The sequence below is a fragment of the Streptomyces aurantiogriseus genome, assembly GCF_014649375.1.
GTDB classification, from domain to species: Bacteria; Actinomycetota; Actinomycetes; order Streptomycetales; family Streptomycetaceae; genus Streptomyces; species Streptomyces aurantiogriseus.
Genome location: NZ_BMSX01000006.1, coordinates 344,827 through 400,294 on the forward strand (window position 1 = coordinate 344,827; position 55,468 = coordinate 400,294).

A 55,468-nucleotide genomic window follows, 5' to 3' on the forward strand; every position below is an offset into this window, starting at 1 on the left:
GCGCCCGGGCAGTCCGACCGTACCGGCCACGAAGCGGTCCGGGGGGTCGTAGAGGAACACCTGACGGGACACGTCCTGTCTCCCTGGGAATCGTGGGTACGTGAACGTCCATGCGTGAACGCGCGTATGTGGACCGCTTCACCCTACTGCGGCCGACGATCACGGTGCGCCCGCACCGCCCCCGACCGTCGCGTCCTGCTCCGGGGGCTCCTCGCGGGGCACGAGGGAGGCGAAGTCACCGGTGTCCCCGAGGCGCACCAGAAAGGGCCGCAGGCGGGTGTAACGGATCGCGGTGATGGAACACGGTTCGACGGAGATCCGCTGGAAGAGGTCGAGATGGAGCCCGAGTGCGTCCGCCACGAGCGACTTGATGATGTCGCCGTGCGAGCACATGAGGTAGACGGCGTCGGCGCCGTGGTCGCGCTCCACGCGCGCGTTCCACTCGCGCACCGCCTCGGCGGCGCGGGTCTGCATGGCCCGCATGGACTCGCCCCCGGGGAAGGCGGCTGCGGAGGGGTGCGCCTGGACGACCTCCATCAGCGGCTCGTCCTTCAGCTCGGCGAGCTTGCGTCCGGACCAGTCGCCGTAGTGGCACTCCCCGATCCGCTCGTCGGTGTGCACGGGCAGCCCGGGGCGGGCGTCGAGGAGCGGCCGGATCGTCTCCTGGCAGCGCTCCAGGGGGCTTACGACGACCTCGGCGATCGGCAGTCCCTCGAGCCGCCCGGGCAGCGCGGCGGCCTGCTCGGCTCCGCGCTCGTCGAGGGCGACGCCGGGCGTCCAGCCGGCGAGCACTCCGGAGGTGTTGGCGGTGGAACGTCCGTGGCGGACGAGGATCAGCGTGGGCATGCCGCCCAGGGTAGGGGTACGCCCGGAAGCACAGGTGAACAGCGGAAGGGAGAATGCGCTCCGTGATAGTCGACTGCGCCATCTACCGGGACGGGCACCGCACGGAAGGCCCGCAGGACTTCTCCGACGCGCTGGCGGAGGCGCGGGCCGCGGGCGGCTTCGTCTGGATCGGGCTGCACGAACCCACCGAGAAGGAGTTCGACCACGTCACCCAGGAGTTCGCGCTGCACCCGCTGGCGGTCGAGGACGCCCTGAAGGCCCACCAGCGGCCGAAGCTGGAGGTCTACGACGACTCGCTGTTCCTGGTGCTGAAGCCGGTGGTGTACGAGCCGAAGAGCGACACCGTCTCCTCCGGGGAGGTCATGGTCTTCCTCGGCAACTCCTTCGTGGTGACCGTCCGGCACGGGGAGGGCTCACCGCTGGCGGCGGTTCGGCGCCGCCTCGAGGACGAGCCGGAGATGCTCGCGAAGGGACCCACCTCCGTCGTCTACGCGATCGCCGACGCGACCGTCGACCACTACCTGGACGTGGCGACCGAGCTGCAGACCGACCTGGAGGAGCTGGAGGCGGAGGTGTTCTCGCCGGACGGCGGCGGCTCGCGGCACATCGCGTCCCGGATCTACACCTTCAAGCGGCAGGTCCTGGAGTTCCGCCGGTCGACCGGCCCGCTGGCGCCCCCGCTGTCCCGGCTCGCCGGCACCGGCGCGTTCGGCTCGCCGCTGCCCTTCGTGAACGACAAGGCACGGCCCTTCTTCCGGGACGTCAGCGACCATCTCGCGCGCGTGAACGAGTCCGTGGAAGGCCTGGACCGGCTGGTGTCGGACATCCTGTCGGCGCATCTGGCGCAGATGAGCGTCCGGCAGAACGACGACATGCGGAAGATCTCCGCGTGGGCGGCCATGGCCGCGGTCCCCACGATGATCGCGGGGGTCTACGGCATGAACTTCGACCACATGCCGGAGCTGCGCTGGACGTGGTCGTATCCGGCCGTGATCGCGCTCATGGCCGCCCTGGAGGTGTCGCTGTACCGGCTGTTCAAGCGGCGGGGGTGGCTCTAGGGCCTGTCCGGCGGGTCAGGTCGCAGGAAACCGGCGATGACTCATCAGCACAGGTGAGCGGGGCTTGGTGCGTCCAGCTGCAAGGCGGAGGAGGGCGTCGACGCGATGGGGGTCCCCCTGCGCGAGCGAAGCCGAGCGTGGGGGAGTCGGCAACCGACGACAACGCCGGTGGGGGCACCTCCCGCTCGAGCGAAGCCGAGAGTGGGGGAGGGCGTGCCAAGCCCCGCGTCTGCGGCATGATCCGCCGGACAGGCCCTGGGGCCCGTCTTCCCCAAGGCCCTGGGTCAGGCGAAACCGGGGGCGGTGGTGGTCGGTCCGCCCAGGGCGTCGCGGCGTTCGGGCATCTTCAGGGAGACCATCCGCCGCCAGCCCGCGCACCGCTCCCACGCGTACACGGCGTGGATGCCGGCCACGAGGACGGCCGCCTTGGGGCGGGACCAGCCGAGGATGCGGCCCATGTGGGACATGACAGCGAGGCTGACGTCGCGGTAGATGCGGATCTCGGCGAGTGCGGTCTCGCGCAGCGTCCGCCGGATGGCCCGGCCGTGCCCCGCGCGCGCGAAGCGCAGCAACTCCTCGTGGCAGTAGGCGAGATGGTTGTCCTCGTCGTGGGAGATCATCTTCACGGCGCGGCCGAGGTCGGGATGGTCGGCGAAGTGCTTGCGGAGCAGTTCCATCTGCTCGGAGGCGCGCTGCTCGGTGACCCGGCTGTGGGCGAGGTACGTGACGACGTCCTGCACGGTCAGCGGCTGGTCGGCCTTGAGCTTGTCGTGGGCGAGTCCGATGCCGCCCTGTTCCAGGAGCATGGTGTAGTCGGTCTCGGGAGGGACGGGGACGGGTTCGAGGCCGCGCTTCTTCATCAGGGCGTTGAAGATCCGCCCGTGCTTGTCCTCGTCGGCGCCGTGCCGGGTGATCTTGGGGGCGAGGGCGCGCTCGCTCTGCGGGACGAGCGCCGCGATCCGGGCGTTCTCCCAGCCGCCCTGGGACTCGCCGCTGGCGGCGATGGAGCAGAACAGCCGGAACGACTCGTCGTTGTCGAGGATCTCCTGGAACAGGCTCTTGGCCGAAAGCATCGTGAGGCACCTCTCTGCATCCCGAGGGATTCCGCGGGATTCCGCAAAGAACGAGTCAAATGCGGGGCCATGTGTGCTGCAACAGCTATGTCGGACAACTCCGCCAAAAGGATGAGCACCCCCGTCGCGTCGGAGGCGTAACCGCGCGGGTCCCGGCGCGTTGTTCTCCGTGACGGCCGTGGCGGGGAAGACCCCCGAGCCCCCACCACGGCCGCTGAAATCCCTCTCCCCTCAGCTGCGTCGGCGACCGTCCGTCACGCCAGGCCGGCGAGCTCCAGGGCCTGCGCACCGGCCCGCAGCGAGGCGAGGCGCTCGTCGAGGGTGAAGCCGGCGGGGGCGAGGCTCAGGGTCGTGACTCCGGCCGCCGCGTACTGCCGCATCCGGTCCGCGATGCGGTCCACGGACCCGAGCAGCGTCGTCCTGTCGATCAGCTCGTGCGGGACGGCGGCGGCGGCGCCCTGCTTGTCGCCGGACAGGTACTTGTCCTGGATCTCGGCGGCCTCCTTCTCGTATCCCATGCGCCGGGCGAGCTGGTTGTAGAAGTTCTGCTTGCTGCTGCCCATGCCGCCGACGTACAGCGCGGTGTACGGGCGGAAGGTGTCGGCGAGTTGCTCGACGTCCTTGTCGGCGCCGACGGCCAGCGGCAGCGTCGGGCAGACGTCGAAGCCGTCCAGCGTCTTGCCGGCCTTCTCGCGCCCCGCGCGCAGGTGCTTGATCGTGGTGTCCTCGAGGTGGTCGGCGGACGGGAAGATCAGCAGGGCGCCGTCGGCGATCTCACCGGTCTGCTCCAGGTTCTTGGGCCCGATGGCGGCGATGTACAGCGGGATGTGCTCGCGCTGCGGATGCACGGTCAGCTTGATCGGCTTGCCCGGACCGCCCGGCAGCGGCAGCGTCCAGTGCTCGCCCTCGTACGACAGCCGCTCCCGGGTCATCGCCTTGCGGACGATCTCCACGTACTCACGGGTGCGGGACAGCGGCTTGTCGAACTTGACGCCGTACCAGCCCTCGGAGACCTGCGGGCCGGAGACACCGAGGCCGAGGCGGAAGCGGCCGCCGGAGAGCGAGTCGAGGGTGGCGGCGGTCATCGCGGTCATCGCGGGCTGGCGCGCCGGGATCTGGAAGATGGCGGAGCCGACGTCGATGCGCTCGGTCTGGGCGGCGACCCACGAGAGCACGGTGGCCGCGTCCGAGCCGTAGGCCTCGGCGGCCCAGCACACGGCGTACCCGAGCCGGTCGGCCTCCTGGGCCACGGCCAGGTTGTCCGCGTCCATTCCGGCACCCCAGTAGCCGAGGTTGATCCCGAGCTGCATGGCCGATTCCCCTTACTGATCAGTAACGACGCTGTCGCCCCGACCTTAGCGCGGGGGTCCGGGGCCTGGGAGGGCGATGTGGTGAGCGTCGCGCGGATCGGGGCGGAGTGTGCGACCTGCGGGCAACGGGGCCCGGGGGGGCAGGGATGCGAGGGTGACGCGCGGAGATTCGGTTATCCACAGGCAACCCACGGCCCAGTTCTGGCCAGTAATCTCGGCGTCCATGGAGCAGAGGCATCTCGGCCGCACCGGCCTGCGTGTGTCCCGCATCGGGCTCGGCACCCTGACCTGGGGCCGCGACACCGACGAGCATGACGCCGCGGACCTCTTGAAGACGTTCTGGGAGGCGGGCGGCACCCTCGTCGACACGGCGGACGTGTACGGCGACGGGGAGGCCGAGTACCTGCTGGGACGGCTCATAGAAGGCCTGGTTCCGCGCCGGGATCTGATCATCTCGACGAAGGCGGGCAGTGTGCCCGACCCGGACCGCCGCTTCGACGGCTCACGCGGGCACCTCCTCGCCGCCCTCGACGCCTCGCTCACCCGGCTCGGCACGGACCATGTCGACGTGTGGCACGTGCACGCCTTCGACCCGGACACCCCGCTGGAGGAGACCCTCCAGGCCCTCGACATCGCGGTCGCCAGTGGCCGCGCCCGCTACGCCGGCGTCTCCAACTTCTGCGGCTGGCAGCTCGCCAAGGCCGCCACCTGGCAGCTCGCCGCGCCGGGCACGCGCACCCGGCTGGCCAGTACGCAGATGGAGTACTCGCTGCTGCAGCGCGGTGTGGAGCGCGAGGTGCTGCCCGCCGCGCTGGACCTGGGCATCGGTCTGCTGCCCTCCTCCCCGCTGGGCCGGGGCGTCCTCACCGGCAAGTACCGGGGCGACGCCCTGCCCCCGGACTCCCGCGGCGCCTCGGAGCACTTCGCGCCCTTCGTCGAGCCGTACCTCGACGACACCGCGAGCAGCATCGTGGACGCGGTGACGACCGCGGCGGACGGGCTCGCGGTGACCCCGCTCCAGGTCGCCCTCGCCTGGGTCCGCGACCGGCCCGGCGTGACCGCCCCGATCGTCGGCGCGCGCACCGCGCAGCAGCTCACGGCGGCATTGTCAGTGGAGGCCCTTAGTCTTCCTGACGAGATCTGCCGGGCGCTCGACGACGTGTCGGCGCCCGTGCACCGCTATCCCGATCACGACTGGAGCACCCTGTGAGCACGGAGCCGGAGACCACGGAGAACCCCGCCCCGGGGACACCGGACGCCGCCTCCCTGACGGACGCCGCCCCTGCCGCGCGGGCTGCGGCGGACTCGGCCCCTGCGGACTCGGGAGACGCTGAGAGCTCGGCGGCCGCCGCGGGCTCGGGGGCCACCGCGGACCCAGAAGGTGCCGCAAGCTCGGAAGCGGGGGCGAACCCGGCGGCTGCGGCGGACTCGGCAGCCGCCGCGGGCTCGGGGATCGCCGCGGGCTCGGAGCAGGCGGGTTCGAGTGCCGAGGGCTCGGGGGCGACAGCGGAGTCGGAGGCTGCGGCGGACTCGGGGGGCGCCACGGGCTCAGACGCTGCCGCGGCGGAAGCCGCAGCGGAATCGGCGGCTACGGCGGACTCGGCAGCCGCGGTGGGCTCGGAGGCCGCCGCGGGCTCCGAAGAGGCGGACTCCGCGAGCGGCGACAGCGGGGGCGAGGGCGCTGCCCAGCTCTCCGAGGCGCAGGCCGAGCTCGCCGCTCAGAAGCTGGAGCGGGAGCGGATCGAGCGGCGCAAGGCCGAGAAGAAGGCGCCCGTCGAGGCAGGGGCCAAGCTCAGTGGGAAGGCCGCCGACCTGCTCGCGGCCGTCCGGGCCGTGGAGGGTGGCCAGAAGCCCCCTGCAACCGTCTTCGCCGAGGCCGAGCCGGCCCCTCGCCGCCCGGCCCCGGAGCCGGTACGCCGCCCGCAGCCGGTGGCCGCCGAATCCGCTGCGGCCGCTGCGCCGGGCCCGGCCCCGCAGACCGTCGACGCCGTACGGCGTGTGCTGACCGGCGGTGGCGCTCCCGAGGGGCTGGCACCGCAGGTCGCCGCAGTGCTCGGTGAGGGCGCCGAGGACGTCCTGGCCGAGGACCCCTGGCAGCTGCTCCGCGTCCCCGGCGTACGCCCCGAGCAGGCCGACGGCTTCGCGCGGGCGCTGCTGGGCGCGGAGTGCGCCCCGGACGACGAGCGGCGGGGCCGCGCGGTGACGGTGTGGCTGCTGGAGCAGGCGGCCCTGGCCGGGCACACCGCCCTGGAATTGCCGACGCTGACGGCCGCGCTGGCCCAGCGGGGCGTGCCGGACGCGGACGCGGCCGTGCAGAGCACGCTCGCGGAAGGCGAGGCCCTTGTCTTCCAGGACGCCCTGGAGGAGCCCGGCGCACCCGCCACGGCGAGCAGCTCCGGGCAGTCCGAGGAGGACGACGAGGAGACAGACCGCCCCGTCCGGGTCCTGGTCGGTCTGGAGCGGTACGCGCTCGCGGAGGAGAGCCTCGCCGACGGACTGGCCCGGGTGGTCAACTCCCTGCCCAAGGAGACCTCCCCGCAGTGGGAGCCGGCCGCGGCCTCGGCGTCGGGCAGCGCGGCCGAGCTGATCCGCGCGGTCGCGGGGCACGGCCTGGTGCTGCACTCCGGCGGCGAGGCCGCTCGCGCCGAACCGGCGGCCCTGCTCACCGCCGCCCGCGCCCTCGGCCTGCGCACCGTCGCCGCCTGCCACACACCGGACGGACGGCGCCGGCTCGCGGCACTCCTGGACGCGGCGGACGAGGGGGACGGCGCCGTCGTCACCCTCCCCGGCCTCCTCTCCGGCGCCGAGGGCCCCGGCCGCGACGCCGACGGCGCCCTGGATCTCGACCTGCTGATCCTGCTGGACGCGCCGCAACTCGACGTGGAGACCGCCGCGATGGTGGTGGAGTCGCTCCCGGACGGAGCCCGGCTGGTGCTGAGCGGTGACCCGGCGCTGCTGTGGTCGGCGGGCCCCGGCCGTGTCTTCGCCGACCTGCTCGCCGCACGCGTGTGCCCGCAGGTCGCCTCGCGCACGCCCGATCCGGGACCTCTGGGCGAGCTGGTCTCCGGGGTCGGCATCGGCGAGCTGAACCAGGTGGACGCGCCCGGCAAGGAGATCGTGATCGTGCCGGTGCGGGACGCGGGTGAGGCTGTACACCGGACCGTGCAGCTCGTCGCGGACTCGGTGCCGCGGGCCTTCGGCATCGCCCCCGAGCAGACGGTGGTGATCACCCCGGGCCACGGCGGCGCGGCCGGCACGCGCGCGCTGAACGCCGCTCTCAAGGAACGCCTCAACCCCGGCCCCGGCCGCTTCGGCGGCTTCGACCCCGGCGACCGCATCGCCTACTCCCCCGCCCCGGGCCGTACGGTGCCGGGCCGGGTGGTGAAGGCCGACGCGGAGGGGCTGCATCTGTCCTGTGCGGGCGCGCCCGTGGTCGTACCGCGCGAGCGGGTGGAGCAGACCGTGCGGCACGGGTGGGCGCTGACCGCGCATCAGGCGGTGGGCGCCCGGTGGCCCGCGGCGGTCGTGGTGCTCCCCGGCGACGCCGCGCAGGCCCTTTCCCGCCCGTGGGTCTACACGGCCTTCGGCCGGGCGGAGCGCCATCTGTCCGTGGTCCACGGTGTCGAGCAGGCCCTGCCGAGAGCGGTCGCCGAGGTCCCGGCGAAGCCCCGGACGACCCGGCTGCCCGTCCTGCTGCGCACCCAGGTGCCGGCGGCGGGCTGACGGACGGGAGAACGGGACGGCGGCGGTGACGGAGGGGGCCCCTCCGTCACCGCCGCCGTCGAGACGGGCGGGCCCGGGCTACCGGTCCACGCGGTCCACGTCCAGCGGCTCCAGGTCCTCGTCCTCCTCCAGGTCGGCGTCGAGATCGTCCTCGACCCCGTCCTCCCCGTCCTCGACGTCGTCGATGTCCTCGATGTCCTCGTCGAACACCGAGCTGACGTCGAAGCGGCAGACCACCCGCTGCAAGTCGAGCTGCTCGAAGGGCGTCTCCAGCCATTCGCCCGGATCGGCCGGTTCGTCGGCGGCCAGGACCCACAACGTGGAGTCGCCCTCCTCCAGACCGAACTCCTTGTGCCGGGAGGCGATTTCATCCGGTTCGAACTCGCCGAACAGCAGGCCCAGGGCACCGTGGATCGTGCCGGAGGCCTCCGCGTCCGTACCGTCCTCGAACTCCGCCGCCTCGACCCGCTGCGCCTGCGCCAGCAGCCGCTGCGGCTCCACCACGGCGTAGTCGCGGCGGATCAGCACACTCAGCGCGTTCGGTTCCTCGGGGCCCGCGTACGGCGGCAGCGAGTCCTCCGCACCGGGGATCTCGAAGGGGGTGACCTCGTCGTAGCGGTCGTAGAGCAGTTCGTCGTACGCCTCCGCGGCTGCGGCCAGCTGGTTGAACGCCTCGTAGACGGCCGGGTCGTCCTCCCCCGTCCTGCGTTCGACCGCGGCCAGGTGGCGGTCGAGCGCGGTCTTGACCGCCTGGGCGGCGGCGCGTACCTCGGCAGCGGTGGGCTGCGCAGCATCAGACATAGTGCAGACGCTATCCGTACCGGGCCCCAGCCCGCACAATAGATGCGATGCCGGAATACGAATTTGTCGACGTGTACGTACCGCGCGGGGTATCCCGCAAGGAGGCGACACGTCTGCTGACGGACCATGCCGAGTACGGAAACTGGGAGTTGCATCGTCTGAGTCTGCTGCGCGACGGCAGCCGCAGGGTGCGGTTGCGGCGGCGGATCATCCGCCAGGTGCGAGCCACGTGGTGAGCTGAGACAGCGGACAGGAAGTGGGCCCCGCCGAGACGGGGCCCACTCCGTTGTGTGCGGCGCACCGGGGCTGTGGCGCCGCACTTTGATCACATGTGCCCTGCGGTAAGGGACTTGGTCCTTCAGCGGACTAGGCCGAGGGCCGCGCCTTGCGGTAGAGCACGGCTCCCGCGAGCAGCGCGCCCGCACCGGCCGTCAGGGCGACGCCCATCGGCAGCTCGCTGCCCGTGGCCGCGAGCTGAGCGGTGGTGGCCCGGACGGGCTGGCGGGCGGTCGAGGCACCGGCCGGCGTCACATGGTCCGCGGTGGACGACGCCCCCTGGGCCCGGGACGGGCCGGAGTCGCCCGACGTGCCGGGGCCCTGGTTGCCGGGCCGGCCCGGCGTCTCCTGGCCGCCGCCCGGGGTGGTGCCGGGCTGCGTTCCCGAGCCGCTGTCGTTGGTGCAGTCGTTGCCCGTGGCCGGGTTGAGGACGCCGCCGACGTCGACGCTGTTGCCGCAGACGTTCACCGGCACGTGGACGGGCACCTGGACGTGGTTGCCCGAGGCGACACCGGGCGAACCGGCGGTGGACCCGCCCGCGTGCGCGCCCCCGGAGCTTCCGTGCGCACCGGAGCCGCCGCCGGCGCTGTCGTCGTCGCCGTATCCGCCGCCGGGGCCCTGGTCGTCCCCGTAGCCACCGCCGGCGCCGTCCTCGTCGCCGTACCCGCCGCCCGGCGTACCACTGCCATCGCTGTCGTTGGCACATGCGTTGCCGACCGCCGGGTTGAGGACGCCGATGACGTCGACGGTGTTGCCGCAGACGTTCACCGGCACGTCCACCGGCACCTGCACCGTGTTGCCGGACAGGACGCCCGGGGAGTGTGAGGCGGACCCGCTCGCGCCGGAGGCGGCGTGGGCGTAGCCGCCGGCGGCTGCGATCACCCCCGTGGCCGCAGCCACGGTCATGAGGCTTTTGCGGGTGACGTGTCGCATTACTGAATCCCTGCTTTCGATTCTTGTTCCCGAACGTCTCGCATGATTCCAGCTTCTGGAGTCGTTCGAGTCTTCGCTTTCTTCGGCTTTTCCTTCGACTTTTTGCGCGACCTTCCGGCTCTGCGCGAAAAGACCGGTCGGCCCCGGAGCGCATGGCGCGCGCTCCGGGGCCGACGGTGTGGACGACCCCTCAGCGGGTTGACGTCACTTGTTGATGCAGGTGTTGCCGAAGGCGGGGTTCAGCAGCCCGATCACGGAGACCGTGTTGCCGCAGGCGTTCACCGGGATGTGCACGGGCACCTGGACCACGTTGCCGGAAGCGACACCCGGGGAGTGCACGGCGGCACCGTGGGCACCCGAGTCGGCGACGGCCATGCCCGCGCCCGCGAGAACCAGACCACCAGTGGCAGCGGCAGCGGCGACGACCTTCTTGATCACTATTTCCTCCTTGTTGGCAAAGCGATCCTGATTAGCGGATCACACCACCAGTAACGAGGAGGGAGTAATCGGGCTACGAGCTTATGGTCGCATTCACTCTTCCCAGTCACGTCCGCACACGCTGGCGAATATTGGAGTTTCGTTTCCTTGGGCGAATTCAGGACATGCTGCCCATCAGGACGCGTCGATGAAGCGGTCGAGCACCCGTACCCCGAACTGCAGCCCGTCCACCGGCACCCGCTCGTCGACACCGTGGAACATCCCGGCGAAGTCCAGCTCCGGCGGCAGCTTCAGCGGGGCGAAGCCGAAGCCGCGGATGCCGAGGTCGTCGAAGGACTTGGCGTCCGTCCCGCCGGAGAGCATGTAGGGGACGGCCTTGGCGGTCGGGTCCTCGGCGAGCAGCGCGGACTGCATCGCCTCCACCAGCGCCCCGTCGAAGGAGGTCTCCAGGGCCTTGTCGGAGTGCACGTCCTCGCGCCGCACCTTCGGACCGAGGATCCGGTCGAGGTCGGCGAGGAACTCCTCCTCGTGCCCCGGCAGGAAGCGCCCGTCGACGTGCGCGGTGGCCTCGCCCGGGATGACGTTGACCTTGTACCCGGCGCCCAGCTGGGTCGGGTTGGCGGTGTTGCTCAGGGTCGCGCCGATCAGCTTGGCGATACCGCCGAGGCGGGCGAGCGTCGACTCCATGTCCTCGGGGTCCAGCTCGGTGCCGAGCGCGTCGCCGAGCTCGTCGAGGAAGGCCCGGGTCGTCTTGGTGACCCGTACCGGGAACGTGTGCCGGCCGAGCCGGGCGACGGCCTCGGACAGCTCGGTGATCGCGTTGTCCCGGTGGATCATCGAGCCGTGCCCGGCGGTGCCGGCGACGGTCAGCTTCATCCAGTGCATGCCCTTCTCGGCCGTCTGGATCAGATAGAGCCGCCGCTGCTCGCTCACCGTGAACGAGAAGCCGCCCACCTCGCTGATCGCCTCGGTGACGCCCTCGAAGAGGTCGGGGTGGTTGTCGACCAGATACCGGGCGCCGTACAGACCGCCCGCCTCCTCGTCGGCGAGGAACGCGAGCACGATGTCGCGCGGCGGCCTGCGCCCGGAGCGCAGCCGGTCACGGACGACCGCGAGGGTCATCGCGTCCATGTCCTTCATGTCGACGGCGCCCCGGCCCCACACACAGCCGTCGGCGACCTCGCCCGAGAAGGGGTCGTGGGTCCAGTCGGCCGCGTTGGCCGGTACGACGTCGAGGTGGCCGTGGATGAGCAGCGCGGGCCGGGACGGGTCCTCGCCCTCGATGCGGGCCACCGTGGAGGCGCGGCCCGGGTGCGACTCGAAGATCTTCGGCTCCAGCCCCACCTCGGCGAGCTTCTCGGCGACGTACTCGGCCGCCTTGCGCTCACCCGGACCCGAGTGGTCGCCGTAGTTGCTGGTGTCGAACCGGATCAGCTCGCGGCAGAGGTCCACGACCTCGTCCTCGCCGGTGACGCCCCTGGCCGTGTCGTCCGTCGCGCTCACGCTGGTTCCTCCCGCTGTCGCTGCTGGTGGTCTCCCTCATCCTCCCCCTGCCCGGCGCCGCCGCCCAAGACCGGTCCCGGCCCGTCACACGCCGTTCACGCCGGATGCGTCGGCCGGCCGACCACCTGTGATCGGGCCCCCGAAAGCCTGGTAATGTTTATGACGTCGCCGCGGGGGAAACCCCGCACGACAGACACCTTGTCCGGGTGGCGGAATGGCAGACGCGCTAGCTTGAGGTGCTAGTGCCCTTTATCGGGCGTGGGGGTTCAAGTCCCCCCTCGGACACACGAGATGAGCGAGGGCCGCGACCGTCAGGTCGCGGCCCTCGCTCGTTGTGTGGGGCATCTCTCCCCGCCCCGAAGATCACCAGGTCACGGCCCCTCTCCGGCTGCTCCGACGCCCCCCGAACGGCCTCCTCGGCCGGCTGATCCAGCGGCCCGAACCTGGCGTCGTACTAAAATTTCCGGCTTGTTACGGAGCTGGAGCCGGACAACCCCAGGCAGACCTGCGGCCCGCCAGCGCCCCGGAGGCTTCCGGGATCGAGACGCGAGGACCCGATGGCAGCCATAGACGAGAGCAGCGCTCTCGACCTGCTCGACGACGAGATCCGCGAACAACTCGGCGACGCCGCTCGCTTCTCCGGCGGCCCCGCCGCCTCTCCGCGCACGCTGATCGACGTCTTCGACGCCTCCGTGCGCTCGTATCCGGACGAGCCGGCCCTGGACGACGGCACGACGTCCCTGACCTACCGTGCGCTGGCCGTCGAGGTGGAGAGGCTGCGGTGGAAACTGGCCGCCGCCGGGGTCGGGCTCGGGGACCGGGTGGGCGTCCGTGTGCCGTCCGGGACCAACGACCTCTATGTCGCCGTCCTGGCCGTGCTGGCCGCCGGCGCCGCGTACGTCCCCGTGGACGCCGAGGACCCCGACGAGCGGGCCGAGCTGGTGTTCGGGGAGGCGGAGGTGCGCGCCGTCGTCGGGGCCGGGCACGAGCTGACCGTGCACGGGCGCTCCGAGGTGGCCGCCGCCCGCCCCGGCATCGAGCACGACGCGTGGATCATCTTCACCTCCGGCTCCACCGGGAAACCCAAGGGCGTCGCCGTCAGCCACCGCAGCGCGGCCGCCTTCGTGGACGCCGAGGCCGCGCTGTTCCTCACCGAGGAGCCGATCGGTCCCGGCGACCGGGTCATGGCGGGGCTGTCGGTCGCCTTCGACGCCTCCTGCGAGGAGATGTGGCTGGCCTGGCGGTACGGGGCCTGTCTGGTGCCGGTGCCGCGTGCGCAGGTCAGGAGCGGTGCCGATCTCGGGCCCTGGCTGGTGGAGCAGGAGATCACCGTCGTCTCGACGGTGCCGACGCTGGCGGCCCTGTGGGAGCCGGAGACCCTCAACGACGTGCGCCTGCTGATCTTCGGTGGCGAGGCCTGCCCGCCCGAGCTGGCGCAGCGGCTGGTGACCGAGGGGCGTGAGGTCTGGAACACCTACGGGCCGACCGAGGCGACCGTCGTGGCCTGTGCGTCCCTGATGAGCGGGGAGGAGCCGATCCGGATCGGGCTGCCGCTCAGGGGGTGGGAGCTGGCCGTCGTCGACGAGGCCGGGGAGCCCGTGCCGATGGGCGGCAGCGGGCAGCTGGTGATCGGTGGCGTGGGGCTCGCGCGGTACCTCGACGCCGAGAAGGACGCGGAGAAGTACGCGCCGCTTCCGTCGCTGGGCTGGAAGCGGGCGTACCGCAGTGGGGACCTCGTGAAGGCGGAGCCCGAGGGGCTGGTCTTCCTCGGGCGGGCCGACGAACAGATCAAGCTCGGCGGGCGGCGGATCGAGCTGGGCGAGGTGGACGCGGCGCTGCAGGCGCTGCCCGGGGTCGCGGGTGCGGCCGCCGCCGTTCGGACCGCCCGCAGCGGCAACCAGCTCCTCGTCGGCTATGTCGTCACCCAGGACGGCTGGGACCAGGCCGCGGCCGTGGAGAAGCTGCGGGCCGAGCTGCCCGCCGCGCTCGTGCCGCTGCTCGCGCCGGTCGACGACCTGCCGACCCGCACGTCCGGGAAGGTCGACCGGGGCGCGCTGCCCTGGCCGCTGGAAGGGCTGGAGACGAGCGGCCCGGCCGAGCAGCTCTACGGCACCGAGGCCTGGCTCGCCGAGCAGTGGGCCGAGGTGCTGGGCATCCCCGTCACCGGCGCCTCCGACGACTTCTTCGCGATCGGCGGCAGCAGCCTGGCCGCCGCGCAGCTCACGACCCGGCTGCGCACCCGCTACCCGAGTGCGGCGGTCCTCGACATCTACCAGCAGCCCACGCTGCGCAAGCTGGCCCGCCGGCTGGAGGAGTCGGCGCAGGACGACGGTGCCCGGCGCGCGATCGCGCCGGTGCCGAGGCGCGCGCAGGCGATCCAGCTGCTGCTGCTCCTGCCCCTGTTCACGCTGCTCGGCCTGCGCTGGACGGTCGTGCTGGCCGCGCTGGGCAACGTCCTGCCCGCCTACGGGTGGCTGCCGACCGCGCCCTGGTGGCTGGTGATCGCCGGAGCCCTGCTGTTCTTCAGCCCGCCCGGGCGGCTCGTGCTCGGCGCGGGCGGGGCGCGGCTGCTGCTGCGGGGTGTGCGGCCGGGGCGGTACGCGCGCGGGAGCGGCGTGCATCTGCGGCTGTGGGCCGCGGAGCGGCTGGCCGAGTTCAGCGGGGCGACCTCGCTGACCGGCTCCTGGCTGGAGCGGTACGCGCGGGCCCTGGGCGCGAAGATCGGGCCGGACGTCGACCTGCACGCGCTGCCGCCGGTCACCGGGATGCTCAAGCTGGGCCGGGGTGCGGCCGTCGAGTCCGAGGTGGACCTGTCCGGCTGGTGGCTGGACGGCGACCGGCTGGAGATCGGTCCGGTCAAGGTCGGTGCGCATGCCGTCGTCGGCACGCGCAGCATGCTCTTCCCGGGCGCCCGGGTCGGCAAGCGGGCCGAGGTGGCGCCGGGTTCGGCCGTCGCCGGGCAGATCCCGACCGGCCAGCGCTGGGCGGGCGCGCCCGCGGTCAAGCTGGGCAAGGCCAAGCGCAACTGGCCCAAGGAGCGGCCGCGGCGGGGCGTCGCCTGGCGGACGATCTACGGCATGACGGGCGTCGGGCTCACCTTGCTGCCGGTGCTGGCTGCCGGAGCCGCGCTCGCCGTGGCGTACCCGTTCGTCACCCCGGACGCGCCGCTGCGGGGCGCCGCGCTCGCCCTGGTCCCGGCCACGCTCGCCTACGGGCTGGCGTACGCGCTGCTGCTCCTGGTCGCCGTACGGCTGCTGAGCCTCGGTCTGCGGGAGGGGACGCATCCGACGCACAGCCGGATCGGCTGGCAGGCGTGGACCGTCACGCAGCTGATGGACCGCTCCCGCGAGACGCTGTTCCCCCTGTACGCGGGGCTGGTCACGCCGGTGTGGCTGCGGCTGCTGGGGATGCGGATCGGGCGGGGCGCCGAGGTGTCGACCGTGCTGGCGCTGCCGAGCCTGACGACCGTCGGTGAGGGCGCGTTCCTGGCCGACGACACGCTGACCGCGCCGTACGAACTCGGTGGGGGCTGGGTGCGGATCGGGCGTGCGGAGATCGGGCGGCGGGCGTTCCTCGGGAACTCGGGGATGACCGCTCCCGGGCGGTCCGTGCCGGACGGCGGGCTGGTCGGTGTGCTGTCGGCGACGCCGAAGAAGGCGAAGAAGGGCAGCTCGTACCTGGGGCTGCCGCCGGTGAAGCTGCCGCGTGCGGCGGCCGACGGCGACCAGAGCCGGACGTACGAGCCGCCGGCGCGGCTGCTGTGGGCGCGCGCTCTGGTGGAGCTGTGCCGGATCGTGCCGGTGTTCTGCTCGGCGGGGCTCGCGGTGCTGACGGTGGCGGCACTGTGTGCGCTGGGGGCGTGGGCGCCGCTGCTGTCGGGGCTGGTGCTGCTCGGCGCGGGCGGCGCGGCGGCCCTGCTGTCCATCGTCGCGAAGTGGCTGCTCGTCGGACGGCACCACAGCGGGGAGCACCCGCTGTGGAGCTCCTTCGTGTGGCGCAACGAGCTGGCGGACACGTTCGTCGAGGTCGTGGCCGTGCCGTGGCTGGCCGGTTCGGTGCCGGGTACGCCGGTGATGACGGCGTGGCTGCGCGGGCTCGGGGCGCGCGTCGGCAAGGGCGTCTGGGTGGAGAGCTACTGGCTGCCGGAGACGGATCTGGTGACGCTGGAGGACGCGGCGACGGTCAACCGGGGCTGTGTGCTCCAGACTCACCTCTTCCACGACCGGATCTTGCGAACGGATACTGTGGTCCTCCGTGAGGGTGCCACGCTGGGCCCTGGCGGGATCGTGCTGCCCGGCAGCACGGTCGGGGCCCGGACGACCCTGGGCCCCGCGTCGCTCGTGATGGCCGCGGAGTCCGTTCCGGACGACACCCGCTGGCTCGGCAACCCGATCGAAGCATGGCGTCCCTGAGCGCCGGCCACTCGGAACCGGAGAGCGGCACACCGGCGGGGAGTGGCAGCACGGCGCAGGGAGCGGACGGGGCAGTGGCAGTTCAGCAGTCAGTGGGGTCGGACCCGTACTTCCCGGCCAACGGCGATCCCCGGTACCGGGTGCATCGCTATGAGCTCACGCTGGACTACCGGCCCGGCCCGAACCGCCTGTCCGGCGCGGCGCGGATCAACGCCATCGCGGGGCGGGCGCCGCTCAGCGAATTCCAGCTCAACCTGGCCGACTTCAAGATCGGCCGGGTGCGGGTCGACGGCCGGCAGACCCACTACACGCACCGGGGCGGCAGACTGCGCATCCGGCCCGCCAAGCCGCTGCGGGCGGGGGCCGCCTTCACCGTCGAGGTGCACTGGTCGGGCAACCCCAAGCCGGTGAACAGCCCCTGGGGCGGCATCGGCTGGGAGGAACTGGGTGACGGGGCGCTGGTGGCGAGCCAGCCGGTCGGGGCGCCCTCCTGGTACCCGTGCAACGACCGGCCCTCCGACAAGGCGTCGTACCAGATCTCGATCACCACGCCGTCGGCGTACGCGGTGGTCGCGGGCGGACGCCTGCTGACCCGTACGACGAAGGCCTCGACGACGACCTGGGTGTACGAGCAGTCCGCGCCGACGTCGAGCTATCTGGTCGGGCTGTCGATCGGCAAGTACCAGACGGTGCTGCTGGGCGACCCGGGGCTCGGCGGGGTGCCGCAGCACGGGCACATTCCGGCGCACCTGCTGCCGGAGTTCTCGCGGGACTTCGCACGGCAGCCCGGGATGATGCACCTCTTCCAGCAGCTCTTCGGGCCCTACCCGTTCGACGAGTACGCGGTCGTGGTGACCGAGGAGGAGCTCGATGTCCCGGTCGAGGCCCAGGGGTTGTCGCTGTTCGGCGCCAACCATGTGGACGGGGCCCGGGGTTCGGAGCGGCTCGTGGCGCACGAGCTGGCGCACCAGTGGTTCGGCAACAGCGTGTCCATCGCCGACTGGCGGCACATCTGGCTGAACGAGGGCTTCGCCAAGTACGCGGAGTGGCTGTGGTCGGAGCGCTCGGGCGGCCGCAGCGCGCAGCAACTGGCCGCCGCCGCCCACCGGTTGCTGTCCTCCCTGCCGCAGGACCTGCTCCTGGCCGATCCGGGCCGCAAGTGGATGTTCGACGACCGGCTCTACGAGCGCGGCGGCCTCACCGTGCACGCGCTGCGCTGCGCGATGGGCGACGACGCCTTCTTCCGCATGCTGCGCGCCTGGCTGGGCCTGCACCGGGGCGGTGCGGTGACCACGTCCACCTTCACGTCCCACGCGGCACGCTTCGCGCCCGAGCCGCTGGACGACCTGTTCGACGCGTGGCTGTACGGAACGGCGTTGCCGCCGCTGCCGGTGGCTCCGGTGGCGCGGGGGGCGGAGTCGGCCTAGCGGAATCGCCTGGCGGCCCCGAGCCGGGGCCGTCCGGCGTCCCCGGCTCGGGGCCGCGTGTGCCCGAACCGGCACAATGGAGCCCATGCCCCGACGCACCGCCCGGCCCACCCCGCCCGCCTCCTGCCCCTGCGGCCTTCCCGCGGCGTACGACACGTGCTGCGGGCGGTACCACTCCGGTGGTCCCGCGGCGCCGACGGCCGAGGCGCTGATGCGGTCGCGGTACAGCGCCTTCGTGAAAGGGGACGCCGGGTACCTGATGCGCACCTGGCATCCCCGGACCCGGCCCGGGCGGCTCGATCTGGATCCCGGGATGCGGTGGACCGGGCTGGAGATCCTCGACACGGTCGACGGATCGGCCTTCCACGCCACGGGGGTCGTGGAGTTCCGGGCCTCCTACCGAGGTGGTGCGCTGCGGGAGCGGAGCCGGTTCGAGCGGGTGGACGGGGCCTGGGTGTACGTCGACGGGGAGTTCCCGGAGTAGTGCCGTAGGGGGCGCGCGTCACGACGGTCACGCGGTACGGCGGGTGCGCCTCACGGTGCCAGGATGTCCAGTTCCTGCAGGGCGCCGACCGTGATCTCCCGGGTCAGTTTCTCCGCGCGGTCCGCGTCGCCCTCGCGGACCGCCTCCGCGAGCTGGACGTGCAGGGTGACGGCGGCCGGGTCGGGGTCCTCGAACATGACCTCGTGGTGGGTGCGGCCGGCGAGGACCTCCGCGACGACATCGCCGAGGCGGGCGAACATCTCGTTGCCGGAGGCCGTGAGGATCACCCGGTGGAAGGCGACGTCGTGGACGAGGTACTCCTCCAGCTTGTGGCCGCGTGAGTTGGCCACCATGCCGAGCGCGCACTCGGTCAGCTCGGCGCACTGCTCCGCCGTGGCGTGCTTGGCCGCCAGGGCCGCCGCGACCGGCTCGATCGCCGAGCGCAGCACGGTGAGCGAGCGCAGCTGGTGCGGGCGGTCGGCGCCCTCCAGGCGCCAGCGGATGACCTGGGGGTCGTAGACGTTCCACTCCGCCTTCGGGCGCACCGTCACGCCCACCCGGCGGCGGGACTCGACCAGGTGCATGGACTCGAGGACGCGGACCGCCTCGCGCATCACCGAGCGGGAGACGTCGAAGCGCTGGGCCAGTTCGTCGGTGCGCAGGACGCTGCCTGGCGGGTACTCGCCCGCGGTGATGGCGGGGCCGAGGGTGTCCAGTACATGGCCGTGCAGACCCCGGCCCGGAGTGGTCATGTACTCAGCGTACGGGGTGGATCACGAGCTCATAAAGTCAGACTTATTCGTCACAGGCTCTTGAATTCGTCGTACCTAATGGGTTTCAGTGTCGTCGACATCAGGTGTCGAGGAAGACAGCGAGGCAGAGATGCGTACCCCCCACGTCGTCGTGGTGATGGGCGTCGCCGGCACGGGCAAGACCACGATCGGTCCGCTGCTGGCGGCCCGGCTGGGCGTTCCGTACGCCGAGGGCGACGACTTCCACCCGCAGGCCAACATCGCCAAGATGTCGGCCGGCGTCCCGCTCGACGACGACGACAGGTGGCCGTGGCTCGACGCCATCGGCACCTGGGCGCAGGAGCGGGCCGGGCTGGGCGGGGTGGTCAGCTGCTCCGCGCTCAAGCGGTCGTACCGCGACCGGCTCAGGGCCGCGGCTCCCGGGGTCGTGTTCCTGCACCTCGCCGGCGACCGGGCGCTGATCGAGGACCGGATGACGCACCGGCGGGGGCACTTCATGCCCACCGCGCTGCTGGACTCCCAGTTCGCCACGCTCCAGCCGCTGCAGGCGGACGAGGCGGGGGTCACGGTCGATGTCTCCGGCAGCCCCGAGGAGATCACCGAACGGGCCGTTAACGCGCTCGACGCGCTTCCTCAGGCTCAGCGGTAGCACCCCGGAAGTACCCCGGCAGTACCCCCGGTACCGCAGCACGCGCCGTACCGGATCACCCGTAGCACCCGAGTACCGGGGCCCGTAGTACCCGCAGTACCGGGCCCGCAGTACCCGCAGTACCGGAGCCCGGAGCACCCGCAGTACCGGAGCCCGGAGCACCCGCAGTACCGCAGCAGCCGCAGTACCTCCCTCCCCCATCCCCCCTGTATCCGTAAGGACCCCCGTGACCAGACTCAGCGTCGAGATGCTGGCAGCGGACGCCGTCGAGCCGATCACCTCGGCCGGCCACGCCCAGCTGGGCATAGCCGTGCTGGCGGGCATCGCCGTCATCGTCCTGCTCATCACCAAGTTCAAACTGCACGCCTTCCTGGCGCTGACCATCGGCTCGCTCGCGCTGGGCGCGTTCGCCGGGGCACCGCTCGACAAGGCCATCGCCAGCTTCACCACCGGCCTCGGCTCCACGGTCGCCGGCGTGGGCGTGCTGATCGCGCTGGGCGCGATCCTCGGCAAGCTGCTCGCCGACTCCGGCGGCGCCGACCAGATCGTCGACACGATCCTCGCGAAGGCGGGCGGCCGTTCGATGCCGTGGGCGATGGTGCTGATCGCCTCGGTGATCGGTCTGCCGCTGTTCTTCGAGGTCGGCGTCGTCCTGCTGATCCCGGTCGTGCTGATGGTCGCCAAGCGCGGCAACTTCTCGCTCATGCGGATCGGCATCCCGGCGCTCGCCGGTCTGTCGGTGATGCACGGGCTGGTTCCGCCGCACCCGGGTCCGCTCGTCGCGATCGACGCGGTCGATGCCGACCTGGGCGTCACGCTGGCGCTGGGTGTGCTGGTCGCCATCCCGACGGTGGTCATAGCCGGTCCGCTGTTCTCACGGTTCGCCGCCCGCTGGGTGGACGTCCCCGCCCCCGAGCGCATGCTGAGTTCAACCGGGGGTTCCCCCCAGACCCCCGCCCAACGGCCCTCGGAGGAGCTGGAGAAGCGTCCCGCCTTCGGTGCGACGCTGGTGACCATCCTGCTGCCGGTCGTGCTGATGCTGGCCAAGGCGCTGGTCGACATCGTCATCGACGACCCCGAGAACACGGTGCAGCGCGTCTTCGACGTCGTCGGCTCCCCGCTGATCGCCCTGCTCGCCGCCGTGATCGTCGGCATCTTCACGCTGGGCAGGCCCGCCGGGTTCTCCAAGGAGCGGATCTCGCAGCTCGTCGAGAAGGGGCTCGCGCCCATCGCGGGCATCCTGCTGATCGTCGGCGCGGGCGGCGGCTTCAAGCAGACGCTGATCGACTCGGGTGTGGGCCAGATGGTCCTCGACATCTCCAAGGACTGGTCGATCCCGGCGCTGCTGCTGGCCTGGCTGATCGCGGTGGCGATCCGGCTGGCGACCGGTTCGGCGACCGTGGCGACGATCTCGGCGGCTGGCCTGGTCGCTCCCCTCGCCGCCGACATGTCGACCACGCACACGGCCCTGCTGGTCCTGGCCATCGGCGCGGGATCGCTCTTCTTCAGCCATGTCAACGACGCCGGCTTCTGGCTGGTGAAGGAGTACTTCGGGCTGAGCGTCGGACAGACCATCAAGACCTGGTCCGTGATGGAGACGATCATCTCGGTCGTCGCCGGCGGTGTGGTCCTGCTCCTCTCGCTGATCATCTAGGAGTGCGGCGATGAATCACCCCCTGTTCGACATCAGCGGCCGTACGGCCCTGGTCACCGGCGCCGGCCGAGGCATCGGCCTCGCGCTCGCCCGGGGTCTGGCGGAGGCCGGCTGCACGGTGGTCCTCAACGGCCGGGACGGCGAACGCCTCGAGCGGGCGGCCGCCGAACTGCCCGGGGACCGGGTGCACACGGTCGTGTTCGACGTCACGGACGGCTCCTCGGTCGAGGCCGGCATCGCGGATGTCGAACAGCGGGTGGGCCCGCTCGACATCCTGGTCAACAACGCGGGCATGCAACTGCGCGCCCCAATCCTGGAGTTCACGGACGCGGACTGGCACCGCATCCTGGACACCAACCTGACCAGCGCCTTCCTGGTCGGCCGCGAGGCCGCGCGCGGGATGACGGAACGCGGCCACGGCAAGATCATCAACATCTGCTCGCTGCAGAGCGAGGTGGTCCGGCCCGGCATCGCGCCCTACGCGGCCACCAAGGGCGCGCTGAAGATGCTCACCAAGGGCATGTGCGCGGACTGGGGGCCGTACGGCGTCCAGGTCAACGGCCTGGGTCCCGGCTACATCGAGACCGAACTGACCCAACCCCTCGTGCGGGACGCGGAGTTCAGCGCATGGGTGCGGCGGCGGACCCCGGCCGGCCGCTGGGGCCGTACCGAGGACCTGGTGGGCGGGGTGCTGTTCCTGGCCTCGCCCGCGGCGGACTTCGTCAGCGGGCAGGTGCTGTACGTCGACGGCGGCATGACGAGCGTGCTGTGAAGGGAGTCGAGCGGATGCTGGCGTGTGTGATCCACGGTCAGGGCGACCTGCGCGTCGAGGAACTGGCGTCTCCGTCGCCCGGCCCGGGGCAGGTGCTGGTCGCCATCCGCTACGGCGGGGTCTGCGGCTCCGACCTGCACTACTGGCGGCACGGCGGAGTCGGCGACTTCCTGCTGAGGGAGCCGATGGTGCTGGGCCACGAGGTGGTGGGGACCGTGGCCGCGGGACCCCTCGCCGGTACGGCCGTGGCCGTGCACCCGGCCACCCCGTGCGGGGTCTGCCCGGAGTGCCGGGACGGCCGGCGGAACGTCTGCCGGGACACCCGTTACCTCGGCAGCGCGGCCCGGATGCCGCATGTGCAGGGCGGGTTCGCGGCGGAGATCGTCGTCCCCGTCGAGCAGGTACGGCCGCTGCCGGACGGTCTGGAGCCGCGCCGGGCGGCGCTGGCCGAGCCGTTGGCGGTCGCCCTGCACGCGGTCCGGCGGGCCGGGCCCGTGGCCGGACGGCACCTCCTGGTCACCGGCGCCGGCCCGATCGGCTGCCTGGTGGTCGCGGCGGCCAAGGCGGCCGGCGCGGCCCACGTGACCGTGACGGACCTGCTGCCGACGGCACTGGGCCACGCGCGCACCGCCGGCGCCGACACCCTCGTACGCGCCGACGATCCGGCGCATCCGGGGTGGCCGTCCGAGGTGGACGTGGCCGTCGAGGCGTCCGGGGTGGCCGCCGGGCTCGACACCTGTCTGCGGCTGGTGCGGCGCGGCGGGGTCGTCGTCCAACTCGGCATGCTGCCGCCGGGCCGGAGCCCCTTCGCGGGCAACCTGGTGGTCACCCGGGAGATAGAGCTGCGCGGAGCATTCCGCTTCGACACGGAGTTCGACGACGCCCTGGCGCTGCTCGCGTCCCAGGACGCCTTCGACGGGCTGATCAGCGCGGTGGTCCCGGTGCGGGAGGCGGAGTCGGCGTTCGCGCTGGCGGCGGACCGGGAGCGGTCCTGCAAGGTGCTGTTGGACTTCGGCGCCGTCTGAGCGGCGATCCGGCCCCTTCCTCCCCCCCTCGCCGACGACCGGTCAGGGGCGGCCCTGCGAGGTGCTGTTGGACTTCGGCAGCGACTGAGCGCCGGCACGGACCTTGTGTCCCGAGGTGGGCCCGGTGGGTTCCGGGAGGCGGTGGTGCGGCACCATGATGAGGGGACTTTCCCGGGGGCCGCGAACAACCGCACCGTCGCGGCCGCCCGGAAGCGATGACTGGGGGGCGTCATGGCGATATCGCTCGGTACACGGGTCTCGGCCCTGCTGGTGGCGGGCGCCGTGGCGATCGTGACGGCGGCCGTGTACGAGGGGCACGGTGACGCCGGTGCCACGCAGCGCGGTGGTGGTGACACGAGCGTGTCCGGCGGGGGACGCGGGGGCGCTGCCGAGGTCGAGGAGCGAGTGGTGGCCACTCCCACGCCCGCCGCGAGTGCGCTGGGGTCCGCGGAGGCGGGACGGCCCTTGGCCTCCGGGCCGACCGGCACTCCCCGCCCTGTCGGCCCCACCGGTCCTGCCGGTGACGCCGGTCCCGTCCCGAGCACGGCCACGGCCCACCCCGTCACCGCCCTCGCCTGGCTGCCGCCCGGGCCCCTCTCCCCCGACGCCGACCACCAGCCGGACCCGACGAGCGTGTACGACCTCCTGCGCACGCCCGACACCTGCGCGGACGCCCTCCGGATGATCCCCCGGCCTCCGGTCGGCGACGACTGGCGGGTGCTGCGCGGACTGGCTCACGCCTGCCTCGCCGTCCAGGGGCGGGGCGGCAGCTGGAAGGTGGCCGAACGGGATCATGCGGCGCTCACCGGCACGGTGAACACCTGCAAGGGCGGTGCCGCTCAGCGCGTGCTGGCCGGACTGATCGCGTTCCACCGGGCCCGGCCTTCGGGCACCGCCCGGCTGACGAGCGCCCCGGACACCGCCGCTCCCGCCTGCTCCTACGGGATCCACGCGGTCGACGCCGGCGAGGACGGGGAGGCGCGGCCCGGCGAAACGATCCGTGTCGAGCTGCGCGGTACGTATTTCGACCACGCGGAGCTGCTGCGGGAGGGGACGGTGCTCGTCGGGGGGCGGCCCGTGAGCGGGCTGTCGCTCGCCGTGCCCGGGACGGGGGCGGCAGCGGGGGTGGAGCAGGGTGACGGGCTGGTGCTGGCCGTCGTCGTGCCGGCCCTCGACGCCGCGTATCCGCAGTCCGTCGACGTCGTCGTGCGGTATGCGGCGGTGGAGGCGGTGAAGGAGGCGGCGTTCCGGGTGGTGGGTCCCGGGGTGGGTGGGCCCACGGGGTCACCCGGACCCGGCTCGGCGAATCCGCCCGGGTCCCCGAACGGCGGTTCACAGCCCCCTCCCGGCCCGCCGGACCCTCCCGGCTCCTCCGCCCGCTGAACGACCTCAGCCGCGCCAGAGCGGATGCTCCCTTTCCGCCCACTCGCGGCTCACCGACCCCGTGCGCATGCCCCGCCGGGCCTCGGGGTCGCCCAGGGCCATGCCGATGTGGCCGGCGAGGACGATGCCGATGGTGAGGGCCAGCCAGTCGTGGACGAAGGTCGCGCTGGTGCGCCACATGAGGGGGGTGAGGTGGGTGAACCACATGAGCAGCCCCGTGCCGAGCATGACCAGCGTGGCGCCGGCGATCCAGGCGGCGTAGATCTTCTGCCCCGCGTTGAACTTGCCCGCCGGGCGGGACTCCCGGCGCCGGTCGCGGCGCAGGGCGGCGCGCAGCCAGCGGTGGTCGTGCGGGCCGAAGCGGTTGAGGTGTCCCAGGTCGGCGCGGAAGGCACGGGAGGCGAGGCCCGCCAGGACGGGCACGGGCAGGGCGAGGCCGGCCCACTCGTGGACGCGGACCACCAGCTCACGGCGGCCGACGAGCCGGGCGAGCTCGGGGACGTACAGGAAGGCCGCCGTCAGCACGCACACGCCCATCAGCAGAGCCGTCGTGCGGTGCACCCACCGTTCGGCCCGGCTGAAGCGGCGGATCCTGGTGGCGGGCGGCGCGGCCTCAGCTCGTAGGCTCATCGTCCCGCCCGTTCGAACGGCCCACCCAGGCGTCGACGTCGTAGCCGCGCTCCTCCCAGTAGCCGGGCCGCACCTTCTCGGTGACGGTGATGCCGGAGAGCCACTTGGCGGATTTGTAGAAGTACATGGGCGCCACGTAGAGGCGGACGGGGCCGCCGTGGTCGTGGCCGAGGTCCTTGTCCTGCATGCGCAGGGCGACCAGGACGTCGGCTCGGCGGGCCTGGGCGAGGGTGAGGCTCTCGGTGTAGGTGCCGTCGAAGCAGGTGAACCGGACGGCGCCGGCCTTCGCGCGGACTCCGGCCGCGTCGAGCAGCACGGACAGGCGGACGCCCTCGAAGGGCGTCTCGGGGACCCGCCAGCCGGTGACGCACTGGACGTCCCTGACCAGACGGGTCTGCGGCAGGGCCTGGAGATCGGCCAGGGTGTAGTCGGCGGGGCGGTCGACTAGGCCGTCGACGGTGAGGCGGTAGGTCTCGGCGTTCTTGTGGGGGACGGAGGAGGCCACGGAGTAGTAGCGGAAGCCGCCGCCGTTGGGGAGCAGGTCGGTGAGGCCGGTGGGGTCCTTGTCGGCGGCGCTGCCGAGGAAGTCCTCGAGGCCGCGCTGCAGGGTGGGTGCCGCGACGACACCGAGGGCGCCCAGGCCGAGGGTGCCGAGGAAGACGCGGCGGCCGACGGGGGTGCCGCGTTCCTCGGGCTGTTCGGGATTCACCCGTCCATTCGAGCACTCGGGGGGCCGGGGCGGCCAGGGATCCGGGGCGGCCGTCAGATTTTCGTCATCACTTCTCACGTGGTTCTCAGAGGGATGGTGCTCAGGGGGAGCTCAGTGGCAGCTCTCAGGGGGAGCTCAGTGGCAGCTCTCAGGGGGCGCGCCCCGCGTCGATGCCGAGGGCGCCGTCGCGGGCCGCGCGGAAGGCGGCGTACGGGTCGCGGTCCGGGTACGACCAGGGTGCCGGGGTGACGTGTTCGCCGATGCGGTGGAACAGGGGGGCCGCCTCGGCGGGCCGGCCCTCGCAGACCTTGGCGTGGGCGAGGTAGTTCAGGTCGACCAGCCGGCGGGGGTGGCCGTCGTGCTCCCACTCCAGCCACCAGTCGAACGCGGCCTTCATGACGTCGCGGGACCGGTGGTCGCGCCAGTGCGCGGCGGTGGTCGGGTCGGCGGGGGCGAGGCCGCGGACGGCCAGGGCGTGGTAGCGCTCGGCGTGGGCGACGATCGGGAGGATGGCGAGCGGCGAGTCGGCGGGGGCCTGCTCGGCGGCCCATGCGGCGAAGTCGTACACCTCGTGCAGCGGGTCCGGGCCGGCGGCGGCGCGGCGTTCGGCGAGCAGGGCGACCATCAGATGGTGCGCGTGGTGGTGGTCGCGGTGGCGGGCCCGGACCTCCTCGAAGATCCGGACGGCGTCGGCGGAGCCGTCGCGTTCCAGCATCAGCAGGCCGAGCCAGGGGGTGGGGTCGGCGGGCGCGAGTGCGGCGGCGTCCCGGCAGGCCGCGCGGGCGCCGGCCGGGTCCTCCTTGCCGCGCAGGGTGCGCCGGACCTGGGCGAGGGCGAGCAGGACGCCGGCGTCGGCGCAGCCGGGTTCGGCCAGCAGCCACTCGTGGGCCCAGGCGGCGGCGTACGGTTCGAGGGCGAGGACGACGACCCGGTGTCCGCGACGGTCCCAGTCGTCGCCGGTGCGGGCGAGCAGGGAGCGGACGGACTGCCAGCGGCCCTGCGCCAGCGCGGCGCGGGCGACGGCGAGCTCGGTGTCGTCGAGGGCCGCGCCGGGGTCCGCGTCGGGCGGACGGGCCGCGCGCTCACGGTCTGCGTCGAGGGGGAGCGGGGATGGGGGCACCGCGGGACTTCCTCATCCTCCTCGGTGACGGGCCTGGCATCGGCTCGCGATCGGCCGATCACCCACAGCAAATCCCCAGGTGGCACTTCCGTCAAGGGCCGGAGTCACATGACAGGTGTCAACTGCCCCTGGAAGGAGGGGACTTGGCGGCATCCCACCCCTGGTGGGCGCAGGTGCGGGCGGCTCCGGTGTGGCGTACGCCATGGCGCGGCCCGGCCCGGTCGCGGAGCATGGCTGGACGGTCGCCCCGCACACCGGCCCCAGCGCCGGTCACGGCGGGTGCCGCGACCGCGTCAGCCGCCCGGCTCCGGATCCTTCCCGGAGGCACCGTTTCCGGGCACTCCCAGGGCACCGAAGCACTGGGACGCTACAGTCGGCCACCACCCCTCCGTGGCCCGACCCGATGATCGAGGTATGCAGCGTGTCGGTTCTGGTTCTGGTTCTCGCCGTGAGCGCCGCCTGCTGCCTGGGTTTCGGTTTCGTCCTGCAGCAGAACGCGGCCCAGAAGGCGCCCCTCGGTGACTTCCTCTCGCCCCGGCTGCTGCTCGACCTGATGCGGATGCCGCGCTGGCTGGGCGGTATGGGTCTGATGGCGGTCGGCATGGCGCTGGGGGCGGTCGCGCTCGGCAACGGCGAGATCTCCCTGGTGGAGCCGCTGCTGGCGACGAACCTCCTCTTCGCCCTCGCCCTCTCCCGCCACCAGACCAAGCAGCCTCTGGGCCGTCAGGGCTGGGCAGGTCTGTTGCTGCTCGCGGGCGGGGTGAGCGCGTTCATCATCGCGGGCGAGCCGCGCGGCGGCACCGCGATCGACGATCCGCTGCGGCACTGGCTGATCATCGGCGTGATGGTCGGACTGGCCCTGCTGCTCACCACGTACGGCAAGCGCTCACGGCTGTCCTCGGGCCCGGTCCTCCTCTCCCTCGCGGCCGGCCTTCTCTACGGTGTGCAGGACGCGCTGACCCGGGTCAGCGGGGAGCGCTTCTCCGCGGGCGGTCTCGTCGAGGTGCTGACCGGCTGGCAGCCGTACGCCGTGCTGGCCCTCGGCGTGACCGGGCTGGTGCTGGTCCAGAGCGCGTTCGAGACGGCGCCGCTGCGCATGTCGCTGCCCGCGCTGACCGCGGCCCAGCCGCTCGCCGGGATCATCTGCGGGGTCGGCTTCCTCGGCGACCGGCTGCGCACCGACGCCGGCGCGCTGGCCTGGGAGGCGGCGGGGCTCGCGGCGGTCGTCGCGGGCATCGTGCTGCTCGGTCTGCATCCGGCGATGCCGAAGGGTTCGCCCGTGCGGGAGAGCATGCGGGACCTCCAGCCGCAGTGACCCTGCCCCTGCCCGGGGTGGGCCCTGCTTGGATGGGCGCATGAGCGCTGCTGACGAGATCCTCGACATCGTCGACGAGAACGACCGGGTCATCGGCCGGTCCCCCCGGGGCGAGGCCTACGCCGCGGGCCTGCGTCACCGCTGCGTCTTCATCCAGGCGCGCGACGCCCGCGGACGGATCTTCGTCCACCGCCGCACCCCCACCAAGCTGGTCTTTCCCTCCCTCTACGACATGTTCGTCGGCGGGGTGGTCGGCGCGGGCGAGGCCTACGACGACGCGGCCCTGCGCGAGGCCGAGGAGGAACTCGGGGTGAGCGGGCTGCCCCGCCCCGAGTTCCTGTTCAAGTTCCTGTACGACAACGGTGCGGGGCAGACCTGGTGGTCGGCCGTGTACGAGGTCCGCTGCGAGCTGCCCGTGCACCCCCAGGTGGAGGAGGTCGCCTGGCACGGCTTCCTCCCCGAGGAGGACATCGAACGGCACCTGGCCGGCTCGTCCGACTGGGTGTGGGTGCCGGACGGGCTGGCGGCGTACGAGCGGCTCAGGGCGTACCGGGCGAAGGGCTGACGCTGTCGCCCGGCGCCGGGCCACGCAGCGGGCGGCACCGGCAGCGCCGCCTCGGCGGCCGGCGGGTAGGGTCCTGCGCGTGATCGAGTTCGTGCGGAACGTCCGGTTGTGGTTCGTGCCCGAAGGGGTTCGGCAGGAGGGGCGGACGCCCGACTACCGGTTCTCGCTGGCCAACGAGCGCACGTTCCTGGCGTGGCTGCGGACCGCGCTGGCGCTGGTCGGCGGCGGGTTCGCAGTGGACCAGTTCCTGCCGGACCTGCGCTGGGCCTGGCGGGTCGGGCTCGCGCTCGCACTGCTGGCGGCGGGCGTGCTGTGCTCCCTGCGCGCGGTGAACCACTGGGTGCGGTGCGAGCGGGCGATGCGGCGGGGCGAGGACCTGCCGGTGTCCAGGTTCCCGGCGCTGCTGAGCCTCGTCGTCGCGGTGGTGGCTGTCGCGATGGTCGTCGTCGTGCTGCTCGGGTGGGACGGATGAGCGGCGAGCGCGACCCCGGCCTGCAGCCCGAGCGCACCCGACTCGCCTGGCGCCGTACGACACTGTCGGGCACTGTCGCCGCCGTCCTCGCCGTGAAGACCGCCCTGCACGGCGGCCCGTCGCCCGCCGGGATCGCGGTCTGCGCCCTGTGCTGCGCTCTCTGGCTCGCCTTCCTCCTCCTCGCCCACCACCGCATCCGCACCCTCGCCGCGACGGCGACCCCACCGGCCCTCACCCCACGCCACGCGACCGCGGCGGTGCTGTGCGCGGTGGCGATGGCGGTGTGCGGGGCGGTGCTCGTCGTCTAGGGGTGGGGTGGTTCAGGGTGGGGTGGTTCGGGGTGGGGCGAGGAGGCGTGCGTCTGCGGTGTCAGGTCCAGGTCAGGGGCTACGGCTCCCATTCCACCGTCACCACGATCTTGCCCCGCGTTCGCCCCTCCTCGTTCGAGCGGTGCGCGTCCGCCGCGCGTTCCAGGGGGTACGTCTCCGAGACGTGGACGGACACCACACCCTTTTCCGCGAGTTCGGCCAGTCGGGTGAGGTCCTCGGAGTCGGGGCGGACGAAGTAGTAGCGGCCGCCGTAGTCGACGGCGTCCCCGTCGGCGATCGAGACCAGGCGGCCCTCGGGGGCCAGCAGGTTGGCGGAGACCTTCAGCGTGTCGCCGCCCACCGTGTCGAAGGCCGCGTCCACGCCCTCGGGCGCGAGCCCCCGCACCCGTTCGGCCAGGCCGCCGCCGTGGGCGACGGGCTCGCCGCCCAGGGAGCGGACGAAGTCGTGGTTGGCCTCGCTCGCGGTGCCGATCACCCGCGCGCCCAGGTGGCGGGCGAGCTGCACGGCGATCGAGCCGACGCCGCCCGCGGCCGCGTGGATCAGGACGGTCTCGCCGCGCTTCACCTGGAGGGCCCTGGTCAGCACCTGGTAGGCGGTGAGGCCCACCAGCGGCAGGCCGGCGGCCTCCTCCCAGGTCAGGTTGCGCGGCTTACGGGCGAGGGTGCGCACCGGAGCGGCGACGTACTCGGCGAAGGTGCCGCGGGAGAGGAAGTCCTCGCGGACGTAGCCGATGACCTCGTCGCCGACGGAGAACTCCGTGACCGACGGGCCGGGCCGGACCACGACCCCCGAGACGTCCCAGCCGGGGACCACCGGGAAGACGGTGTCGAGGATGCCGTCGAGATAGCCCTCGCGGGCCTTCCAGTCGACGGGGTTGACGGCCGCCGCCCGTACCTTGACCAGCACCGAGTCGGGGCCGACCTTGGGGTCGCGCACCTCCCCGTACTCCAGGACCTCGGGACCGCCGTACCGGCTGTAGCTGATGCCCTTCATGCCACCGACCCTCCGGGGTAGTCGAACGCCACGCAAGCCGGATGCCCCGATATGTTCCCTTCACGTAGCCTGACCGCCGCCATCTCCGTTTCATTCGTCCGGTTCATTCGTCCGGCCGGCCGGTTCCGGGAAACGGTCGGTCCGAAAAGACTCCCCCGACGGCTCCCCGAGTTCTGCCCGGGGAGCCGTCGGCCTAGGGTGGGGCCGATCACGTTGGGCACCGACACTGGACTACATACCGACCGGTCGGCATCATGGAGCAGGTTCCCGTTCACCTGCCGTAGGAGCGACGTATGAGCCCCGACCACCCGCCCGGACTCGACCTCGACCGGCTGCGCGCCCTGCTCGACCGTGAGCGGCCCGGTCTGGTCCACGGCCCGCTCACCGGCCGGCTGATCGAAGGCGGACGGTCGAACCTCACCTACACGGTCTCCGACGGCGAGGCACGATGGGTCGTACGGCGGCCCCCGCTCGGCCATGTCCTGGCCACCGCGCACGACATGAGGCGTGAGCACCGGGTGATCAGCGCCCTGCACCCGACCAGCGTGCCGGTGCCGCGGCCGATCCTGCTGTGCGAGGACGAGGAGGTGCTCGGGGCGCCGTTCTACGTCATGGAGTTCGTGGAGGGCACGCCGTACCGGACGGCCGACCAGCTCGCCCCGCTCGGCCCCGAGCGCACCCGGGACGCCGTGCTGTCCCTCGTGGACACCCTGGTCGAGCTGCACGCGGTGGACCCGGCCGAGGTGGGCCTCGGCGACTTCGGGCGCCCCGAGGGCTTCCTGGACCGCCAGCTGCGGCGCTGGGGCAAGCAACTGGACGCCTCCCGCAACCGCGAGCTGGCCGGCATCGACGAGCTGCACGCGGCACTCGGGCGCCGGCTGCCCCACTCCCCCGCCCCGGCCGTCGTGCACGGCGACTACCGGCTCGACAACGTCCTGATCGGCGACGACGACACGATCAGGGCGATCCTCGACTGGGAGATGTCGACCCTCGGCGACCCGCTCACCGACCTGGGCCTGCTGGTGATGTACAGCATCCCGCTCGGCATGGCCGACTCCCCCGTGTCGACGACCGCCGAGGCCCCGGGGCACCCGGACCCGGCCGAGCTCGTCGAACGGTACGCCGCACGTTCGGGGCGCGACGTGTCGGCCGTCTCCTGGTACACGGCGTTCGCCTGGTACAAGCTCGCCGTGATCCTGGAGGGCATCCACTACCGCTACACCCTGGGCCAGACGGTCGGCCGTGGCTTCGACCGCATCGGTGACCTGGTCCCCGTCTTCATCGACCACGGATTGACCACTCTTCAGGAAGGCTGACGCCATGGACTTCGCGTTCGACGCGCGCACCGAGGAACTGCGCGCCAAGCTGCTCGCCTTCATGGACGAGTACGTGTATCCGGCCGAGGCGGTCGCCGAGGAGCAGCGCGCCCGGCTCGCCTCGCCGTGGGACACCCCGGCCGTGGTGGAGGAACTGAAGGCCGAGGCGCGCCGCCAGGGCCTGTGGAACCTCTTCCTGCCCGACTCCGAGTACGGCGCCGGCCTCACCAACCTCCAGTACGCGCCGCTGGCCGAGATCACCGGCCGCAGCCCGCAGCTCGCGCCCACCGCGCTGAACTGCGCGGCGCCCGACACCGGCAACATGGAGGTGCTCGCGCAGTTCGGCGACGAGCGGCAGAAGAAGCAGTGGCTGGAGCCGCTGCTGGCCGGGGAGATCCGCTCGGCGTTCGCCATGACCGAGCCGGAGGTGGCCTCCTCCGACGCCACGAACATCACCACGCATATCGAGCGCGACGGCGACGAGTACGTCATCACGGGCCGCAAGTGGTACATCTCCGGGGCGATGAACCCGGACTGCGCGATCTTCATCGTGATGGGCAAGACGGACCCGGACGGGGCCGACATCCGCCGCCAGCAGTCCATGGTGCTCGTGCCGCGCGACACCCCGGGTGTGACCGTCGAGCGGGCGATGAAGGTGTTCGGTTACGAGGACCACTACCACGGCGGTCACGCCGAGGTGATCTTCGACCACGCGCGCGTGCCGGTGTCGAACCTCATCGGCGAGGAGGGCGGCGGCTTCGCCATCGCCCAGGCCCGGCTCGGCCCCGGCCGTATCCACCACTGCATGCGGCTGATCGGCATGGCGGAGCGGGCCATCGAGCTGATGTGCCGGCGGGCCGTGTCCCGTACGGCCTTCGGGAAGGCGCTGGGGCAGCAGGGCGTGGTCCACAACTGGATCGCGGACGCGCGCGTGACGGTCGAGCAACTGCGGCTGCTGGTGCTGAAGACGGCCTGGATGATGGACACCGTCGGCAACCGGGGCGCCCACACGGAGATCCAGGCCATCAAGATCGCCACGCCGCGTGCGGTCGTCGACATCATCGACCGGGCGATCCAGCTGCACGGTGCGGGGGGTGTCAGCCAGGACTTCCCGCTGGCCGAGCTGTACGCGGGGGCGCGGACGCTGATGATCGCCGACGGGCCGGACGAGGTGCACCAGCGGTCGCTGGCGCGGCGGGAGCTGAAGAAGTACGTGTGACCCGGCGGGGGCGCGCGAGGGGTTTTCGCCCCCGCCGCCCCTACCCTTCCCGTCCCCGGGGGCTGCCGCCCCCGGACCCCCGCTTCGACCCTGAACGGGCGTCGTCCTCAAGCTCTCCCAGAGGGGATGCCCCCAGACGGGCTGATGCTGCTACGGCCGCAGTGCCCGTAGCAGCAGGTCCGCCAGATGGTCGGCGACCTCCTGGGGGCTCATCGGGCCGTCCGGGCGGTACCACGTCGACAGGTGGTGCACGGAACCGAAGTGGTAGTCCACCACCAGGTCCGCCGGAGTCGCCCGGGAGAACACGCCCGCCTCCTGGCCCTCCTCGATGAGCGCGCGGAAGCGTTCGTGGTAGCGGCGGCGCTCGGCGCGGACCTGCTTGTTCTTCTCGGGGCTCAGGTGGTGCATCGAGCGGAAGAAGATCATCCCGTCGTCGAGGTTCTCGATCGTCGTGACGACGACGTCGGCCGCGGCGTCTCTGACACGCTTCTCGATCGGCTCGTCGGCGTCCGCGAAGGCGTCCAGGCGTTCCTGCTGGACACGCAGCACGCGCGCGTACACCTCGTGCAGAAGGTCGTCCTTGGAGCCGAAGTAGTGGTACAGCGCCCCCTTGGTGACGCCGGCCGCCTCGACGATCTCCTGCACCGAGGTGCGGTCGTAGCCCTGCTCGGCGAAGAGCCGGGTGGCGGCGGCCAGCAGCCGCTGCGGCACGGGGGTCCCGTCACCGTCCGTCGTCCTGGGCACTGCCGCCACCTGCCTTCCGTCCGTCCTACTGGCTGTCGTGCGCGCGGGAACGCAGTTCCCGACGGAGGATCTTCCCACTCGCCGTCTTGGGCAAGTCGGGCAGGATCTCCACCTGACGCGGGTATTTGTAGGCCGCCAGTCTGTCCTTGCAGTAGGCGGCGAGCGTATCGGCATCCGTGTCGGCGCCCGGACGCAGGCTGATGTACGCCTTGACGGTCTCCCCGCGGTAGCCGTCGGGCACCCCGACGACGGCCGCCTCGCGCACCGCCGGGTGGGTGTACAGCACGTCCTCCACCTCGCGCGGCCACACTTTGAAGCCGGACGCGTTGATCATGTCCTTCTTGCGGTCGACGACGTACAGCCAGCCCTGTTCGTCCATGAAGCCGATGTCGCCGGTGCGCAGCTCCCCGTCGGGGAAGGTCTCTGCGGTGGCTTCGGGGCGCCGCCAGTAGCCGGGGACCACCTGCGGGCCGCGCACGACGATCTCGCCCTGCTCGCCGAACGCCACCTCCGCGCCCTTGTCGTCGACGATCCGGACGACCGTGTCGGGGCCGGGCACGCCCACGGCCAGCGTCCCGGACGCCGGGTCGACCGGGGCCTCGCGGCCGGGCGGGACGGAGGCGCAGGGAGCGGTGCACTCCGTCAGCCCGTAGCCGTTGCGGATGTACGGGCCGAAGCCCGCCCGGAACTTCTCCACCAGGGCGGGCGGCAGCGGGGCGCCGCCGGAGGAGATGTTCACGAAGGACGAGAAGTGGTCGCGGGTGACGGCCGGGTGGGCGGCCAGGGCCATGAAGGCCGTGGACGGGCCGACCGTGTAGTGCGGGCGGTGCTCGGCGAACGCGTCCAGCACGACGCCCGCCTCGAACCGGTACGTCAGGACGAGCGTGCCCGCGCTGTTCAGGCAGGCGCCCAGCTGGCAGACCATACCGGTGATGTGGAACAGGGGCGCGAGCGCGTAGTAGACGGGCGCCTCGGGCAGGTGCAGGCCGGTGCGCTGCCGCTCGGCGTTGTACATGATGTTGGCGTGGGTGTTGGTGGCGCCCTTGGGGGTGCCGCTGGTGCCCGAGGTGTAGCTGATCAGCGCGATGCCGGAGGGTGCCGGGTCGCGGTCGGCGGGCGCCTGGTGGCCGGCGCGGGCGACGGCGGTGAGGTCGTCGGCGTCGGGTGCCTGCGGGAGCCGTTCGAAGGTGAGTACGCGCGCGTCGCCGCGGGTCTGGAAGTCCAGCTCGCACCCCGTCAGCACGATCCGCACCGGCGAGTCCGCCGCCGTCTCGCGCAGGTACGTCTCCCAGGCCCGGTCGGAGCAGATCAGCGCGGCGACCTCACCGTCGCGCAGGACATGGGTCACCTCTCCCGACTTGTACATCGGGTTGACGGGGACGACGGTCGCGCCCGCCTTCCAGGCGCCGAGCACGGCGAGCACGAAGTGCGGGGAGTTCTGGAGCAGGACGGCGACCCGGTCGCCCCGCTCGAGGCCCCGGGCGGCCAGGTGGCCGGCGACGGAGTCGCTCAGCTCGTCGGCCTCCCGGTAGGTGAGCCGCCCGTCGAAGTAGGCGAGAAAGGTACGTTCCGGGGTCTTCGCGACGGCCCGGCGCAGGGCGTGCACCAGGGAGTCCGCGGGGTCGACCGGGGCGCGCTGGGCCTCGTCGAGGAGCGCCAGCCAGGGCCGGGCCGCGTAGCGGGAGGCGGTCACCGCTCGGCCTCCCACTTCTGCTGGAGGTGGTTCATGTTCGTCAGCCAGCGGTCGGGGTCGCCGGCCCGCGCCTGGTAGTACCCGGCGACCTCGGGGTGCGGCAGGATCAGGAAGCGGTCCTCCTCGATGCCCCGGAACAGGGCGTCCGCCACGTCCCGCGGCTCGATCGCGGTCGGCTTGAGGACGAGGTCGCCCGCGCTGCCGGTGGCGTCCAGCATGTCGGTGCGCACGCCCTGGGGACAGATCGCGTGGACCTTGAGCCCGCGGTGGCGGTAGGTCAGCGACAGCCACTCGGCGAAGGCGTACGCGCCGTGCTTGGTGACGCTGTACGGTGCCGCGCCGATCATGGTGAGCAGCCCGGCGGCGGAGACGGTCGAGACGAACCGGCCGCTGCCGCGTTCCAGCCAGTCCGGGAGCAGGGCGTGGGCCGCGCGGACGTGCGCCATGACATTGACGTCCCAGGACAGCGTCCACGCCTTCTCGTCCAGCGGCTTGTGCGCGTCGCCGCCCTCGAAGGCGACGCCCGCGTTGGCGCAGTAGACGTCGACGGTGCCGCCGAGGGCGTCACGGGCGTCGGCGATGACGGCGGAGGCGTCGCCCGGGACCGCGATGCCACCGATCTCGTCGGCGACGGACGCCGCCCGGTCCGCGTCCAGGTCGTTGACGACGACCCGGGCTCCCTCGACGGCGAAGCGGCGGGCAAGGGCGGCGCCTATGCCGCCTCCCGCTCCCGTGACGATCACTTTGGCACCCAGCACGGCTCCCACCTTCGGTCCCCTTCGCACACGACTCCGGCTCCCCCGCCCGGTCAGACTAACCGGTCGGTATGTTGCACGACCAGCCCTCGACGGCCTACGCCTGCGACACTGCCCCCATGCGCCTGTCCAGACGAGCCCTGCTCGCGGCCACAGCCGTCACCTCCCTCCCCACGTCCTCCTCCGCCGCCGAGCCCCGCGGGCACCTGCGCACCGGCTTCGAGTCCCTCGCCGCAGACGGCTACGCCCGGATCAGCGGCCGACGCGTCGGTATCGTCACCAATCCCACCGGTGTCACCCGCGACGTACGCCACATCGTCGACGTCATGCACACCGACGACCGGGTGAACCTCGTCGCCGTCTTCGGCCCCGAGCACGGCTTCCGGGGCACCGCGCAGGCGGGCGGCTCCGAGGGCCGGTACGAAGACCCGGCGACCGGGCTGCCCGTGTACGACACGTACCTCAAGAGCGGACAGCCGCTCGCGGACGTCTTCACCGCCTCGGGTGTCGACACGGTCGTCTTCGACATCCAGGACGTGGGCGCCCGCTTCTACACGTACATCTGGACGCTGTACGACTGCATGGAGGCGGCGCGGCTGGCCGGGAAGCGGTTCGTGGTGCTGGACCGGCCGAACCCGGTGACGGGGCGGGCGGCGCTGGGGCCGGTGCTGCACCGGGAGTTCGCGAGCTTCGTGGGGCGGCAGCCGATCTCCCAGGCCCACGGGATGACGGTCGCCGAGCTGGCCCGGCTGTTCAACGGGGAGTTCCTGTCCTCGCCGGTGGAGCTGGACACCGTCGCGATGAGCGGGTGGCGGCGCTCGCAGTGGTACGACGCCTCGGGGCTGCCGTGGGTGCCGGCGAGCCCGAACATGCCGACGCCCGACACGGCCCTCGTGTACGCGGGAACGTGCCTGTTCGAGGGGACGAGCCTGTCGGAGGGGCGCGGTACCACCCGCCCGTTCGAACTCCTCGGCGCGGAGGGGATCGACGGGCGGTGGGCGGCGATGCTCAACGAACTCGGGCTGCCGGGGGCGCACTTCAGGGAGGCGTACTTCACGCCCACCTTCTCCAAGTTCCAGGGGAGGACCGTCGGCGGGGTGCAGATCCATGTGCACGACCGGGACGCCTACGATCCCGTCCGTACCGGCGTCGCGCTCCTGGTGACCGCCAAGAAGGCCTGGAGCGGCTTCGCCTGGCGCTCCGACCACTGGATCGACAGACTCACGGGATCCACGTCGGTGCGCACGGCGATCGACGCGGGCGCCGGTGTCGACGAGGTGGTGGCGGGCTGGCAGCCGGAGCTGGCGGCGTTCCGGCGGGTGCGGCGGGAGTATCTGCTGTACGGATGAGCCGTGACGTCTGGTCAATTCCCTCCGTTGGCAGGACGATGCGCCCACCTGGTGCGCGGTTGCGGGGGGACGAAGGGGCCTGGCATGGCGGATCCGGCGATGAGTGTGACTCCCTACTGGGAGATGACCTTCGACGCCGACGGTGACGTCGACGGCGGACAGCGGGAGCGGTTGCTGGCCGGGGTGTCCCGGCACGGGGTGCGGGACCTGATCGTCTTCGCACACGGCTGGAACAACGACCGCTCGGGCGCGACCCGGCTCTACAGCCGCTTCTTCGCGCCGATCCCGGGGCTGGCCCCGGCGGCGAGGATCGGGTACGTGGGAGTGGTGTGGCCGTCGATGCGGTTCTCCGACGAGCCGATCCCGGACTTCCCGCGGTCCGTCGCGGCCGAGTCGGCCCGGCGCCCGGCCCTCGACAAGGACACACGGCACGCGCTGCTGGAGACGTTCCCGGGCCGGGCCACGGTGGTCGAGCAGATCGCGCGGATGCTGGAGCAGCGGCCGCGCGAGGACGCCGAGCTGGAGGAGTTCGGGCGGCTGGTGCGGCTGCTGGTGGACGTGGTGCCGCCGGGACCGCAGGCGCTGTTCGCGGCGGACACGCTGGCGGAGGGGGTGCCGCAGGACGAGCCGGAGATGTTCTCCGGGTCCACGGTGGAGATGTGCGAGGAGTTCGCGCGGGCGCTGGCCCGCCTCGAATCCCCGGAGCCGGTCGCCGAGTTCGCGCTGCCCAACCCGTGGGACGGTGCGCACGAGCTGCTGCGGCAGGCGACGTACTACGCGATGAAGCGGCGGGCGGGGACGGTCGGTGAGCGCGGACTCGGGCCGCTGGTCGGCCGGCTGGCCGGCGCGGCGCCGCAGGTGCGGGTGCATCTGGTGGGGCACAGCTTCGGCGGGCGGCTGGTGTCGTTCGCGCTGCGCGGGCTGCCCGAGGGGGTGCGTACGGTGAAGTCGGTGACGCTGCTCCAGGCGGCCTTCTCCCACTACGCGTTCGCCTCCCGGCTGCCGCACGACGCGCGTGCGGGAGGCGTGCTGCAGGGACAGCAGAACCGCATCGACGGCCCCCTGGTGTGCTGTCACTCGCGCCACGACTCGGCGCTGGGCAGCATCTATCCCCTGGCCTCCCGGATGGCGGGCGACGCACGAGGAGCGACCGCGGAGCTCGGCATCGGAAAGCTGCTCGGCGCCAAGTGGGGGGCGATGGGGTACGGCGGTGTGCAGGCGATGGCGGGCACGCGCGCGTGCACGCTCGCCGAGGCGCTGGCCCGGCCGCTGCCGGCGTCGGGGTGTGTGAACGTCGACGCGGCGGCGGTGGTCCGGCGCGGCGGGGCGCCGGCCGGTGCGCACAGCGACATCGTGCACCCCGAACTGGCGCGGGTCGTGCTCGCGGCGGGCCGCATCCGCTAGGCCCTGACGACAGGGCTTAGGGACACGGCCCGCCGCGGCGCGGGCTCACCGGTGGGAGGTGAACTCCACCACCTGCTGGTAGGTGGGCCGGTTCTGCCAGCTGATGTTGGGGTGCTTGATGCCGCCGAGGGTGCGCTGGACGATCGAGTCGGCGCACCACTGGTTGCCCGCGGCGCACAGGTCGTCACCGGGGTAGACCTGGGCCGCGGTCCTGCCCGCCGCCTCCTTCAGCGTGCTGATCAGGATGTCCCGGCAGGCGCTGAGGCTGCCGCCGCCGCAGTACTTCTGCGCCAGCGGGCCCTGCACCGACTCCCCGAGCACCGCCCGGATGTCCTTGTCGACATAACTCCACCAGCCGTACTGGAAGGAGCTTCCGGCATGCGCCCCGGTCGGGCCGTGGGCGGACGACGGGGTCTCGTCGACAGGCAGGTTGCCGGTCATCGCGGTGTACAGCTCGGCGCCGAGGCCCGGTTCGAACTCGGCCTTCACCAGCAGTGGCCACCAGGCGTCCAGGATGCGGATCGCGTCGGCGTCGGCGTACGTCTTCGAACCGGCCGTGGTCTCCGTGCGCTTGCCGCCGGCCGTCAGCCAGGCCCGGAGCTTGCTCACGGCGGACGCCGCAGCGGTGTCGGTGACCGGGGAGCTGTTGATCACCTTCAGCAGGTCGGGCAGGACGTCCTCGGCGCGCAGGTCGGCGAGGGCCGCGTCCGCCATCGCCTTCACCAGCGAGGCACGGGTGACGCCGCCGGCCTGGACCAGCTTCTTCACCCGGGTCTCGAGGAGGTTGCCGCGGTGCACCGAGCCGTCACCCCAGGGCGCGGTCGTGTAGTCCTTGGCCTGCTTGTTGTTCCAGGAGATGTAGTAGTCCTGGTCGATGGAGTTGGGGTGCGCCGAGGCCGGCGTGTACTCGGCCGTGTTGGTGGTCGGGTCCCAGTTGCGCCACTCGTACGCCGGCTGCGCCCACACCGGGAACTCGGCGTCGACGCCGCTCGCGCGCACCGGGTTGTCGCCGCTGTTGTAGTACGCGGTGTGCTCGGAGTCGGCGTAGAACCAGTTGAAGGTGTAGTTGATGTGCTGCACCGCGCTCTGGAAGGTCTGCGGGCTCTTGACGTAGTCCGGGTCGTTCAGCATCTGGAAGCCGATGATGGAGTCGGCCTCGTGCAGGAAGGAGGAGCGCAGGGTGGTGTAGGCCACCTTCTTGCCGCCGACGGTCGCGCGGTGGGTGACGGGGCCGTACTCGGTGCGCCAGACGCGCATGGTGTACGAGCCGGCCGCGGTGCCGTCGGCCGTGGTCGGCTTCCAGGCGTTCTTCTGCTCGACCTTCTCCATCGCCGTGCAGGTGCCGCGGTACAGGTAGTGGTAGTCGTCCTGGCACAGCTCGACGGCGTAGGTGTCGATGATGTCCTGGCCCGAGGTGGTGGCACTCCACGAGTAGTCCTGGCCGCGGCCGAGCTCGACGTACATGCTCAGGCCGGCGAAGGAGGCGCCGCGGGCGCTGATGCCGGGGCCCTGGATCTCCTGGAGCAGGAGCAGCTGCGGGGCGAAGTAGCCGGTCTGCGGGCCGAAGACGGCGACCGGGTGGCCACTGGCGGTGTGGTCGCCGCTGACGACGAGGGCATTGGACATGCCGCGCTTGGCCGAGGTCAGGGCCGTCTTCGCCGCCGTGGTGGAGGCGGTCGTCGCGCCGGCGGTGGCCGCGCTGCCGGTGCGGTCGTAGACCAGCGGCTCCTCGACCACCGAGCCGGGGTCGGGCAGCGCCAGGCCCTGCGGGTTCTCGGGTTTGACGGCGTACGGGAAGCTCTTGCCGTCGTGGAGGGTCATGACGGCCTCGGGGTCGTTGCGCTCCCGGAAGGACTCCCAGACCTTGGTGCCCTGCTCGACGCCGTACTTCTCCTGCGCGGCCAGCAGCGAGACCGCGTTGTTGACCTCGCCGCCGCCCCCGGAGCCGAAGAGGGCACCGATGACCGAACCGAGGGCCACCAGGTCGGTGAGTTCGAAGTGGGCGATGGTTCCGGCGTTGGTGATTGAGTCCTTGTGGCCGGTCAGGACGTATTCACCGGGGAAGTAGCGGCCACTGTCGGAGGCGTCGATGTAGGCGTTGATGCCGTCGAGATAGGCGTTGGCGTCGGCCAGGGCCTGTTGCCCACGGGCGCCGTTGGTGGCGACGGCGTTGTCGATCTGGGCCTGGAGATCGGCCTCGGTGTACGGCGCGTTGCGCCAGAACTGTTGCTCCAGCCCCTGGTTGGAGGCCGCGCCGCCCGCGAAGGAGGTGAGTTGACCCCGGCCGACGTGCCGGAACACGTCCATGAGCCACAGCCGGTCCTCGGCTGCGGCATAACCGGCGCCGAACTCGGTGCCGTACCTGGTGGTACCGGTGATGTGCGGGACGCCCGTCTTCTTGTCGCGGACGATCGTGACGTCGCTGCGGCCGGCGGGCTTGACGGTGGAGGCGACTTGATCGGCAGGGACCCCGAACGACGCGTCGTTGAAGAACGTGTTGATCGTGGCGTTGGTGAGGGTGGAGTAGCCCTTGGCCAGGTTGGCGTAGGGGCCGAGTTGGTCCTCGGCGTGGGCGGGCTGGGTGCCGAAGGCCTGGTTGAGCAGGATCTGGGCGAGGGTGGCGTTGCCGTTCTGACCGGGCGGCAGGATGTCGGAACACTGGGTTCCGCAGTAGTCGTTCGCGGCGGTGACCTCGGCGGCCTCCGCTTGCCGGGAAAGCCCTGCTGCTGCCGCGGTGGGGGAAAGAGGCGCCAAAAGACCGGCCATCAAGGTGCATACGGATGCGGTCTTCAGGAACCCGGGGAATCTGCCGGGAGTTCTCAGTCTGGCGGGAGCGGTGCGAGGGGTTCGCCGTGGCATCGGCAGCTCCTGGTGACGGGGGTGGCCGAAAGGTTACCGCCGGTATCCCCGGGATTGAAGATGAACATGCGTCACTTTTGGGAGTCGCCTCATCCGGCTTATGGACGGCATCGGAAATCGGATGGAGCCGAGGGGAGCCGAATCGCGTGTCGATACGTCTATTCGGCGACGTCGTGCGAAGTCCGTGCGATGACGCCGAAGTGACCGAAGTACAGGTGCAGATGTGACGGAGGTGCAAGGCGATGGCCGGTTTCCGGAGTCTGGCGAGACAGGTGCGCGACCCGCGGTGCGATCTGGCACTGCGGCGGTACTCACTGCGCAAGTGCCTTGAGCGGTTCGCCCCTTACGGGCACAGGGCGACCTGGGACCATCTCTGCTCCCGGGCCGGGTTCGGTCCCGAGGACCGCTCCCCCGATCCGGCGCGGCTCGTGGCCGCGTTGGACGAGCTGGAGGAGGCGCGGGCGGTGTGGCTGGCCTATGAGGTCGAGTTCGCCGAGCGCCGCAAGAAGGAGAAGCACGACGGGCTGCGCAGGCCGGGCACAGTGGACGACTGGCACCGGCTGACCTGGGGCGGCTTCGGAGTGGCGTGGTGCGACGACCCGCGGGTCCATCCCCGTGAGCCGCTGGCCGAGGTACTGCGCCGGCTGATCGCCGCGCTGGAGCGCGAACCGGGCTCCTCCTGCCCGGTGTGCAGTGGCGAGCGGCTGGTGTGGAAGTACGACCTGGACCACGAGCCGTCGGCGGGTCCGGTCTGCGTGGACTGCGGCATACTCGTCCCGCGTCCCGTGCTCACGCCCGAGGCCCTGGCGTACGCCAGGCGCGGACGGCTGCTGGTGTCGGCCTGAGAGTACGACGGGGGTGCGCCGGGGATGCCGCACCCCCTGTTTCGCCGGGTTCGGCCGGACCGATTGTCGGTGGTGGGTGTCACCATCGGGGCATGGTGCAGGTCTGTCTGAACGGGACGCGGGGTGCCGCCGATGGCGCTGCGGTGCCGCTCTCGCCCGAAGCGTTGGCCCATGCCGCGGCCGAGGCCGTCGCCGCGGGGGCCACGGACATCCATGTCCATCCCAAGACGCCCTGCGGGCAGGACACGCTGTCGCCGCGGGTGGTCGCGGCGACCCTGGAGGCGATACGGGCGCGGGTGGCGGTGCCGGTCGGTGTCACCACGGGCGCCTGGGCCGAACCTGATCCCACGGCCCGCGTGGCGCGGGTGCGCGCGTGGACCGTTCTGCCCGATCACGCCTCGGTCAACTGGCATGAACCGGGCGCGGAGGAGCTCGCCGGTGCCCTGCTCGACCTCGGGGTGGGTGTGGAGGCGGGCATCTGGTCGGGGACGGACGGGGCCGCCCGTTTCTCCGTCTCGCCGTACGCGTCGAAAGTGCTGCGGGTGCTGGCGGAGGTGACAGACACGGAGGAGGAGAGCGCCGAGGGGGCGGCGCGGGCGTTGCTGACCGATCTCGGGCCGGCGCACGGACGGCCCGTGCTGCTGCACGGCGAGGGCGGCGGGGCGTGGCCCGTCCTGCGGTTGGCGGGACGGCTGGGGCTGGCGACCCGGATCGGCCTGGAGGACACACTGGTTCTGCCGGACGGGCGACGGGCGGTGTCCAACGCTCAGTTGGTGGCGGAGGCGCTGTCCCAGTACGGGTGCGCCCAGCGCTCGTCGTAGGGCAGGACGAGGAGTTCGGCGCGGGTGGCGAGGTCGTACTCGCCCGCGGCACGGAGGCGTGCGGCGCCGGGGCCGGAGAGCCAGGCGCGCAGGTCCGTGACGCCGGCGTCCATGGTGTCGCCGTACCACCAGGAGAAGGGTGAGAAGTCGGACAGCAGGTCGTAGAGCCAGACGTCGGCGCAGTGGGCGAGGTGCGCGTCGGCGACCGGGCCGGTGCCCCACCCCTCCAGGAACGGGGTCACCGTCCCGGCGATCGTGGCGCAGGTGTCGAAGATGTCGTCGATGCCGTACGGCGGCTCGGGCGTCGCGAGGGCGTCCTGCCACCAGGCGTGCAGGAACGCCTCGATCGCGGCGGCCTGCTCGACCGGCCACGAGCGCCAGTCCACCCCGGACAGCCCGTGAGGCCCGATACCGATCGTGCGCAGGGTGCCGTCGGCCATCGCGCGTGCGCCCTGCGGCAGCAGGCGCCGCATCACGGCCGCGTGGTCGTCGAAGTGGCCGGGCACCTCGAAGAGGTAGTACCGCACCACGTCCACGGGTATCCGTACGTCCGGCGTGCGCAGATACGCGGTCTCCTCGGGCGCGTGGCAGTAGCCGCAGCCGGTCTCGGCGGGGCTCGTGAAACCGTGGAAGACGGTGTCGATGTCGGCGAGGGCTGCGTCAAGAGCGGCGGAGGACATGGGGGTCGGTCCCGTCAGGACTCCGTGCGCGGCGATCTCGGCCGGCCGAAGATCGGCACGTTACCAGCCGCTAATCCGTTCGCTCCACCCCTTTCGGATACGGACAGTTGGAGGCGATGAAACGCACCTGAGGAACGTGAGGAGTCCCGATGTCCACGCTGCGCGTCACCGCCGAAGTGCTGACCGTCCATGAGCACCCCAATGCCGACGCCCTCGAACTGGCCCAGGTCGGCCTGTACCGGGCCGTCGTCGCCAAGGGCGCGTACCGCACCGGCGAGGCCGCGGTGTACATCCCGGAGCAGGCGGTGCTGCCGACCGGGCTGATCGAGGAGCTGGGGCTGACCGGGCGGCTGGCGGGCAGCAGGGCGGACCGGGTCAAGGCGGTGCGGCTGCGGGGTGAGCTGTCGCAGGGCATCGTGTGCCGGCCGAAGGAGCTGGCCGACGTCGACCTCGTGCGGGCGGCGGCGGAGGGGACCGACTTCGCGGAGCGGCTCGGCATCACCAAGTGGGTGCCGCCGATCCCGCCCACGATGAACGGGGACGTCGAGTCGGCGCCCGATCTGCTGCCGTGGGTCGACATCGAGAACATCCAGCGCTATCCCGGCATCTTCACGCCCGGCGAGCCGGTGGTGCTGACGGAGAAGCTGCACGGGTCGGCGTGCCTGCTCACGTATGTCGCCGACGAGGAGCGGGTGTACGTCTCCTCCAAGGGCTTCGGCGCGAAGTCGCTGGCGCTGAAGGAGGACCCACGGAACCTGTACTGGCGCGCCGTGCGGGGCCACGGCGTCGCCGAGGCGGCCGCCCGACTCGCCGAGCGGCTGGGCGCGCGGCGCGTGGGCATCTTCGGCGAGGTGTACGGCGCGGGCGTGCAGGACCTGACCTACGGCGCCGACGGGCGGCGGGACACCCTCGGGTACGCGGTGTTCGACGTGTCCACGGAGATCGAGGGTGCGGTGCGGTGGCTGGACGCGGCGGAGGTACTGGACGGTGAACTGCCGCTGGTGCCACGGCTCTTCGAGGGGCCGTACGACAGCGGGCGCGTGCTGGAGCTGGCGAGCGGCCGGGAGACGGTGTCCGGGCGGGAGCTGCATCTGCGGGAGGGCGTGGTGATACGGCCCGCCGTGGAGCGGTACAGCCCCGTGACCGGGGGGAGGGCGATCGCCAAGGCGGTGAGCGCGGCTTACCTGACGCGGAAGGGTGGGACGGAGTACGAGTAGGGGGCGGCGGGTGACTTGGTGTGGCGCGGGTCGGCTGGTCACCCTGGGTTCGGTGCAGCGGGTGTCACGTGGATTGATCGGTCACCCGGCGTTCGATACAGCGGGTGTCACGTCGCTTGATCGGTCACCCGGGGTCGGCGCCTGGGGGTGGGTCGCGCAGCCCGGCGCTGACGGGGTGCCGCCGCGCCCACCCGTGCCGCCCCAGGCGGCACGACTGCCCGCGGATCGACGAGGTGGCCGGGCACCGCACGCGCCCGCGGCCCGGTGGACAGCCCGGCGACGCGGATCGACGGGGCGGCCGCGCACCACGCACGCCCGGCCACGTGCACAGCTCGACGACACGGATCGACGAGGCGGCCGCGCACCACGCACGCCCGCGACCCGGCAGACAGCTCGACGACGCGGATCGACGAGGCGGCCGCGCACCACGCACGCCCGGCCACGTGCACAGCTCGGCGACGCGGATCGACGGGGCGGTCGGGCACCGCGCGCCCCCGTACAGCGGCACGTTCGGCGTGCCGCGTGGGTTCGTGGTTCGGTCGGAGGCCGGCGGCCCGGGCTGCGCGCTGTGCAGCGGGCAGCCGGGACGGGGGCCGCCGGGCGTTCTGCGTGGATCTCAGGAGTATCCGGCCGGGTTCTGCGGCTTGGCCTGGCGGGTTCGCCTCTCGTGTTGTCGCTCCACCAACAGCCGCGACCCCGACTGTCGTTCGCCGAAGACGTCGTCGGGGTTGGAGAGGACGCAGGTGTCGAGGGAGAGGCAGCCGCAGCCGATGCAGTCGGTCAGGTGCTCGCGGAGGCGGTTGAGTTGTTTGATGCGTTCTTCCAGTTCGGCGCGCCAGGTCTCGGAGAGGCGGGCCCAGTCCTCGCGGGTGGGGGTGCGTTCCTCGGGAAGCTCGGCGAGGGCCTCGCGGATCGTGGCGAGGGGGATGCCGACGCGCTGGGCGGCGCGGACGAAGGCGACGCGGCGGAGGGTGTCGCGGGAGTAGCGGCGCTGGTTGCCCGGGGTGCGGCGGCTGCTGATCAGGCCCTTGGACTCGTAGAAGTGCAGGGCGGAGACGGCGGCGCCGCTGCGGGCGGCGAGCTGGCCGACCGTGAGTTCGTGGATCTTCTCTGGGATCTGGGGCACCCCTCGAAGCCTACCCATCGGCCCAGCCGTACCCGATCGAGCCGGATCGACCTCCAGCCACCTCGATCGACCCGGAGCCACCTCGATCGACCTGGATCCGTTGACACGGAGCCCAGGCTTTACCATGCTAAGCAGTCGCTTAGAGTATGCCGAGTGCTTCGTGACGCGAGAGGGCCCCAGACATGGCAGAGCCGAGGATCTTCACGTCCGCCGACGACCTGAGGGCGGCAGTGGGCGAGCAGCTGGGCTACACGGACTGGCTGGAGATCGACCAGAAGCGGATCGACCTGTTCGCGGAGGCCACCGGTGACCACCAGTGGATCCACGTCGATCCGGAGAAGGCCGCCGCGGGGCCGTTCGGCACCACCATCGCGCACGGCTATCTGACGCTCTCGCTGCTGCCGCTCTTCGGGCCGCAGCTGATCTCGGTCGAGGGCGTGAAGATGGGCGTCAACTACGGGACGAACAAGGTGCGGTTCCCCGCCCCGGTTCCGGTCGGTTCACGGCTGCGTGCCACCGCGACGATCTCCGGCGTCGACGACGTCCCCGGCGGCGTTCAGGTCACCGTCGCCTTCACCGTGGAGCGCGAGGGCGGGGACAAGCCGGTGTGCGTGGCCGAATCCGTGTCCCGCTACTACCTCTGAGCGGTCCCCGCAGGGGCTACTTCGCCGCCCCCACCATCCGCAGCACAAGGTCGGCGTACAGCGCGCCGACCTCGTCGGGCGTGCGCGGCCCGTCCACGTTGAACCAGCGGGCCACGTCGATGCAGAGGGACAGCACGGCGAGGGTCGTGCCCTGCACGTCGAGGACGTCGAACTCGCCGCTCGCCACGCCCTCCTCGATGACCCCGCGCACCTCGGCGTCGACCTGCCGGCGCAGCGCGAGGATCTCGGCGCGGGCGTCCGGGCCGAGCGCCTCCAGTTCGTACTGGACGACTCGCGCGGTGGTGCGCCGCCCGGCGTGCCAGCGGACGAAGGAGCTCACGGCCTCGGCGAGCCGCTGCGTCGGGCTGCCCTCGCCGCTCGCGGCCGTGCGCAGGATGTCCAGCGCACGGTCGTGGCCGATCCGGCTGATGCGGTGGAGCAGTTCTTCCTTGGTCTTGTAGTGGATGTAGAGGGCGGCCGGGCTCATACCCGCACGGCTCGCGATGTCACGGGTCGTCGTCGCGTGGTAGCCACGCTCGGCGAAGGCCTCCACGGCGGCGACGAGCAGCCGCCGGGCCGCGTCAGGGGTGACCTCTTCCCACGGCTCGATCTCGCCGCCGGCCGTCTCCTGAGCCGTACTCATCGCTCGTTCGCCCCTCTCGGTACAGGAGCTACACCATACCGCTGAAGGTGAGCGCTCGCTTAGAGTGCCAGCTCAGATCTTCTCGAAGGGGTCGTGCTCCGCGAGGAGCTTCTCCAGGCGGGCCTGGTCGACCCGGCTCACGATCGCCCCCGCCTCCTGCCGGTCGCGGATCACCTTCGCCAGGGTGAAGGCGGAGGTGACGAGGTACAGGACCGCGATCGCCAGGAACGCCCGCACCCAGGCGTCGGTGTTCAGCTGGTAGATGCCTATGGCCGTGGCCGCCATGGCGACGGCGAAGGAGGCGACGGCCTGTCCGTAGAACGCGGCCGTGTTCTGCTGCTTGACCGGTGTGTCACTCATGGGGACATGCTCCGGCCGGCGTGGCCTGCGTCACATCCGTGCAGATACTCAGACAGGTACTCAGACGTCGCGTCCTCAGAACGCCGAGACCCCCGTCAGCGCCCGCCCGATCACCAGCTTCTGGATCTGGCTCGTGCCCTCGTAGAGGGTCATCACACGGGCGTCGCGCAGCAGCTTGCCCGCCGGGTACTCGTCGATGTAGCCGTAGCCGCCGAAGACCTGGAGAGCGTTGTTGGCGGCGCGGACGGCGGCCTCCGAGGCGAAGAGCTTGGCCTTGGAGGACTCGACGGCGAAGGGCAGCCCCCGGTCGATCAGGTCGGCGACCCGCCAGGTCAGCAGCCGGGCCGCGTCGACGTCGACCGCGATGTCGCTGATCAGCTCCTGGACGAGCTGATGATGGGCGATGGTCCTCCCGAACTGCTCGCGCTCCCCCGCGTACCGCACGGCCGCGTCCAGCGCGGCCTGGGCTATGCCGACGCAGCCGGCCGCGACCGACATCCGGCCCTTGGCCAGGGCCGACATGGCGACGGAGAAGCCCTTGCCCTCCTCACCGAGCAGCGCCGACGCGGGCACCCGCACGTCCTCCAGGACCAGCTCGGCGGTGGCCTGGCCGCGCAGCCCGAGCTTGCCGTGGAGGGTGCGACGGGTCAGGCCGGGGGTGTCGGTGGGGACCAGGAAGGCGGAGACGCCCTTGTGGCCCGGCGCGTCGGTGGAGCGGGCGAACAGCAGCACGACGTCGGCCCAGGTGCCGTTCGTGATGAACATCTTGGTGCCGTTGATGACGTAGTCTCCCCCGCTCTCGGCTCCGCTCGAGCGGGAGGTGCTCCCATCGTCGCGGACCGCGCGGGTGGTGAGGTTGCCCGCGTCGGAGCCGGTGCCCGGTTCGGTGAGGCCGAAGCAGCCGACGTACTCGCCGGCGGTGAGGCCCGGCAGCCAGCGCCGCTTCTGCTCCTCGCTCCCCCAGGCGGCGATCGTCTTGGCGACCAGGCCGAGGGAGACGGACACAATGCCGCGCACGGACGAGTCGCCGCGCCCCAGCTCCTCCGTGACCAGGCAGTACGCGAGGTGGTCGCCGCCCGAGCCGCCGTACTCCTCGTCGATCGTCAGCCCGAGGAAGCCGACCTCGCCGAGCTTCTTCACGATGGCCCGGTCGACCTCCTCGGCGCGGTCCCAGGCGACGGCATGGGGAACGATCTCGCGGTCCACGAAGTCCCGGGCGAGCTGCCGGACGGCGGTCTGCTCCTCGCTGAGCTCCAGGTTCATGCCGATCACCCCACTGCCAGTGGACATTGAAAGCCGTACATTTAAATTAGCACTGCTAGTTTCTGTTCGGCAGCCCTACTATGTGCGCCATGGCCCGACCGCGCAAGCCCTTGCTGAGCACCGACCGCATCGTCGACACGGCCCGGGCGCTCGTGGACGAGGAGGGTCTGGCGGCGGTCTCGACGCGGCGGCTCGCCGCCGAGCTCGGGGTGAGCGGGCCCTCGCTCTACAACCACTTCCGGACCAAGGACGAGATCCTGGAGGCCGTCGCCGACTCGGTGAGCGCGCAGGTCGACCTGTCGATGTTCGAGGACGGCCGGGACTGGCGGACCGCGCTGCACGACTGGGCCGTCTCCTACCGTGCCGCCCTGCGCGACCACCCGAACATCGTCCCGGTCCTCGCCCGTGGCCCCGGCCGGCGCCCGGCCGCGCTGCGGCTCGCGGACGCCGTCTACGGCGCGATGGTCGACGCCGGCTGGCCACCCGCGCAGGCCACCTCGATCGGCGCGCTGATGCGGTACTTCATCATGGGCTCCGCGCTCGGTTCGTTCGCCGGGGGCTTCGTGGGGGACGCGAGCGCGTACGACCCCGCCGACTATCCCCACCTCGGGCAGGCCCACCTGCTGGCCGAACAGCAGGAGAAGGTCGACGAGCGGGCCTTCGGGACGGGGCTCACGGCGCTGCTGGACGGGCTGGCGCAGCAGTACGAGCAGGTGAAGCGCACGGCATAGTTCGGCGGGCGCCGAACCGTCCGTGTCCCATGCTGGGGACATGACCACGAAGGACCCGCGGGCATCTCTGCTGGCCCGGCTGGCCGGGCTGATCGCCGACGAGACCCGGGCCGCCTGCCTGCTGGCGCTGCTCGACGGCCGGGCCTGGACCGCGAGCGAGCTGGCCCGGCACGCGGGCGTCGCCGCGTCCACGCTCAGCGAGCACCTCGGCAAGCTCGTCGTGGGCGGCCTGCTCACCGAGGAACGCCAGGGCCGACACCGGTACGTGCGGCTGGCCGACGCACGGGTCGCCCAGCTGCTGGAGGACCTGGCCGCCCAGGTCGCCCCGGACGACGTCGTACGGCCCCGCAGTCTGCGCGAGTCGAGCGCCGGCTCGGCGATGGCCCGTGGCCGCACCTGCTACGACCACCTCGCGGGGCGGCTCGGCATCACGGTCACCGACGCGCTGACCGCGCGCGGGCTGCTGCGGACGCCCGAAGAAGGGGTGGCCGGGTTCGCGTTGACGGACGCGGGGCTGCGGTGGTTCGCGGGTGTCGGCATCGCCCTCGACCGCAGGGGGCGCCGTCCGCTGGCCCGTGCCTGCCTCGACTGGACCGAGCGCCGGCCTCACCTCGCCGGTGCCGCGGGCGCGGCCCTGTGCCGGCACGCCCTCGACGCGGGGTGGTGCGTACGCATCGGCTCCGAGCGCGCGGTGAAGGTGACGGCGACGGGCGAGCGCGCGCTGGCCGAGCTGCTGGGCGTCGACGCGGCGGCGCTGCGGTGACCGGCGCCCGCCCACCCGGCGGCCCGAACCCCGTCCGAAATCCGCGAGCCCTCGTCCCCTTGGACTTCCTAGCCTCAGGAGCATGATGAACACCCCCCGTCGTACGGAACTGCTCGCCGCCGGTGCGGCCACCGTCACGGTCGTGCTGTGGGCGTCGGCCTTCGTCTCGATCCGCAGCGCCGGGACCGCGTACTCCCCGGGCGCGCTGGCACTCGGCCGGCTGCTGGCCGGGGCGCTGACGCTGGGGGTGATCTGTCTCGTACGGCGGGAAGGATGGCCGCCGCGGGCGGCGTGGCGCGGGATCGCCGTGTCGGGCGTGCTGTGGTTCGGCTTCTACATGGTGGCGCTCAACTGGGGTGAGCAGGAGGTGGATGCGGGGACGGCCGCCCTGGTCGTGAACATCGGGCCGCTGCTCATCGCGCTGCTCGGCGCGAGGTTCCTGGGTGACCGGCTGCCGCCGCGGCTGCTGGCCGGGATGGCGGTGTCGTTCGCGGGCGCGGTGACCGTGGGGTTGTCGATGTCGGGCGGGGGCGGGTCCTCGCTGCTCGGGGTGGTGCTGTGCCTGCTGGCCGCCGTCGGGTACGCCGGTGGGGTGGTGGCGCAGAAACCGGCGCTGGGGCGGGCGAGCGCGTTGCAGGTGACGACCTTCGGCTGCCTGGTGGGGGCGGTGGTGTGCCTGCCGTTCGCCGGGCAGTTGGTCCATCAGGCCGCCGACGCTCCGGTCCCGGCCACGCTCAACATGGTCTACCTGGGCGTCTTCCCGACCGCGCTGGCCTTCACCACCTGGGCGTACGCCCTGGCCCGGACGACCGCCGGCCGTATGGGCGCGACCACGTACGCCGTGCCCGCACTGGTCGTCCTGATGTCGTGGCTGGCGCTGGGCGAGGTGCCGGGGGCGCTCACACTGGCGGGTGGCGCGCTGTGTCTGGCGGGCGTCGCTGTGTCCCGGTCCCGGCGGCGGCCGCGGGCCGCGACCGCGGAGGACACTCCGGAGCCGCGGCCCGAGCAGACCTCGCGGTCAGCGTGAACGCGCCCGGCCCGCAAGGACCTTGATGGAGGCCAGGGCGATCACCGCGAGGACGATGATGTAGCCGGAGACGGCCATCGAGGTGCCCGTCGCCTCCAGGAGCAGCACCATCACGAAGGGCGCGAGCCCGCCGCCGCAGACGGCCGCGATCTGGTAGCCGAGGGAGGCGCCCGTGTACCGCATCTCGGGCGTGAACAACTCGGCGAACAGGGCGGCCTGCGGCCCGTACATGATGCTGAGGAAGCAGCTGGCGACGAACGTGCCGACCGCGAGCCACAGCAGCGAGCCGGTGTCGATCAGCAGGAACAGCGGTACGGCCCACAGGGCGATGCCGGCCGCGCCGACCGCGTAGATCCGGATGCGACCGATCTTGTCGGAGAGGGCGGCGGCGGCCGGGATCAGGATCAGCTGGGTGAGGCTGATGCAGAGCGAGACGGTGAGGACGGCGCTCTTCTTCATGCCGAGTTCGCGGGTCGTGTAGTCGAGCACGCCGGTGATGATGATGTAGAAGGTCGCGGTGTTCACGGCGAAGGAGCCGCCGGCGAGGAGCACCGTACCGAGGTGGCCCCGCAGGATCGTGCGCAGCGGGGAGGACTGCTCGCCCTTCTCCTTCTCGGCCAGCGCCTTCTCCGCCTCCCGGAATTCGGGGGTCTCCTCGACGCGCGTGTGGATGTACCAGGCGAGCGCGAGGACGAACAGGCCGACGAGGAACGGCACGCGCCAGCCCCAGGCCGCGAACGCGGAGTCGGTCGTGAATGCCCCGGCCAGCAGGAACACCGTGTTGGCGGTCACCACGCCGATGGGGACGCCGAGTTGGACGAAGCTGCCGTAGACACCGCGCTTGCCCTCGGGGGCGTACTCGGTGGCCATCAGCATCGCGCCGCCCCACTGGGCGCCGACGGCGATGCCCTGCATCACGCGGAAGGCGACCAGCAGGATCGGGGCGGCGACGCCGATGGTGTCGTACGTCGGCAGCAGGCCGATGCCCGTGGTGGCGACGCCCATGAGCGTGAGCGCGAGGACCAGCATCGGCTTGCGGCCGCGCTTGTCGCCGAGCTGACCGGCGACGATGCCGCCGAGCGGGCGGGCCAGGAAGCCGACGGCGAACGTGGCGAAGGAGGCGAGGACGCCTGCGGTGGGGCTGCCGGACGGGAAGTACAGGTCGCCGAGGACGAGGGCGGCGGCGATGCCGAAGACGAAGTAGTCGTACCACTCGACGGCCGAGGCGAGGGCCGCCGCGGTGGCGACCCGGCGGCGGTTGCCCACGGGGAGGGCGGTGGTGGGGAGGGGGTGAGCGGAGGGGGCTGTGTCCATGCGTGCACGCTCCGGTGGGTGCGGGGACGGAACAGGGGGGTGGCCCGGGTTCCGGGAACGTACTGACCGGACGGTATGGACGTCAACGGGTCGTACAGCAGGAGTTTTTGCCTGTGCTTGGCATCAACAGGGGTGCGGGCACGCCTCGGGCCCCGGCGTCGTACGAGGCCGGGGCGCGTGTCGGGCGGGCGCTAGAGGACTACCAGGGCCCTGCCGCCCTTCCCCGCGAGCATGTTCTCGAAGGCCGCCGGGATGCCCTCCAGGGCGATCCGTTCCGTCACCAGGGAGGCCAGGTCCAGGCGGCCCGCACGGATGTGCTCGGCGAGGACCGGGATGTCCTGCGCCGGGTTCGAGTTGCCGTAGACGCAGCCGGAGAGAGTCCTGCCCCAGTGGAAGATCTCCAGGGCGTTGAACGTGACCTGCTGGTCCTTGCCGCCGATGCCGACGACCGTGGTGCGGCCGCCGCGCCGGGTGGAGTCCCAGGCCGTGCGGATCGTCGTCGCGCGGCCCACGCACTCGACGGCCACGTCGACGCCCTGCCCGCCGGTCAGCCCCCTGACCTCACGGGCCGTGTTCTCGGATGCCACCACGAAGTCGGTGGCTCCGGCACCGCGCGCCAACTCCTCCTTCTCCGGGGAGACGTCGACCGCGACGATCGTCGAGGCGCCCGCGATCCGTGCCGACTGGAGGGCGGCGAGGCCCACTCCCCCGGCGCCGTACACGGCCACCGTCTCGCCCGCCCGGACCTGCGCCGCGTGATGGACGGCGCCGTAGCCGGTGAGGACCGCGCAGCCGAGGAGGGCGGCGTCGGCGAGGGGGATGCCCTCGGGGAGGGGGAGGACGCACGAGGCCTGGACGACCGTCTCCTCGGCGAACGCGGCCACGTTCAGGCCGGGGTGGAGGTCGGTGCCGTCGGCGGTGCGGGCATGGACGTCGGCGGATCCGTTGAGGGCGTTGACGCAGAGCCATACCTCGCCGAGCGCACAGGCGTGGCAACTGCCGCAGGACGGGGCCCAGTTGAGGACCACGCCGTCGCCGGGTGAGACGTGCGTGACGCCCTCGCCGACGGCCACGACCGTGCCGGAGCCCTCGTGGCCGAGGACGGCGGGGACCGGGACGCGCAAGGTGCCGTTGGACAGGGACAGGTCGGAGTGGCAGACGCCGGCGGCGGCGAGCCGGACCCGGACCTGACCGGGGCCGGGGTCGGGCAGGTCGATCTCGGTGATCTCCAGAGGAGCGCCCACGGCGGGCAGAACGGCGGCACGGACCACGGGAAGCTCCTCAGAACTGCAGGGACTTGGTCTGGAGGTACTCGGCGAGGCCGTGGGCTCCGAGTTCGCGGCCGACGCCCGACTGCTTGTACCCGCCGAAGGGCGCGAGCGGGTTGAAGCGGCCGCCGTTGATGTCGACCTGTCCGGTGTCCATACGGCGGGCGAAGGCCACCGCCTCCGCCTCCTCGCCCGCCCAGACGGCTCCGGCCAGGCCGTAGACCGTGCCGTTGGCGATGCGCAGGGCCTGCTCCTCGTCCTCGTAGCGCAGGATCGACAGGACCGGGCCGAAGATCTCCTCCTGGGCGATGGTCATCTCCGGGGTGACGTCGGCGAAGACCGTCGGGCTGACGAACCAGCCCCGCTCGCGCGGGGATGCGGGGCCGCCCGCGACCAGCCGCGCGCCCTCGGCCACGCCCTTCTCGATGTAACCGCGCACCCGTGCCTGCTGCTTGGCGCTGACGAGCGGGCCGATGCGGTCGCCGTACTTCGCGGCGGCGGCCGCGGCCAGCTCGACGGCCTCGTCGTAGCGGGAGGAGTGCACCAGCATCCGGGTCCAGGCGCTGCACGTCTGACCCGAGTTGGACATCACGTTGGCGACGCCGACGTTGACGGCCCGGGCGAGATCGGCGCTCGGGAGGATGACGTTGGCGGACTTGCCGCCGAGTTCCAGGGCCACCTTCTTGATCGCGGCGCCGGCCGTCGCGGCGATCTGCTTCCCCACGGCGGTGGAGCCGGTGAAGGAGACCAGGTCGACGCCCGGGTGCTCGGCGA

52 protein-coding genes and 1 tRNA gene (2 of these 53 running past the window's edge) are annotated in these 55,468 nt (G+C 72.3%); 28 read left to right on the plus strand and 25 right to left on the minus strand.

Annotated features, from left to right (window positions below):
- Positions 1 to 72 carry the 5' end (the start) of a DUF3090 domain-containing protein gene (locus IE263_RS16150; protein ID WP_189936873.1) on the minus strand. 519 nt of this gene lie to the left of the window's left edge, so 72 of the gene's 591 nt are visible here — the first part of the coding sequence; the start codon lies at positions 70 to 72; the stop codon falls past the left edge of the window.
- Between the two features lie 87 nt (positions 73 to 159).
- Positions 160 to 846, minus strand: coding sequence for a histidine phosphatase family protein (locus tag IE263_RS16155; RefSeq protein ID WP_189936875.1), 687 nt, complete (start codon positions 844 to 846; stop codon positions 160 to 162).
- Positions 847 to 908: 62 nt separating this feature from the next.
- Here IE263_RS16155 and corA point away from each other — a divergent pair, with 62 nt between their 5' ends.
- On the plus strand, positions 909 to 1,904 hold the full coding sequence (gene corA, locus IE263_RS16160; protein ID WP_189937019.1) for a magnesium/cobalt transporter CorA: 996 nt from the start codon (positions 909 to 911) through the stop codon (positions 1,902 to 1,904).
- Between the two features lie 284 nt (positions 1,905 to 2,188).
- Here the strand turns inward: corA and IE263_RS16165 are convergent, their stop codons facing one another.
- Together IE263_RS16165 and IE263_RS16170 are read right to left on the minus strand one after the other, a co-directional pair.
- Positions 2,189 to 2,977, minus strand: coding sequence for a ferritin-like domain-containing protein (locus tag IE263_RS16165; RefSeq protein WP_189936877.1), 789 nt, complete (start codon positions 2,975 to 2,977; stop codon positions 2,189 to 2,191).
- 254 nt (positions 2,978 to 3,231) lie between these two features.
- On the minus strand, positions 3,232 to 4,287 hold the full coding sequence (locus IE263_RS16170; RefSeq protein WP_189936879.1) for an LLM class F420-dependent oxidoreductase: 1,056 nt from the start codon (positions 4,285 to 4,287) through the stop codon (positions 3,232 to 3,234).
- 223 nt (positions 4,288 to 4,510) lie between these two features.
- Between IE263_RS16170 and IE263_RS16175 the strand changes: the two genes are divergently transcribed.
- Positions 4,511 to 5,497 carry an aldo/keto reductase gene (locus tag IE263_RS16175; protein ID WP_189936881.1) on the plus strand — a complete coding sequence of 329 codons (987 nt, stop codon included), beginning with the start codon at positions 4,511 to 4,513 and terminating at the stop codon, positions 5,495 to 5,497.
- Positions 5,494 to 8,010 (plus strand): helix-hairpin-helix domain-containing protein, encoded by a 2,517-nt coding sequence (locus IE263_RS16180; RefSeq protein ID WP_229911005.1) that lies wholly within the window; start codon positions 5,494 to 5,496, stop codon positions 8,008 to 8,010. The genes IE263_RS16175 and IE263_RS16180 overlap by 4 nt, the downstream gene beginning before the upstream one ends.
- Before the next feature lie 78 nt (positions 8,011 to 8,088).
- Here IE263_RS16180 and IE263_RS16185 read toward each other — a convergent pair whose 3' ends face one another.
- Complete coding sequence (locus tag IE263_RS16185) at positions 8,089 to 8,811, minus strand: hypothetical protein (protein ID WP_189936889.1); 723 nt, start codon at positions 8,809 to 8,811, stop codon at positions 8,089 to 8,091.
- Positions 8,812 to 8,858: 47 nt separating this feature from the next.
- Here IE263_RS16185 and IE263_RS16190 point away from each other — a divergent pair, with 47 nt between their 5' ends.
- Positions 8,859 to 9,047: a DUF5703 family protein gene (locus IE263_RS16190; RefSeq protein WP_189936891.1), complete on the plus strand. Its 189-nt coding sequence runs from the start codon at positions 8,859 to 8,861 to the stop codon at positions 9,045 to 9,047.
- A gap of 130 nt (positions 9,048 to 9,177) precedes the next feature.
- Here IE263_RS16190 and IE263_RS49735 read toward each other — a convergent pair whose 3' ends face one another.
- From IE263_RS49735 to IE263_RS16205, 3 genes are all read right to left on the minus strand, one after another.
- A complete protein-coding gene (locus IE263_RS49735; RefSeq protein WP_189936894.1) occupies positions 9,178 to 10,020 on the minus strand; it encodes a chaplin in 843 nt (280 codons plus the stop codon).
- Between the two features lie 204 nt (positions 10,021 to 10,224).
- On the minus strand, positions 10,225 to 10,458 hold the full coding sequence (chpH, locus tag IE263_RS16200) for a chaplin ChpH (RefSeq protein ID WP_189936896.1): 234 nt from the start codon (positions 10,456 to 10,458) through the stop codon (positions 10,225 to 10,227).
- Positions 10,459 to 10,632: 174 nt separating this feature from the next.
- A complete protein-coding gene (locus IE263_RS16205; protein WP_189936898.1) occupies positions 10,633 to 11,961 on the minus strand; it encodes a M20/M25/M40 family metallo-hydrolase in 1,329 nt (442 codons plus the stop codon).
- A 200-nt stretch (positions 11,962 to 12,161) separates the two neighbouring features.
- On the opposite strand from IE263_RS16205, the gene IE263_RS16210 reads away from it, so the two are divergent.
- The 4 genes from IE263_RS16210 to IE263_RS16225 all read left to right on the plus strand — a co-directional run bounded on the left by IE263_RS16210 (position 12,162) and on the right by IE263_RS16225 (position 18,284).
- Positions 12,162 to 12,246 (plus strand) — tRNA-Leu (locus IE263_RS16210).
- Between the two features lie 272 nt (positions 12,247 to 12,518).
- Positions 12,519 to 16,373, plus strand: a complete 3,855-nt coding sequence (locus tag IE263_RS16215; RefSeq protein WP_189936901.1) for a Pls/PosA family non-ribosomal peptide synthetase — start codon at positions 12,519 to 12,521, stop codon at positions 16,371 to 16,373.
- 74 nt (positions 16,374 to 16,447) lie between these two features.
- Positions 16,448 to 17,800 (plus strand): M1 family metallopeptidase, encoded by a 1,353-nt coding sequence (locus IE263_RS16220; RefSeq protein ID WP_189936906.1) that lies wholly within the window; start codon positions 16,448 to 16,450, stop codon positions 17,798 to 17,800.
- An 85-nt stretch (positions 17,801 to 17,885) separates the two neighbouring features.
- The gene (locus IE263_RS16225; protein ID WP_189936908.1) at positions 17,886 to 18,284 is read left to right on the plus strand and encodes a YchJ family protein; all 399 of its coding nucleotides are present in this window, start codon (positions 17,886 to 17,888) and stop codon (positions 18,282 to 18,284) included.
- A gap of 50 nt (positions 18,285 to 18,334) precedes the next feature.
- Here the strand turns inward: IE263_RS16225 and IE263_RS16230 are convergent, their stop codons facing one another.
- Complete coding sequence (locus IE263_RS16230; protein WP_189936910.1) at positions 18,335 to 19,036, minus strand: FadR/GntR family transcriptional regulator; 702 nt, start codon at positions 19,034 to 19,036, stop codon at positions 18,335 to 18,337.
- Between the two features lie 130 nt (positions 19,037 to 19,166).
- Here IE263_RS16230 and IE263_RS16235 point away from each other — a divergent pair, with 130 nt between their 5' ends.
- The 5 genes from IE263_RS16235 (at position 19,167) to IE263_RS16255 (ending at position 24,519) form a co-directional block, all read left to right on the plus strand.
- Positions 19,167 to 19,685: a gluconokinase gene (locus IE263_RS16235; RefSeq protein ID WP_189936911.1), complete on the plus strand. Its 519-nt coding sequence runs from the start codon at positions 19,167 to 19,169 to the stop codon at positions 19,683 to 19,685.
- Between the two features lie 226 nt (positions 19,686 to 19,911).
- Positions 19,912 to 21,339, plus strand: coding sequence for a GntP family permease (locus IE263_RS16240; RefSeq protein WP_189936913.1), 1,428 nt, complete (start codon positions 19,912 to 19,914; stop codon positions 21,337 to 21,339).
- A gap of 10 nt (positions 21,340 to 21,349) precedes the next feature.
- Entirely contained in the window at positions 21,350 to 22,111 is a 762-nt protein-coding gene (locus tag IE263_RS16245) for an SDR family oxidoreductase (protein WP_189936915.1), read from the plus strand.
- 14 nt (positions 22,112 to 22,125) lie between these two features.
- Entirely contained in the window at positions 22,126 to 23,136 is a 1,011-nt protein-coding gene (locus IE263_RS16250; protein ID WP_189936917.1) for an L-idonate 5-dehydrogenase, read from the plus strand.
- A 231-nt stretch (positions 23,137 to 23,367) separates the two neighbouring features.
- Positions 23,368 to 24,519: a hypothetical protein gene (locus tag IE263_RS16255; RefSeq protein WP_189936919.1), complete on the plus strand. Its 1,152-nt coding sequence runs from the start codon at positions 23,368 to 23,370 to the stop codon at positions 24,517 to 24,519.
- 6 nt (positions 24,520 to 24,525) lie between these two features.
- On the opposite strand, the gene IE263_RS16260 is transcribed toward IE263_RS16255, so the two are convergent.
- The 3 genes from IE263_RS16260 to IE263_RS16270 form a co-directional block, all read right to left on the minus strand.
- Positions 24,526 to 25,149: a cytochrome b/b6 domain-containing protein gene (locus tag IE263_RS16260; RefSeq protein ID WP_189936921.1), complete on the minus strand. Its 624-nt coding sequence runs from the start codon at positions 25,147 to 25,149 to the stop codon at positions 24,526 to 24,528.
- Positions 25,133 to 25,858 carry a molybdopterin-dependent oxidoreductase gene (locus IE263_RS16265; RefSeq protein WP_189936922.1) on the minus strand — a complete coding sequence of 242 codons (726 nt, stop codon included), beginning with the start codon at positions 25,856 to 25,858 and terminating at the stop codon, positions 25,133 to 25,135. Before IE263_RS16265 ends, IE263_RS16260 begins: the two co-directional genes overlap by 17 nt.
- 148 nt (positions 25,859 to 26,006) lie before the next feature.
- Positions 26,007 to 26,978 carry a hypothetical protein gene (locus tag IE263_RS16270; RefSeq protein ID WP_189936923.1) on the minus strand — a complete coding sequence of 324 codons (972 nt, stop codon included), beginning with the start codon at positions 26,976 to 26,978 and terminating at the stop codon, positions 26,007 to 26,009.
- Positions 26,979 to 27,399: 421 nt separating this feature from the next.
- Between IE263_RS16270 and IE263_RS16275 the strand changes: the two genes are divergently transcribed.
- The 4 genes from IE263_RS16275 to IE263_RS16290 all read left to right on the plus strand — a co-directional run bounded on the left by IE263_RS16275 (position 27,400) and on the right by IE263_RS16290 (position 29,638).
- Positions 27,400 to 28,293: a DMT family transporter gene (locus tag IE263_RS16275; RefSeq protein ID WP_229911006.1), complete on the plus strand. Its 894-nt coding sequence runs from the start codon at positions 27,400 to 27,402 to the stop codon at positions 28,291 to 28,293.
- Between the two features lie 40 nt (positions 28,294 to 28,333).
- Positions 28,334 to 28,858 (plus strand): NUDIX hydrolase, encoded by a 525-nt coding sequence (locus tag IE263_RS16280; RefSeq protein ID WP_189936926.1) that lies wholly within the window; start codon positions 28,334 to 28,336, stop codon positions 28,856 to 28,858.
- A 79-nt stretch (positions 28,859 to 28,937) separates the two neighbouring features.
- Positions 28,938 to 29,330 (plus strand): YidH family protein, encoded by a 393-nt coding sequence (locus tag IE263_RS16285; RefSeq protein ID WP_189936929.1) that lies wholly within the window; start codon positions 28,938 to 28,940, stop codon positions 29,328 to 29,330.
- Positions 29,327 to 29,638 (plus strand): DUF202 domain-containing protein, encoded by a 312-nt coding sequence (locus tag IE263_RS16290; RefSeq protein ID WP_189936930.1) that lies wholly within the window; start codon positions 29,327 to 29,329, stop codon positions 29,636 to 29,638. The genes IE263_RS16285 and IE263_RS16290 overlap by 4 nt, the downstream gene beginning before the upstream one ends.
- 79 nt (positions 29,639 to 29,717) lie before the next feature.
- On the opposite strand, the gene IE263_RS16295 is transcribed toward IE263_RS16290, so the two are convergent.
- A complete protein-coding gene (locus IE263_RS16295; protein WP_189936932.1) occupies positions 29,718 to 30,653 on the minus strand; it encodes an NADP-dependent oxidoreductase in 936 nt (311 codons plus the stop codon).
- Between the two features lie 293 nt (positions 30,654 to 30,946).
- Here IE263_RS16295 and IE263_RS16300 point away from each other — a divergent pair, with 293 nt between their 5' ends.
- Positions 30,947 to 31,969 (plus strand): phosphotransferase family protein, encoded by a 1,023-nt coding sequence (locus IE263_RS16300; RefSeq protein ID WP_189936934.1) that lies wholly within the window; start codon positions 30,947 to 30,949, stop codon positions 31,967 to 31,969.
- A 4-nt stretch (positions 31,970 to 31,973) separates the two neighbouring features.
- A complete protein-coding gene (locus tag IE263_RS16305) occupies positions 31,974 to 33,188 on the plus strand; it encodes an acyl-CoA dehydrogenase (RefSeq protein ID WP_189936936.1) in 1,215 nt (404 codons plus the stop codon).
- A 150-nt stretch (positions 33,189 to 33,338) separates the two neighbouring features.
- Here the strand turns inward: IE263_RS16305 and IE263_RS16310 are convergent, their stop codons facing one another.
- Genes IE263_RS16310 through IE263_RS16320 form a run of 3 tightly spaced genes read right to left on the minus strand, consistent with a single transcriptional unit; the run spans position 33,339 to position 36,392 of the window.
- The gene (locus tag IE263_RS16310; protein ID WP_189936938.1) at positions 33,339 to 33,932 is read right to left on the minus strand and encodes a TetR/AcrR family transcriptional regulator; all 594 of its coding nucleotides are present in this window, start codon (positions 33,930 to 33,932) and stop codon (positions 33,339 to 33,341) included.
- 25 nt (positions 33,933 to 33,957) lie between these two features.
- Positions 33,958 to 35,625 carry a class I adenylate-forming enzyme family protein gene (locus IE263_RS16315; RefSeq protein WP_189936940.1) on the minus strand — a complete coding sequence of 556 codons (1,668 nt, stop codon included), beginning with the start codon at positions 35,623 to 35,625 and terminating at the stop codon, positions 33,958 to 33,960.
- A complete protein-coding gene (locus tag IE263_RS16320) occupies positions 35,622 to 36,392 on the minus strand; it encodes an SDR family oxidoreductase (RefSeq protein WP_189936942.1) in 771 nt (256 codons plus the stop codon). Before IE263_RS16320 ends, IE263_RS16315 begins: the two co-directional genes overlap by 4 nt.
- Positions 36,393 to 36,499: 107 nt before the next feature.
- On the opposite strand from IE263_RS16320, the gene IE263_RS16325 reads away from it, so the two are divergent.
- Together IE263_RS16325 and IE263_RS16330 are read left to right on the plus strand one after the other, a co-directional pair.
- Positions 36,500 to 37,729: an exo-beta-N-acetylmuramidase NamZ family protein gene (locus tag IE263_RS16325; RefSeq protein WP_189936943.1), complete on the plus strand. Its 1,230-nt coding sequence runs from the start codon at positions 36,500 to 36,502 to the stop codon at positions 37,727 to 37,729.
- 84 nt (positions 37,730 to 37,813) lie between these two features.
- Positions 37,814 to 39,133: a serine-threonine protein kinase gene (locus IE263_RS16330; protein WP_189936945.1), complete on the plus strand. Its 1,320-nt coding sequence runs from the start codon at positions 37,814 to 37,816 to the stop codon at positions 39,131 to 39,133.
- Between the two features lie 45 nt (positions 39,134 to 39,178).
- Here the strand turns inward: IE263_RS16330 and IE263_RS16335 are convergent, their stop codons facing one another.
- Positions 39,179 to 41,992, minus strand: a complete 2,814-nt coding sequence (locus IE263_RS16335) for a penicillin acylase family protein (RefSeq protein ID WP_189936947.1) — start codon at positions 41,990 to 41,992, stop codon at positions 39,179 to 39,181.
- Between the two features lie 242 nt (positions 41,993 to 42,234).
- Between IE263_RS16335 and IE263_RS16340 the strand changes: the two genes are divergently transcribed.
- Both IE263_RS16340 and IE263_RS16345 read left to right on the plus strand, forming a co-directional pair.
- Positions 42,235 to 42,837, plus strand: a complete 603-nt coding sequence (locus IE263_RS16340; protein WP_189936949.1) for a hypothetical protein — start codon at positions 42,235 to 42,237, stop codon at positions 42,835 to 42,837.
- Between the two features lie 92 nt (positions 42,838 to 42,929).
- Positions 42,930 to 43,658 carry a 3-keto-5-aminohexanoate cleavage protein gene (locus tag IE263_RS16345; protein ID WP_189936958.1) on the plus strand — a complete coding sequence of 243 codons (729 nt, stop codon included), beginning with the start codon at positions 42,930 to 42,932 and terminating at the stop codon, positions 43,656 to 43,658.
- On the opposite strand, the gene IE263_RS16350 is transcribed toward IE263_RS16345, so the two are convergent.
- Positions 43,604 to 44,338: a hypothetical protein gene (locus IE263_RS16350; RefSeq protein WP_189936960.1), complete on the minus strand. Its 735-nt coding sequence runs from the start codon at positions 44,336 to 44,338 to the stop codon at positions 43,604 to 43,606. The genes IE263_RS16345 and IE263_RS16350 overlap by 55 nt on opposite strands.
- Positions 44,339 to 44,487: 149 nt before the next feature.
- Between IE263_RS16350 and IE263_RS16355 the strand changes: the two genes are divergently transcribed.
- The gene (locus IE263_RS16355; RefSeq protein WP_189936962.1) at positions 44,488 to 45,555 is read left to right on the plus strand and encodes an RNA ligase (ATP); all 1,068 of its coding nucleotides are present in this window, start codon (positions 44,488 to 44,490) and stop codon (positions 45,553 to 45,555) included.
- A gap of 616 nt (positions 45,556 to 46,171) precedes the next feature.
- Here IE263_RS16355 and soxR read toward each other — a convergent pair.
- The gene (soxR, locus tag IE263_RS16360) at positions 46,172 to 46,681 is read right to left on the minus strand and encodes a redox-sensitive transcriptional activator SoxR (RefSeq protein ID WP_308430620.1); all 510 of its coding nucleotides are present in this window, start codon (positions 46,679 to 46,681) and stop codon (positions 46,172 to 46,174) included.
- 182 nt (positions 46,682 to 46,863) lie between these two features.
- Between soxR and IE263_RS16365 the strand changes: the two genes are divergently transcribed.
- The gene (locus tag IE263_RS16365) at positions 46,864 to 47,325 is read left to right on the plus strand and encodes a MaoC family dehydratase (protein WP_189936966.1); all 462 of its coding nucleotides are present in this window, start codon (positions 46,864 to 46,866) and stop codon (positions 47,323 to 47,325) included.
- Positions 47,326 to 47,341: 16 nt separating this feature from the next.
- Here the strand turns inward: IE263_RS16365 and IE263_RS16370 are convergent, their stop codons facing one another.
- The 3 genes from IE263_RS16370 to IE263_RS16380 all read right to left on the minus strand — a co-directional run bounded on the left by IE263_RS16370 (position 47,342) and on the right by IE263_RS16380 (position 49,591).
- On the minus strand, positions 47,342 to 47,968 hold the full coding sequence (locus tag IE263_RS16370) for a TetR/AcrR family transcriptional regulator (protein WP_189936968.1): 627 nt from the start codon (positions 47,966 to 47,968) through the stop codon (positions 47,342 to 47,344).
- A 72-nt stretch (positions 47,969 to 48,040) separates the two neighbouring features.
- Positions 48,041 to 48,328: a YiaA/YiaB family inner membrane protein gene (locus tag IE263_RS16375; protein WP_189936970.1), complete on the minus strand. Its 288-nt coding sequence runs from the start codon at positions 48,326 to 48,328 to the stop codon at positions 48,041 to 48,043.
- A gap of 75 nt (positions 48,329 to 48,403) precedes the next feature.
- Positions 48,404 to 49,591 carry an acyl-CoA dehydrogenase family protein gene (locus IE263_RS16380; RefSeq protein ID WP_189937024.1) on the minus strand — a complete coding sequence of 396 codons (1,188 nt, stop codon included), beginning with the start codon at positions 49,589 to 49,591 and terminating at the stop codon, positions 48,404 to 48,406.
- Between the two features lie 89 nt (positions 49,592 to 49,680).
- Here IE263_RS16380 and IE263_RS16385 point away from each other — a divergent pair, with 89 nt between their 5' ends.
- The 3 genes from IE263_RS16385 to IE263_RS16395 all read left to right on the plus strand — a co-directional run bounded on the left by IE263_RS16385 (position 49,681) and on the right by IE263_RS16395 (position 52,112).
- Complete coding sequence (locus tag IE263_RS16385; protein WP_189936972.1) at positions 49,681 to 50,322, plus strand: TetR/AcrR family transcriptional regulator; 642 nt, start codon at positions 49,681 to 49,683, stop codon at positions 50,320 to 50,322.
- 40 nt (positions 50,323 to 50,362) lie between these two features.
- Positions 50,363 to 51,085 carry an ArsR/SmtB family transcription factor gene (locus tag IE263_RS16390; protein ID WP_189936974.1) on the plus strand — a complete coding sequence of 241 codons (723 nt, stop codon included), beginning with the start codon at positions 50,363 to 50,365 and terminating at the stop codon, positions 51,083 to 51,085.
- 82 nt (positions 51,086 to 51,167) lie between these two features.
- Positions 51,168 to 52,112 carry a DMT family transporter gene (locus tag IE263_RS16395; RefSeq protein ID WP_189936976.1) on the plus strand — a complete coding sequence of 315 codons (945 nt, stop codon included), beginning with the start codon at positions 51,168 to 51,170 and terminating at the stop codon, positions 52,110 to 52,112.
- Here the strand turns inward: IE263_RS16395 and IE263_RS16400 are convergent.
- The 3 genes from IE263_RS16400 to IE263_RS16410 form a co-directional block, all read right to left on the minus strand.
- Complete coding sequence (locus IE263_RS16400; protein ID WP_189936978.1) at positions 52,104 to 53,426, minus strand: MFS transporter; 1,323 nt, start codon at positions 53,424 to 53,426, stop codon at positions 52,104 to 52,106. The two genes, IE263_RS16395 and IE263_RS16400, sit on opposite strands and share 9 nt — an antisense overlap.
- Positions 53,427 to 53,617: 191 nt before the next feature.
- A complete protein-coding gene (locus IE263_RS16405) occupies positions 53,618 to 54,697 on the minus strand; it encodes a Zn-dependent alcohol dehydrogenase (protein ID WP_189936980.1) in 1,080 nt (359 codons plus the stop codon).
- 10 nt (positions 54,698 to 54,707) lie between these two features.
- On the minus strand, positions 54,708 to 55,468 hold the 3' portion of the coding sequence (locus IE263_RS16410) for an aldehyde dehydrogenase family protein (RefSeq protein WP_189936982.1). 628 nt of this gene lie beyond the right edge of the window; 761 of the gene's 1,389 nt are visible here — the last part of the coding sequence; its start codon lies beyond the right edge, outside the window — the gene reads right to left on this strand; the stop codon is at positions 54,708 to 54,710.

Bases quoted from the DNA above. Each gene is read 5' to 3' on its own strand.
- IE263_RS16370 (WP_189936968.1), bottom strand. From the start codon at position 47,968: ATGAGTACGGCTCAGGAGACGGCCGGCGGCGAGATCGAGCCGTGGGAA.
- IE263_RS16395 (WP_189936976.1), top strand. From the start codon at position 51,168: ATGATGAACACCCCCCGTCGTACGGAACTGCTCGCCGCCGGTGCGGCC.
- IE263_RS16250 (WP_189936917.1), top strand. From the start codon at position 22,126: ATGCTGGCGTGTGTGATCCACGGTCAGGGCGACCTGCGCGTCGAGGAA.
- IE263_RS16290 (WP_189936930.1), top strand. From the start codon at position 29,327: ATGAGCGGCGAGCGCGACCCCGGCCTGCAGCCCGAGCGCACCCGACTC.
- IE263_RS16325 (WP_189936943.1), top strand. From the start codon at position 36,500: ATGCGCCTGTCCAGACGAGCCCTGCTCGCGGCCACAGCCGTCACCTCC.
- IE263_RS16300 (WP_189936934.1), top strand. From the start codon at position 30,947: ATGAGCCCCGACCACCCGCCCGGACTCGACCTCGACCGGCTGCGCGCC.
- IE263_RS16190 (WP_189936891.1), top strand. From the start codon at position 8,859: ATGCCGGAATACGAATTTGTCGACGTGTACGTACCGCGCGGGGTATCC.
- IE263_RS16390 (WP_189936974.1), top strand. From the start codon at position 50,363: ATGACCACGAAGGACCCGCGGGCATCTCTGCTGGCCCGGCTGGCCGGG.
- IE263_RS49735 (WP_189936894.1), bottom strand. From the start codon at position 10,020: ATGCGACACGTCACCCGCAAAAGCCTCATGACCGTGGCTGCGGCCACG.
- IE263_RS16255 (WP_189936919.1), top strand. From the start codon at position 23,368: ATGGCGATATCGCTCGGTACACGGGTCTCGGCCCTGCTGGTGGCGGGC.
- IE263_RS16260 (WP_189936921.1), bottom strand. From the start codon at position 25,149: ATGAGCCTACGAGCTGAGGCCGCGCCGCCCGCCACCAGGATCCGCCGC.
- IE263_RS16225 (WP_189936908.1), top strand. From the start codon at position 17,886: ATGCCCCGACGCACCGCCCGGCCCACCCCGCCCGCCTCCTGCCCCTGC.
- IE263_RS16155 (WP_189936875.1), bottom strand. From the start codon at position 846: ATGCCCACGCTGATCCTCGTCCGCCACGGACGTTCCACCGCCAACACC.
- IE263_RS16165 (WP_189936877.1), bottom strand. From the start codon at position 2,977: ATGCTTTCGGCCAAGAGCCTGTTCCAGGAGATCCTCGACAACGACGAG.
- IE263_RS16365 (WP_189936966.1), top strand. From the start codon at position 46,864: ATGGCAGAGCCGAGGATCTTCACGTCCGCCGACGACCTGAGGGCGGCA.
- IE263_RS16295 (WP_189936932.1), bottom strand. From the start codon at position 30,653: ATGAAGGGCATCAGCTACAGCCGGTACGGCGGTCCCGAGGTCCTGGAG.
- IE263_RS16230 (WP_189936910.1), bottom strand. From the start codon at position 19,036: ATGACCACTCCGGGCCGGGGTCTGCACGGCCATGTACTGGACACCCTC.
- IE263_RS16335 (WP_189936947.1), bottom strand. From the start codon at position 41,992: ATGCCACGGCGAACCCCTCGCACCGCTCCCGCCAGACTGAGAACTCCC.
- IE263_RS16385 (WP_189936972.1), top strand. From the start codon at position 49,681: ATGGCCCGACCGCGCAAGCCCTTGCTGAGCACCGACCGCATCGTCGAC.
- IE263_RS16170 (WP_189936879.1), bottom strand. From the start codon at position 4,287: ATGCAGCTCGGGATCAACCTCGGCTACTGGGGTGCCGGAATGGACGCG.
- IE263_RS16400 (WP_189936978.1), bottom strand. From the start codon at position 53,426: ATGGACACAGCCCCCTCCGCTCACCCCCTCCCCACCACCGCCCTCCCC.
- IE263_RS16215 (WP_189936901.1), top strand. From the start codon at position 12,519: ATGGCAGCCATAGACGAGAGCAGCGCTCTCGACCTGCTCGACGACGAG.
- IE263_RS16350 (WP_189936960.1), bottom strand. From the start codon at position 44,338: ATGTCCTCCGCCGCTCTTGACGCAGCCCTCGCCGACATCGACACCGTC.
- IE263_RS16330 (WP_189936945.1), top strand. From the start codon at position 37,814: ATGGCGGATCCGGCGATGAGTGTGACTCCCTACTGGGAGATGACCTTC.
- IE263_RS16305 (WP_189936936.1), top strand. From the start codon at position 31,974: ATGGACTTCGCGTTCGACGCGCGCACCGAGGAACTGCGCGCCAAGCTG.
- IE263_RS16175 (WP_189936881.1), top strand. From the start codon at position 4,511: ATGGAGCAGAGGCATCTCGGCCGCACCGGCCTGCGTGTGTCCCGCATC.
- IE263_RS16355 (WP_189936962.1), top strand. From the start codon at position 44,488: ATGTCCACGCTGCGCGTCACCGCCGAAGTGCTGACCGTCCATGAGCAC.
- IE263_RS16340 (WP_189936949.1), top strand. From the start codon at position 42,235: ATGGCCGGTTTCCGGAGTCTGGCGAGACAGGTGCGCGACCCGCGGTGC.
- IE263_RS16185 (WP_189936889.1), bottom strand. From the start codon at position 8,811: ATGTCTGATGCTGCGCAGCCCACCGCTGCCGAGGTACGCGCCGCCGCC.
- IE263_RS16245 (WP_189936915.1), top strand. From the start codon at position 21,350: ATGAATCACCCCCTGTTCGACATCAGCGGCCGTACGGCCCTGGTCACC.
- IE263_RS16380 (WP_189937024.1), bottom strand. From the start codon at position 49,591: ATGAACCTGGAGCTCAGCGAGGAGCAGACCGCCGTCCGGCAGCTCGCC.
- IE263_RS16345 (WP_189936958.1), top strand. From the start codon at position 42,930: ATGGTGCAGGTCTGTCTGAACGGGACGCGGGGTGCCGCCGATGGCGCT.
- IE263_RS16375 (WP_189936970.1), bottom strand. From the start codon at position 48,328: ATGAGTGACACACCGGTCAAGCAGCAGAACACGGCCGCGTTCTACGGA.
- IE263_RS16280 (WP_189936926.1), top strand. From the start codon at position 28,334: ATGAGCGCTGCTGACGAGATCCTCGACATCGTCGACGAGAACGACCGG.
- IE263_RS16235 (WP_189936911.1), top strand. From the start codon at position 19,167: ATGCGTACCCCCCACGTCGTCGTGGTGATGGGCGTCGCCGGCACGGGC.